Source organism: Stappia indica (assembly GCF_001696535.1).
GTDB classification, from domain to species: Bacteria; Pseudomonadota; Alphaproteobacteria; order Rhizobiales; family Stappiaceae; genus Stappia; species Stappia indica.
This window is the reverse complement of record NZ_MBQE01000002.1, coordinates 1-57,671: the sequence shown is the minus strand read 5'-3', so window position 1 is coordinate 57,671 and position 57,671 is coordinate 1. Positions and strand designations below refer to the sequence as shown.

At 65.7% G+C, this 57,671-nt stretch carries 50 protein-coding genes (1 of these 50 running past the window's edge); 18 read left to right on the top strand and 32 right to left on the bottom strand.

Annotation, left to right across the window (positions count from 1 at the left end; all coding sequences use genetic code 11):
• Positions 1-968, top strand: the 3' portion of a protein-coding gene (locus BBX35_RS08265; RefSeq protein WP_067218514.1) for a pyridoxal phosphate-dependent aminotransferase. It extends 211 nt beyond the left edge of the window; only the last 968 of its 1,179 coding nucleotides appear in the window; its start codon lies beyond the left edge, outside the window; its stop codon occupies positions 966-968.
• 16 nt (positions 969-984) lie between these two features.
• Here BBX35_RS08265 and BBX35_RS08260 read toward each other — a convergent pair whose 3' ends face one another.
• From BBX35_RS08260 to BBX35_RS08205, 12 genes are all read right to left on the bottom strand, one after another.
• The gene (locus BBX35_RS08260) at positions 985-1,425 is read right to left on the bottom strand and encodes an AprI/Inh family metalloprotease inhibitor (protein WP_067218512.1); all 441 of its coding nucleotides are present in this window, start codon (positions 1,423-1,425) and stop codon (positions 985-987) included.
• 153 nt (positions 1,426-1,578) lie between these two features.
• Positions 1,579-2,547 carry a 2-hydroxyacid dehydrogenase gene (locus BBX35_RS08255; protein ID WP_067218509.1) on the bottom strand — a complete coding sequence of 323 codons (969 nt, stop codon included), beginning with the start codon at positions 2,545-2,547 and terminating at the stop codon, positions 1,579-1,581.
• A 45-nt stretch (positions 2,548-2,592) separates the two neighbouring features.
• The gene (locus BBX35_RS08250) at positions 2,593-3,726 is read right to left on the bottom strand and encodes a LacI family DNA-binding transcriptional regulator (protein ID WP_208979800.1); all 1,134 of its coding nucleotides are present in this window, start codon (positions 3,724-3,726) and stop codon (positions 2,593-2,595) included.
• 84 nt (positions 3,727-3,810) lie between these two features.
• Positions 3,811-4,752, bottom strand: coding sequence for a DMT family transporter (locus tag BBX35_RS08245; protein WP_083206132.1), 942 nt, complete (start codon positions 4,750-4,752; stop codon positions 3,811-3,813).
• 256 nt (positions 4,753-5,008) lie between these two features.
• A complete protein-coding gene (locus BBX35_RS08240) occupies positions 5,009-5,479 on the bottom strand; it encodes a MarR family winged helix-turn-helix transcriptional regulator (protein WP_067218507.1) in 471 nt (156 codons plus the stop codon).
• A 197-nt stretch (positions 5,480-5,676) separates the two neighbouring features.
• Entirely contained in the window at positions 5,677-6,264 is a 588-nt protein-coding gene (locus BBX35_RS08235) for an NAD(P)H-dependent oxidoreductase (RefSeq protein ID WP_067218505.1), read from the bottom strand.
• Positions 6,264-6,845 carry an NAD(P)H-dependent oxidoreductase gene (locus tag BBX35_RS08230; RefSeq protein WP_067218502.1) on the bottom strand — a complete coding sequence of 194 codons (582 nt, stop codon included), beginning with the start codon at positions 6,843-6,845 and terminating at the stop codon, positions 6,264-6,266. Before BBX35_RS08230 ends, BBX35_RS08235 begins: the two co-directional genes overlap by 1 nt.
• A 10-nt stretch (positions 6,846-6,855) precedes the next feature.
• Complete coding sequence (locus BBX35_RS08225) at positions 6,856-8,256, bottom strand: FAD-binding oxidoreductase (RefSeq protein ID WP_067218500.1); 1,401 nt, start codon at positions 8,254-8,256, stop codon at positions 6,856-6,858.
• 3 nt (positions 8,257-8,259) lie between these two features.
• Complete coding sequence (locus BBX35_RS08220; protein WP_067218497.1) at positions 8,260-9,579, bottom strand: cytosine deaminase; 1,320 nt, start codon at positions 9,577-9,579, stop codon at positions 8,260-8,262.
• A 4-nt stretch (positions 9,580-9,583) separates the two neighbouring features.
• Entirely contained in the window at positions 9,584-10,459 is an 876-nt protein-coding gene (locus BBX35_RS08215; RefSeq protein ID WP_067218496.1) for an ABC transporter permease, read from the bottom strand.
• Between the two features lie 63 nt (positions 10,460-10,522).
• Positions 10,523-11,356, bottom strand: a complete 834-nt coding sequence (locus BBX35_RS08210; RefSeq protein WP_067218493.1) for an ABC transporter ATP-binding protein — start codon at positions 11,354-11,356, stop codon at positions 10,523-10,525.
• A 62-nt stretch (positions 11,357-11,418) separates the two neighbouring features.
• A complete protein-coding gene (locus tag BBX35_RS08205) occupies positions 11,419-12,444 on the bottom strand; it encodes an ABC transporter substrate-binding protein (RefSeq protein WP_067218490.1) in 1,026 nt (341 codons plus the stop codon).
• Between the two features lie 535 nt (positions 12,445-12,979).
• Between BBX35_RS08205 and BBX35_RS08200 the strand changes: the two genes are divergently transcribed.
• The 3 genes from BBX35_RS08200 to BBX35_RS08190 all read left to right on the top strand — a co-directional run bounded on the left by BBX35_RS08200 (position 12,980) and on the right by BBX35_RS08190 (position 15,825).
• Positions 12,980-13,366, top strand: a complete 387-nt coding sequence (locus BBX35_RS08200; protein ID WP_067218489.1) for a RidA family protein — start codon at positions 12,980-12,982, stop codon at positions 13,364-13,366.
• A gap of 185 nt (positions 13,367-13,551) precedes the next feature.
• A complete protein-coding gene (locus BBX35_RS08195) occupies positions 13,552-14,895 on the top strand; it encodes an 8-oxoguanine deaminase (protein WP_067218486.1) in 1,344 nt (447 codons plus the stop codon).
• A 114-nt stretch (positions 14,896-15,009) separates the two neighbouring features.
• A complete protein-coding gene (locus tag BBX35_RS08190) occupies positions 15,010-15,825 on the top strand; it encodes a creatininase family protein (RefSeq protein WP_067218484.1) in 816 nt (271 codons plus the stop codon).
• Positions 15,826-15,835: 10 nt separating this feature from the next.
• On the opposite strand, the gene BBX35_RS08185 is transcribed toward BBX35_RS08190, so the two are convergent.
• On the bottom strand, positions 15,836-16,183 hold the full coding sequence (locus tag BBX35_RS08185) for an ArsC family reductase (RefSeq protein WP_067218482.1): 348 nt from the start codon (positions 16,181-16,183) through the stop codon (positions 15,836-15,838).
• 142 nt (positions 16,184-16,325) lie between these two features.
• Between BBX35_RS08185 and BBX35_RS08180 the strand changes: the two genes are divergently transcribed.
• The 10 genes from BBX35_RS08180 to BBX35_RS08135 all read left to right on the top strand — a co-directional run bounded on the left by BBX35_RS08180 (position 16,326) and on the right by BBX35_RS08135 (position 29,836).
• Positions 16,326-18,029 (top strand): adenylate/guanylate cyclase domain-containing protein, encoded by a 1,704-nt coding sequence (locus tag BBX35_RS08180; protein ID WP_067218480.1) that lies wholly within the window; start codon positions 16,326-16,328, stop codon positions 18,027-18,029.
• Positions 18,030-18,046: 17 nt separating this feature from the next.
• Positions 18,047-19,207, top strand: a complete 1,161-nt coding sequence (argE, locus tag BBX35_RS08175) for an acetylornithine deacetylase (protein ID WP_067218477.1) — start codon at positions 18,047-18,049, stop codon at positions 19,205-19,207.
• Positions 19,208-19,494: 287 nt separating this feature from the next.
• Complete coding sequence (locus BBX35_RS08170) at positions 19,495-21,078, top strand: ABC transporter substrate-binding protein (protein ID WP_067218475.1); 1,584 nt, start codon at positions 19,495-19,497, stop codon at positions 21,076-21,078.
• A gap of 146 nt (positions 21,079-21,224) precedes the next feature.
• Entirely contained in the window at positions 21,225-22,202 is a 978-nt protein-coding gene (locus BBX35_RS08165) for an ABC transporter permease (RefSeq protein ID WP_067218473.1), read from the top strand.
• Between the two features lie 9 nt (positions 22,203-22,211).
• Complete coding sequence (locus BBX35_RS08160) at positions 22,212-23,171, top strand: ABC transporter permease (protein WP_067219869.1); 960 nt, start codon at positions 22,212-22,214, stop codon at positions 23,169-23,171.
• A 27-nt stretch (positions 23,172-23,198) separates the two neighbouring features.
• Positions 23,199-24,185 (top strand): ABC transporter ATP-binding protein, encoded by a 987-nt coding sequence (locus BBX35_RS08155; RefSeq protein WP_067218470.1) that lies wholly within the window; start codon positions 23,199-23,201, stop codon positions 24,183-24,185.
• Between the two features lie 8 nt (positions 24,186-24,193).
• Positions 24,194-25,210 (top strand): ABC transporter ATP-binding protein, encoded by a 1,017-nt coding sequence (locus tag BBX35_RS08150; RefSeq protein ID WP_067219866.1) that lies wholly within the window; start codon positions 24,194-24,196, stop codon positions 25,208-25,210.
• A 113-nt stretch (positions 25,211-25,323) separates the two neighbouring features.
• A complete protein-coding gene (locus BBX35_RS08145) occupies positions 25,324-27,582 on the top strand; it encodes a heavy metal translocating P-type ATPase (RefSeq protein WP_083206131.1) in 2,259 nt (752 codons plus the stop codon).
• Between the two features lie 66 nt (positions 27,583-27,648).
• Positions 27,649-29,448 (top strand): IlvD/Edd family dehydratase, encoded by a 1,800-nt coding sequence (locus tag BBX35_RS08140; protein ID WP_067218468.1) that lies wholly within the window; start codon positions 27,649-27,651, stop codon positions 29,446-29,448.
• Positions 29,449-29,554: 106 nt separating this feature from the next.
• Positions 29,555-29,836, top strand: a complete 282-nt coding sequence (locus BBX35_RS08135) for an SCP2 sterol-binding domain-containing protein (protein WP_067218466.1) — start codon at positions 29,555-29,557, stop codon at positions 29,834-29,836.
• A 99-nt stretch (positions 29,837-29,935) separates the two neighbouring features.
• Here the strand turns inward: BBX35_RS08135 and BBX35_RS08130 are convergent, their stop codons facing one another.
• The 8 genes from BBX35_RS08130 to BBX35_RS08095 all read right to left on the bottom strand — a co-directional run bounded on the left by BBX35_RS08130 (position 29,936) and on the right by BBX35_RS08095 (position 39,732).
• Positions 29,936-31,342 carry a TRAP transporter large permease gene (locus tag BBX35_RS08130; protein WP_067218463.1) on the bottom strand — a complete coding sequence of 469 codons (1,407 nt, stop codon included), beginning with the start codon at positions 31,340-31,342 and terminating at the stop codon, positions 29,936-29,938.
• A gap of 7 nt (positions 31,343-31,349) precedes the next feature.
• A complete protein-coding gene (locus tag BBX35_RS08125) occupies positions 31,350-31,970 on the bottom strand; it encodes a TRAP transporter small permease (protein ID WP_067218462.1) in 621 nt (206 codons plus the stop codon).
• 159 nt (positions 31,971-32,129) lie between these two features.
• Positions 32,130-33,131, bottom strand: coding sequence for a DctP family TRAP transporter solute-binding subunit (locus tag BBX35_RS08120; RefSeq protein WP_067218459.1), 1,002 nt, complete (start codon positions 33,129-33,131; stop codon positions 32,130-32,132).
• Positions 33,132-33,372: 241 nt separating this feature from the next.
• Positions 33,373-34,728, bottom strand: a complete 1,356-nt coding sequence (locus BBX35_RS08115) for a sigma-54-dependent transcriptional regulator (protein WP_067218457.1) — start codon at positions 34,726-34,728, stop codon at positions 33,373-33,375.
• 49 nt (positions 34,729-34,777) lie between these two features.
• Positions 34,778-36,580 carry a sensor histidine kinase gene (locus tag BBX35_RS08110; protein ID WP_067218455.1) on the bottom strand — a complete coding sequence of 601 codons (1,803 nt, stop codon included), beginning with the start codon at positions 36,578-36,580 and terminating at the stop codon, positions 34,778-34,780.
• 76 nt (positions 36,581-36,656) lie between these two features.
• Entirely contained in the window at positions 36,657-38,264 is a 1,608-nt protein-coding gene (locus tag BBX35_RS08105) for a GMC family oxidoreductase (protein WP_067218452.1), read from the bottom strand.
• A gap of 105 nt (positions 38,265-38,369) precedes the next feature.
• A complete protein-coding gene (locus tag BBX35_RS08100) occupies positions 38,370-39,140 on the bottom strand; it encodes a tellurite resistance TerB family protein (protein WP_067218450.1) in 771 nt (256 codons plus the stop codon).
• Positions 39,141-39,267: 127 nt separating this feature from the next.
• Positions 39,268-39,732, bottom strand: a complete 465-nt coding sequence (locus BBX35_RS08095; RefSeq protein WP_067218447.1) for an Lrp/AsnC family transcriptional regulator — start codon at positions 39,730-39,732, stop codon at positions 39,268-39,270.
• Positions 39,733-39,861: 129 nt separating this feature from the next.
• Between BBX35_RS08095 and hppD the strand changes: the two genes are divergently transcribed.
• Entirely contained in the window at positions 39,862-40,974 is a 1,113-nt protein-coding gene (gene hppD, locus BBX35_RS08090) for a 4-hydroxyphenylpyruvate dioxygenase (RefSeq protein WP_067218446.1), read from the top strand.
• A gap of 64 nt (positions 40,975-41,038) precedes the next feature.
• Here the strand turns inward: hppD and BBX35_RS08085 are convergent, their stop codons facing one another.
• From BBX35_RS08085 to xylF, 6 genes are all read right to left on the bottom strand, one after another.
• Positions 41,039-42,421 carry an alpha,alpha-trehalose-phosphate synthase (UDP-forming) gene (locus tag BBX35_RS08085; RefSeq protein ID WP_067219862.1) on the bottom strand — a complete coding sequence of 461 codons (1,383 nt, stop codon included), beginning with the start codon at positions 42,419-42,421 and terminating at the stop codon, positions 41,039-41,041.
• Positions 42,422-42,552: 131 nt separating this feature from the next.
• Positions 42,553-44,349 carry a glycoside hydrolase family 15 protein gene (locus BBX35_RS08080; protein WP_067218443.1) on the bottom strand — a complete coding sequence of 599 codons (1,797 nt, stop codon included), beginning with the start codon at positions 44,347-44,349 and terminating at the stop codon, positions 42,553-42,555.
• Positions 44,346-45,083, bottom strand: a complete 738-nt coding sequence (gene otsB, locus BBX35_RS08075; RefSeq protein WP_083206212.1) for a trehalose-phosphatase — start codon at positions 45,081-45,083, stop codon at positions 44,346-44,348. Before otsB ends, BBX35_RS08080 begins: the two co-directional genes overlap by 4 nt.
• Positions 45,084-45,184: 101 nt before the next feature.
• Positions 45,185-45,970 carry an ATP-binding cassette domain-containing protein gene (locus BBX35_RS08070; RefSeq protein WP_171901410.1) on the bottom strand — a complete coding sequence of 262 codons (786 nt, stop codon included), beginning with the start codon at positions 45,968-45,970 and terminating at the stop codon, positions 45,185-45,187.
• A gap of 3 nt (positions 45,971-45,973) precedes the next feature.
• Complete coding sequence (locus BBX35_RS08065) at positions 45,974-47,269, bottom strand: sugar ABC transporter permease (RefSeq protein ID WP_067218439.1); 1,296 nt, start codon at positions 47,267-47,269, stop codon at positions 45,974-45,976.
• A 122-nt stretch (positions 47,270-47,391) separates the two neighbouring features.
• Positions 47,392-48,426 (bottom strand): D-xylose ABC transporter substrate-binding protein, encoded by a 1,035-nt coding sequence (gene xylF, locus BBX35_RS08060; RefSeq protein ID WP_067218437.1) that lies wholly within the window; start codon positions 48,424-48,426, stop codon positions 47,392-47,394.
• A 304-nt stretch (positions 48,427-48,730) separates the two neighbouring features.
• Here xylF and BBX35_RS08055 point away from each other — a divergent pair, with 304 nt between their 5' ends.
• From BBX35_RS08055 to BBX35_RS08045, 3 genes are read left to right on the top strand one after another with little or no spacing between them, the layout of a single operon-like run.
• On the top strand, positions 48,731-49,978 hold the full coding sequence (locus tag BBX35_RS08055; protein ID WP_067219857.1) for an ROK family protein: 1,248 nt from the start codon (positions 48,731-48,733) through the stop codon (positions 49,976-49,978).
• A 5-nt stretch (positions 49,979-49,983) separates the two neighbouring features.
• The gene (locus tag BBX35_RS08050; RefSeq protein WP_067218435.1) at positions 49,984-51,408 is read left to right on the top strand and encodes a di-heme oxidoredictase family protein; all 1,425 of its coding nucleotides are present in this window, start codon (positions 49,984-49,986) and stop codon (positions 51,406-51,408) included.
• The gene (locus BBX35_RS08045) at positions 51,405-53,078 is read left to right on the top strand and encodes a CRTAC1 family protein (protein WP_244271595.1); all 1,674 of its coding nucleotides are present in this window, start codon (positions 51,405-51,407) and stop codon (positions 53,076-53,078) included. Before BBX35_RS08050 ends, BBX35_RS08045 begins: the two co-directional genes overlap by 4 nt.
• Here BBX35_RS08045 and BBX35_RS08040 read toward each other — a convergent pair.
• From BBX35_RS08040 to BBX35_RS08020, 5 genes are all read right to left on the bottom strand, one after another.
• Positions 53,075-54,205, bottom strand: coding sequence for an acetyl-CoA C-acyltransferase (locus BBX35_RS08040; protein WP_067218433.1), 1,131 nt, complete (start codon positions 54,203-54,205; stop codon positions 53,075-53,077). The genes BBX35_RS08045 and BBX35_RS08040 overlap by 4 nt on opposite strands.
• Positions 54,174-55,619 (bottom strand): AMP-binding protein, encoded by a 1,446-nt coding sequence (locus BBX35_RS08035; RefSeq protein WP_067218431.1) that lies wholly within the window; start codon positions 55,617-55,619, stop codon positions 54,174-54,176. Before BBX35_RS08035 ends, BBX35_RS08040 begins: the two co-directional genes overlap by 32 nt.
• Positions 55,620-55,635: 16 nt before the next feature.
• Positions 55,636-56,094: a biotin transporter BioY gene (locus BBX35_RS08030; RefSeq protein ID WP_244271594.1), complete on the bottom strand. Its 459-nt coding sequence runs from the start codon at positions 56,092-56,094 to the stop codon at positions 55,636-55,638.
• 101 nt (positions 56,095-56,195) lie between these two features.
• Positions 56,196-56,837 (bottom strand): energy-coupling factor transporter transmembrane component T family protein, encoded by a 642-nt coding sequence (locus tag BBX35_RS08025; protein ID WP_067218428.1) that lies wholly within the window; start codon positions 56,835-56,837, stop codon positions 56,196-56,198.
• Positions 56,834-57,671 (bottom strand): energy-coupling factor ABC transporter ATP-binding protein (locus BBX35_RS08020; protein WP_341871215.1); only part of this gene is annotated, 838 nt, incomplete at its 5' end. The genes BBX35_RS08025 and BBX35_RS08020, both read right to left, overlap by 4 nt.

Genomic DNA, 57,671 nt, shown 5'->3' with positions numbered 1-57,671 from the left:
TGCCCCTGCGCGAAGGCGTTGCAGCGGACATCGAGAAGCGCACGGGCGTTGCGGTCGATCCCGACAAGGTCGTCGTCGTGCCGGGTGGCAAGGTCACGATGTTCATGGCGATCCTCATGTTCGGTGAGCCGGGTGCGGAGATCCTCTATCCGGATCCCGGGTTCCCCATCTACCGCTCGATGATCGAGTTCACCGGCGCAACGCCGGTTCCGGTGCCGATCCGCGAGGAGAACGATTTCGCTTTCTCTGCAGAGGAAACGCTCGGCCTGCTGACGCCGAATACCCGCCTGATCATTCTCAACTCGCCCGCCAACCCGACCGGTGGCGTGACGCCGCGCGCCGAGATCGAAAAGCTGGTGGCCGGCCTTGTCGCACGTCCCGACATCGCCATCCTGTCGGACGAGATCTACGGCCAGATGACCTATGACGGCGCGGTCCATACCTCGCTGCTGGAGTTCGAGTCGATCCGCGACCGGCTGATCCTGCTCGACGGCTGGTCGAAGACTTATGCCATGACCGGCTGGCGCATGGGATATGCGGTCTGGCCGCAAGCCCTGATCGACAAGGCACGCAAGCTCGCCGTCAACTGCTGGTCCTGCGTCAACGCACCGGCCCAGTATGCCGGCCTCGCCGCGCTGGAAGGCCCCCAGGATGCGGTCGCCGAGATGATGCGGGAGTTCGACAAGCGCCGGAAGCTGGTGGTGGACGGGCTGAACGCCCTGCCCGGCGTCAGCGCACGCACGCCCATGGGCGCCTTCTACGCCTTCCCCAACATCTCCGCGACCGGCTGGAAGGCGAAGCCCTTGGCAAGCGCCCTGCTGGAGGAAACCGGCGTCGCCACCATCGGCGGGCCGGATTTCGGTATTCTCGGCGAAGGCTATATCCGCCTGTCCTACGCCAATTCGGCAGAGAACATCGCCCGCGCGCTGGAGCGCATGGGCGAGTTCCTCTCCAACAAGGCCAAGTAGGCTTTAGGGCTTCGGATCAGCGCGCTGTCGGAATGAGTGCCGACAGCGCGATGGCCTGCTCGGGCACGAGAAGCAGGAAGGCGCCGGCAGGCGCCACCGAGGCAAGGCCCTCGCTCTCGCCGACATCGAAGGCGGCGAGAACGCTGCCGTTTTCCAGCACGAACTCGATGCCGCCCTCCGGCGGCACGCGCCAGCCGAGCTGGGGCAGCTCGCCGCCGGCCGGGCTCGTGCAGGCGCTCATGTCGGCACGAAACGCGTCCTGCGGAAAGAGGCCGCCGGCAGCCTCGGCCTTCAGGTCGAGCCGGCAGACGGTCCCCGACACTTCGTCGATGAGCTGCCAGTGACCTGCAACGCGCGCCTCGACCGGCTGCGCGCCCGTGAAGCCGGTGCCGAAGAACACCAGCGAGAACAGCGTGACGGCGACGAGAACGCCGATCCGTTGCATGTGAAGCGCCATGATCCCGATCCTGCTTCTGCAAGGCGCGAGCGTTTGCGCGCGCCCTGGTCCGGCAGCGAATGACGAGGGAACGGTTCAACCGTTCGTACCGCCGTCATCCGACTGCAATCGGAACAGGATCGGCCGAACCCATTAACGCTTCGTTAAGCTTGTTCAAACCTTTCGCACGAAAGGCGTCTCGGCAACCGGGGTGACCGGCTTCCCGTTCCGGAACCAGGACAGCAGGTTGTCGACGACGAGCTGGCCCATGGCGTTGCGGGTGTGCTGCGAGGCGGACCCGACATGCGGCAGCAGAACCACATGCTCCATGTCGATGAGCGCCTGCGGCACCCGCGGCTCGTCCTCGAAGACATCGAGACCCGCGGACAGGATCGTCCCGTCCTGCAACGCCCTCACCAGCGCCGGCTCGTCGATGACCGTACCCCGGCCCACATTGACGACGATGCCCTCCGGCCCCAGCGCCTTCAGCACCTCGGCATTGACGATGCCCTTGGTGGAGGCCCCGCCCGGCGCCACCACCATCAGCGTATCGCAGGCCTCGGCCATGCCGAGCAACGTCTCGTGATAGCGATAGGCGACGTCCGGCTGACGCGAGCGGCCGTGATAATGGATCTCGAGACCGAAGGCCTCGGCGCGTGTAGCGATCGCCTTGCCGATACGGCCGAGGCCGAGAATGCCGAGCTTGCGGCCGCGCAGCGTCGCGCGGGTGAGCGGGAACGGCCCCTTGGCCACCCATTGGCCAGCGCGCAGGTAGCGCTCGGCCGCCGGCAACTCGCGCGCAGCCATCAACAGCAGGCTCATCGCGGTGTCGGCGACTTCCTCGCTGAGGACATCGGGTGTGTTGGTGACGCAGATGCCCTTCGTCGCGCAGTGGCGCGCATCGACGGAATCGTAGCCGACGCCGAAATTGGCCACGATCTCCAGCGCCGGCAGACGGTCGATCAGCGCCGCATTGACCGGGACATGCGCGCCGCCGGCCACCGCCTGCACCCTGGCGCAGAGGTCGGCCGGCAGGGCGGCGACATCCGCAGCTGCGACCCGGTGGACGGTGAACTGCTTGTCGAGGCTCGTTTCGACCAGCGGAAGCATGCGCCCGAGCATGAGGATTTCGGCCAAGGCCATCGTGTGTCTCTCCCTTTCAGAACCTGTGAAGGATGATGCAGGTCGTCACCCCACCTTGCCGCCTCCCGGCGGCGGGGTGCTCTCGCGGATGTTTAGGGCCGGCGCAATCATGCGACGCTCGTCGCCGACGGCCTCCCCGCCGATCTGGCGCAGGATCAGCTCCGCCGCCTCGCGGCCGATGCGGCCCGGATTGTTGCATACGGAAGTCAGCGAGGGCGATCCGCCAGCGGCCCCGTCGGTGTCGTCATAGCCGCCGACCGCCATGCCTTCCCCCGGCTCGACACCGGACCGCTTCAGCGCATCGATCAGGCCGAAGGAGATGAGGTCGTTGAAGCCGAAGACGGCTGTCGGGCGCGACTGCGCGGCAAGGAGCGCCGGCACTGCCTCGCGCCCGTCGGCCTGCGTCATCAGCTCGGGAATGTCGACCTGGGCTGCCGGATCGAGGCCGGCGGCTTCCAGGGCCTGACGCCAGCCGAGATTGCGGTCGCGGCCCGCAGAACTACGGCGCCGACCGCCGACCATGGCGACGCGCTCATGCCCCTGCGCGATGAGGTGCTCGGTCAGCATCCGCCCTCCGGCGATGTCGTCGCCGCGCACCACCGGCGCGCGCGCGCCGTCCACATCGCGGCAGATCAGCGTCACCGGGATACCGGTCTCGACCAGCTGGTTGATCTCATCGGCGGTGGTGTCGACGGAAGCGCACAGAAGCAGGCCATCGATCCGGTGCTGCAGGAGGCTGTCGACGAAGCTGCGCTGGCGGCGGACGTCGTCGCGGTGGTTGCAGATCAGGACGACCTGTTGCTCTCGCCCCAACTCGTCCTCAAGCGCCCGAAAGATCTCGGCGAAATAGGGATTGAGAATGTCGTGGACGGCAATGCCGACCATGTTCGACCGTGCCGTGCGCAGCGCCGCCGCCGACCGGTTGTAGATATAGCCGACGCTGCGGGCATGCGCCTTGATCCGCTCGCGCGTTTCCGCCGCGACCAGCGGCGAGTTGCGCAGGGCCAGGGAGACGGTGGCCGTCGAGACCTGGAGCTCGGCGGCCATGTCGCCGAGCGTGATGCGCCGATGCCCCCCGCGCGATGCGCCGCGCACGGACGCAGCTCCGGAAAGGTCGGTGGCGCCCTCGCCTGTCGGCCTGTCGGGACGATCCCGGTTCGGGGAAGATCTGTCGCTCACGATGCGTCCCTCGCGCCGGTTCGCGTATTCGCGACCCTAATCGATTGAAAGATCACCCATCGCAGCACCGCATACAAGGCGAACCTACCCCCGTCCCTGCGAGGCCGCCTCCGCCGCCACCTCGGCCTGCGAAATCTTGCGCTCGCGGTACAGGATGTAGAGGCCGGAAGCGGTGACGATGGACGCGCCGATCACGGTATAGACCGTCGGAACATCCGCAAACACGAGATAGCCGAGCGCCACCATCCACAGGATCTGCGTGTACATGAAGGGCGCCAGCACCGGCGCCGGCGCCAGCACATGCGCGCGGATCAGGGCGAAATGGCCAATGCCGCCCAGCGCGCCGGTCGCCAGCAGCAGCACCCAGTGCCAAGCGCTCGAAGGCATCTGCCAAGCGGAAATGCCGAAGGGCGCAATTGCCGTTGCCGCGACGATTGCCGAGATCATCAGCATTCCGACGGGAGAGTCGGTCTGCGTCAGCATCCGCGTCGTCAGCACGTAGATCGCGTAGCAGAGCATCGAACAGACCGAGAGCAGAGCGGCCCAGTGCATCTCGCCGAAGCCCGGCCGCGTCACGACCAGAATGCCGATGAAGCCGACGATGATCGCCATCCACCGGCGCATGCCGGCCCATTCGTTGAGCAGCGGCCCGGCCAGAGCCGTGACGACAAACGGCGTCGCGAACATGATCGACACGGTCTCGGCCAGCTGCATGTAGCGGATCGCGAAGAAATTGAACGCCGTCGACCCCAGCAGGCAGAGCGCACGCAGGATCTGCAGACCCCAGCGGCGCGTGTGCAGCACCTGCGGCGTGCGCCAGAGACGGAACAGCAGGATACCGTAGAAGATATGCGTCATGAACCGCATCCACACGACCTGCTCGGTCGGCAGATACCGGCCGAGATACTTCGCCGTCGTATCGAGGCATGAGAAGCACAGGAAGGCGAAACAGATCAGCGCGATGCCGACGAAACGCTCGGGAATGAGCTGACGCCAGCCGCTGACCGCCCGTTGCAGGGAATCCAAGATGTACCCTCACTCGTCTGCCGACAGGCGCCGGCAGGTCGACGCACTTCATCGGTCACGACCGGAATCGTGCATTTGTCCTATTAATGGGGAGTAGATCAGGGAATCCTGGGACTTGTCATGTCGCGGAAATGCACACCCGCTATGCGCTGGAAGCAACCCGGACCATCGCCCTGCGCAGGGCGGACACGCAAGGCGAGGAGCGCACCGCCGGCGCACTCCTCGCGAATGCCAAGGGAACGAATGAAACCCTCGCCTATTCGGCGTCGTCGACCTCGAGATCGACCTCGTCGACGGTCCGCGAGCCGAGGTTCTTCTCGACCTGCCGCAGCAGCTTGCGCAGCTTCTTGCGGTCCTTCTCGTCGAGGCCGGCCAGTGCCTCGCGCTCCAGCCGCTTCCAGGACCGGTCGACGGTCTCGACCAGCGCCCGGCCCTCGTCGGTGAGGAAGACGCGCGCAAGGCGCCCGTCGGTTTCGGAGGCCGCGCGGCGCAGGAAGCCCTGCGCCGAAAGGCGGGTCACCATCTTGGTGATGGTCGGCGGCTGCACCGAAAGCACGGCCGCGAGCTGGCTCATGGTCTGGCCATCATCTTCCGACAGAACCTTGAGCACGGCTTCCTGACCCGGATGAAGCCCGATCCGGGAGAGGTGGATGCCTGCGCGCGAACGATGGGCCTTGGCCGTCTGGGCCAGGCGAAACGTCACGCTCTTTTTGTAATTGAACGCCATGTCTCGCCTTCTAATGCCGGCAAATGAAAGCTTGATGACAGCGAACGAAACTCGCGTCCACGCTTCACAGCCAATCCCCGGACATGATGTCCTGCCACGCATAATGCGTCCGGAACGGCAAGGAATCAAAAGGGATTCGCCGTCACGGCGAAATCGCGGTCAGGCAGCCGAGCATTGGAGCGGACAGGAAAGACGGCTCACCAGCGCGCGAGCTTGCGTTTCACTTTTTCAAGATAGCGCCTGCGACTGTCGTCCGTGGAGGTATCCATCTTGTAGTGGGCAAGGTAGCGGACGCGGCAGCGCGGATGGCAAAGCGCCCGGATACCGCGCAACACCGTCTTGCGGCCAGGCTCGCCGATAATCTTGGAGATCAGCCAGGACGCGCCGCAGGTCGTGACCACCGCGATCTTGCGGATGTGCTGCATGCGCGGCCGCGTGCCGGTGGTCTCCGTCGGGATGTCGAAGGTGACATGCGGGATCCAGACCCGGTCGAGATAGCCCTTGAGCATCGCCGGCAGCCCGTACCACCAGGTCGGATAGACGAAAAGCAGCGCTTCGGCCCACAGGATGTCGTCGACATGCTCGGCGACCGGATCCCGGTTGACCGCCGGATCTGCGTAGCGGCGCCACTCGCCATCTTGCATCACGGGATCGAAGCCGCGCGCATAGAGATCGGTAAGACGGGTCTCGTGACCGGCGGCCCTGAGCGTTTCCATCGCCGCCTTGCAAAGGGACGCGGAAAAACTGTCGGAAGCGGGATGGCAGAAGATCACCAGGACGCGCATCAAAGCCTCTCGAGTTCCGCCGTCACGCGCGCGACGAAGGCCTTGCGCCCGGCCTTGTCGATCCGGTTCATGTCGTAGAGCGCCAGATAGGACAGCCGCCCGGTCGGCGCGATAAGTGCCCGCAGCACCCGGCGGACCAGCTTGCGCGGCGGATCGCCGACCAGGCAGGCGCGAAGCCGGCTGCCGCCATAGGTGGTCACCGCGACCAGCCGGCGGATGTGCTGGAGATTGGGCACGACCTTGCCGTCACGCATGCGGAAGGAAACGCCAGGCAGGAAGACGCGGTCGAAATAGCCCTTCAGGATCGCCGGGAAGCCGAAGTTCCAGACCGGATAGACGAGGACGATCGCCTCCGCCCGCATCAGCTGCTCGACATAGTCCGCAACCGGTTCGCGATTGCGTTCGACATCGTGATAGGCGAGCCGCTCCTCCCGGCTGAGCACCGGGTCGAAGCCCCTTGCGTAGAGGTCGCACTCCTCGACCGAATGGCCGGCGGCAACCAGCACCCGCAAGGCCTCGTTCTTCAGCGCGGTGGAGAAGCTCTCTTCCACCGGATGCGCATGGATGAGGAGCACACGCAAGGGCGCCGACCTATCGTGCCAGGCCGGGGAACAGGAAGGTCTGCTCGGCCGCGAAATCGAAATCCGGATTTTCCCAGGCGATCATCTTGCCGGGATTGAGCAACCCCTTGGGATCCGCCTCGCCCTTGAAGGCGAGCTGGACCGCATCGGTCTGCTTCATGCCGCCCTCTTCGAGAGTGTAGCGATGCGGATTGAAGATCGGGCAGCCGAGATCCTCGTGGATGCGGATGATCTCGTTGAGCCGTTCCTCGGTCGTGTAGCGCACCACCGGCAGGCCGAAGCACGTGATCTTGCCGTCGAAGCGCACGAACTCCAGATGGCCCGGCACCTCATCGCCGAACATCTCGGCCAGCTTCACCGCCTTCTGAACATGATCGGGGAACGGATAGAGCACCTGCAGATAGGTGATCGAGGGATCGACGCGCAGGCCGCGCAGCGTCGTGTGGTTCCAGGTCAGCTCGTAGACGGGGGGGAGGCCCTTGCTCTCCTCCGCGCTGGCGAGATCGGAGCGATAAACCACCTCCGCCCCCTTCTGGCGCCGGGTGAAGGCGGCGAAGGCATCCATTGCGAACGGCGCCACCATGAGCGCGCAAACGGACTGGTCCGAGCGCAGGAACTTGCGGTGCCGCAGGAAATAGTCGTGCGGCAGCGGTGCGGCGATGGGCGCGATCTCCTTGGTCAGGATGCCGTCCTGGTTGGCGATCGCATCAGCATAGCGCGCTGCACCTGCAAAATCGTCGAAGCCGACCAGGACATCGACCCAGTCATAGGCCGACGTCAGCGGCACGGTGACTTCGGTGATGACGCCATTGGTGCCGTAGGCGTGGCTGACCTTGTGCATGTCCTCGCCGGACAGCGTCAGCACGCGCGGCTCGGCCTCCATCGTCACCACCTTCAGCGAGATGATGTTGCCGAAGTCCCGCAGTCCGCCCCAGTTGATCGACCCGACGCCGCCGGACCCGCCGGCGATGAAGCCGCCGATGGTCGCTGTCCGATAGGTGGACGGATGCATCCGCAGTTCCTGGCCCGTCGGGCGCACGGCCTCGTCGATGGCATACATGATCGCGCCGGCCTCGGCCCGCACGAAGCCGCGCCCGGTTTCGAGCACCTGGTTCATTTCGGCAAGGCTGAGCACGACGCCGCCGGACAGCGGCATTGCCTGGCCGTAATTGCCGGTTCCGGCGCCGCGCGTCGTCACCGGGATGTCGAGTTCGTAGCAGGCCTTCAGGACGCGGATGACGTCCGCCTCGCTGCGCGCACTGACCACGATGTCGGCGGTGACGTCCTCGAGCTGGCGCTTGAGAACCGGCGAATACCAGAAGAAGTCGCGGCTCTTCTGCCGCACGATCTGCGGGTTGTCCTCGATCGCCAGACCTTCCAGGGCGGTCTTGAGTGCGGCGATGTCATGCATGATTCAAGGCTCCATCAGATCGTCGAGTTCGCGATAGTCGGGCAGTGTGCGCTCAAGGGCAATGCCGGCGCGCAACACCTGGCGCGGTCCGGACGGGCGTGCACAAAGTTCGTTCCAATTGCGGGCGCGGAACAGCACGAGATCGGCGGCCAACCCCGCATCGATCCGCCCGCGCGTCGGATCGCCGAGCAGGCTTGCCGGCGTCGTCGTCACCGTGCGGATCCAGTCGCCCGAAGGATGGTCGAAGTGAAGGATGCGGGTCGCCTGGGTGAACACCTCGACCATGTCGAGATCGCCATAGGCGTAGAAGGGATCGCGCGTGTTGTCCGAAGCGACCGCGACGGAAATGCCCCGCGCCTTCATCTCGTGCAGCAGCGTCACGCCGCGCCAGCGCGGCGTCCGTCCGGCCTGCCGGTCCATCAGGTACATGTTGCAGAGCGGCAACGACACCACGCCGATCCCGGCTTGCGCCACGAGATCCAGCGTACGGTCGACTTCGTCCGCGTCCTGCCGCGCCAGAGAGCAGCAGTGGCCGCAAACGATCCGCCCTTCGAAGCGGTTGCGCAACGCGCCCTCGGCAATGAGCGCCAGCGAGCGCGCCTGCGGGTCCGCGGTCTCGTCCACATGGAAGTCGAGATCGAGACCGCGCTCGGCCGCAGCGCGAAACAGCGCGTCGATGTGCCCTTCCAGCCCCTCGACCATGTAGGTGACCGCCCCGAGCGTGCCGCCGGTCTTCTTCACCGTGTCGGCGATCCGATCGAGAAACCCGGGCATCAAGAGGCTCTCGACGCCGTACAGTGCCGAGGCCTGCAGCTCGATCCGATCCATCCATTCCTGCCGGATCTCGGCAAACACCGGCCAGCTGATGTCGTCCTGCGGCGGGATGCTGTCGAGATGCGTGCGGATCATCACTGTGCCATGGGCATGGGCGCAGCGCAGGGCAAAGTCCATCCGCCGCCGCAGGTCCGCTGCCGTCCAGCGCGCCGGCCGATCTGCCGACACCGCCTCCAGCGCCCCAGGGAAAGTGCCGTCCGGGTTCGGCCGGCGTGGCCAGATATGACCCTTGTCGAGATGGGTATGCATGTCGACGAAGCCCGGCAGCACAAGCCCGCCGTCGAGGTCGACGACGGTCACGCCGTTCCGCCGGTCCAGCAGGCCCGGCGGTGCGATGGCGGCGATCTCGCCCTGCTCGAGAAGGATATCCGCGCGGCCGAGACCGTCGCCGATATGGTTCAAGGTGCCGTTGGTGACGGCGCTCGGCACGGTGGCATTGGCCAGCAGGACGCTGCCGGTTGCGGGAATTTCGGGCACGGCATAGGTCATCAGGTCAGGAGTCCCGCTTGATCGCGCTTTCGTGCCAGTGGCGCAGCAGCAGATGCGACAGCACGCTCAGGCTGGCGAAGATGATGATGCCGGTGACCGAGATGAGCAGGATGGCCGCGAACATGCGCGGGATGTTCAGCCGGTAGCTCGCCTCCAGAATCTTGAACGCAAGACCCGAGCCGAGGCCGCCGGTGCCGGCAACGAATTCCGCGACGATGGCGCCGATCAGCGACAGGCCGCCGGCGATCTTCAGACCACCGAGGAAATAGGGCAGTGCCGCTGGCAGGCGAAGATAGCGCAGCGTCTGCCAACGGGTCGCCCCATAGAGCTGGAACAGGTTGCGCAGGTTGTGGTCGGCCGAGTTCAGCCCGAGCGTCGTGTTCGACAGGATCGGGAAGAACGCGACGATCCACGCACAAATCAGCAAGCCGGCGATCTTCGAGGGTACGTAGATGAAGATCAGCGGCGCGATCACGATGACCGGGGTCACCTGCAGGATCACCGCATAGGGAAAGAACGACATCTCCACCCATTTCGACTGGGCGAAGAGCACCGCCAGGCCGACACCGCCGATGGTGGCGATAACCAGCGCTCCCAGCGTGATCGCGATGGTGATCAGCAGGGCCGGCCACAGCATCGACCAGTCGGCAATGAGCGCCTGCACCACCCGGTCGGGACCGGGCAGGATGTAGTGGGGCACCTTGAAGGCGACCACGTACCACTGCCACAAGGCAATGGTCGCGACCATTACCACCACCGGCAGCAGCCAGCGCGCGGTCCGGTCGATGCGCTCGCGGCGCGCCTTGCGCAGTTCCGCCGGATCGACGGGCGCAGCCGCCTCGGCATTCGGGCTTGCGGTCGTGTCCAGGTTGGCCGTCATGCGGTCGTCCTCTGGCTGGTCGGCGAAAAAGCGGCGCAGGTCGCCTCGACCCGCCGCCGCAACTCAGTGGCCGCTGTCACCCTCGGCGGCCATCGCTGCCTGCAATGCCTCCGACGCGCTGCGGCAATGGTCGGAATAGGCGTGCGAGGTGCGGAAGGTCTCGTCCCGCGGATACGGCGCATCCACGGCAAGATCGGCAACGACGCGCCCCGGCCGGGCGGCCATCACGACGATCCGGTTGGACAGGTAGACGCTCTCGAACACCGAGTGGGTCACGAAGATCACGGTCCAGCCGAACTCCTGCCACAGGCGCAGCAGATCGTTGTTGAGACGGAAGCGGGTGATCTCGTCGAGGGCCGCGAAGGGTTCGTCCATCAGCAGCAGGCGCGGCTTCGTCACCAGCGCCCGGGCAATGGAAACGCGCATCTTCATGCCGCCGGACAACTCGCGCGGATAGCTGGTCGCGAACCGCTCCAGCCCCACCATTTCCAGCGCCTCCATCACGGCCTTGCGCGACGCGTCGGCGGACTGGCCCTTCAGCTTGAGCGGCAGGTGCACGTTGTCGAACACCGTCGCCCAGGGCATCAGGGTCGGCTCCTGGAAGACGAAGCTGATGGCATGATCCTGCGCACCTGGCTGCGCGCCGGGTCGCGCGTCCGGCCACACGAGCCGGCCCGCCGTCGGGCTCGACAGCCCGGCGATGATGCGCAGCGCCGTCGACTTGCCGCAGCCGGACGGGCCGAGCAGGCTGACGAACTCGCCGCTGTTGATGTCGAGCGTCATGTCCTTCAGCGCCACGGTGGCGTTGGCGAAGGTCTTGGACACCCGTTGCAGCGAGACGATGGGAGAGCGGGGAGCGGTTGCGCTCCCCGCCGTGTTGATCGGGGAGGCGCTCATCGCGCGCCTCCCTCTGCTGCCGGCCGGACCGGCCGGATCGCTGTGCGACTGGACAAGGCGGTTCAGTTCCCCGTCAGCTTCTTCTTCACGTCGAGGCCGACGCCCTTGTTCACGAACTCGAGCGTGTAGGTCTTCTTGATGTCGAGCCCGTCCTCGATGACGCCGGCCTTGACCATCTTCTGGTAGAAGTCGGTCATGCGCTCGTCGGTCATCGCGCCGATGCCCATCGTCTCGGAATCACCGGAATCGACGATGCCGTATTCCTTCATCTTGTCGATGGAGAAGGCGATCTGCTCGTCGGTCATTTCCGGATTGGCGGCCTTGATCGCGTCGTTCGCGGCGGAATTGTCACCGTACAGATAGTTGGTCCAGCCGATGGCCGAGCCTTCGACGAAGCACTTCACGACCTCGGGCCGGTTGGCGATCGTGTCCGCCATCGTCTCGACCGTCGTTGCATAGGTGCTGAAGCCGTGGTCCGCGATCAGGTAGATGTCGGGGACGAACCCGCCCGCACGCTCGACGGCGTAGGGTTCGGACGTCACATAGCCCTGCTGGCCGGCCGCCGGATCGGCGAGGAACGGCGCCGGGTTGAACGTGTAGGGCCGGCGCTGCTCGACGGTGAAGCCGAACTCGGAAATCATCCACTGGTAGTAGGAGGCAAAGCCGTTGTCGCCGATCAGCAGCGGCGCGGTCCCGGCCATCGCCTCGAAGCTCTCGTACTTGCCCGGGTGGGTGATGATGACCTGCGGCTCTTTCTGGAAATCGGCGGCCACCACGACGACCGGGATGTCCTCGCGCAGGGCAAAGAAGGCCTGCAGCATGTTGCCGCCCATCAGGAAGTCGATCTTGCCGGCCAGCATGAGCGCCCGGTTGTTCACCTGCGGACCGCCCGGCACGATGGTGACATCGAGGCCACAAGCCTTGTAGGTGCCGTCGGCGACGGCCTGATAGTAGCCGCCATGCTCGGCCTGGGCGAGCCAGTTGGTGCCGAACGTCACCGCCTCCTGGGCAAGCGAACCGCCCGCCGAAATCGAAACAAGCGCAAGTGCCGCGCCCCCAAGCAGGGCGCCCTTCGAAACTGTCCGCATGATGCTGTTCGCCTCCAGAAATGCTCCAAACTCGCTTCGGCCTTGCCGGCCGTTCGTGTCGTTCTTGTTTGAGGGCGATCCGCGCTCCTCGAGTGGGAACCGCCACAGCCGACCGAGTATGGTCGGCCTTCGAGGATCGGCCACGCTCAAATTGCAGCCATCTCCTCCCAGCACAGCAATCGACGTGCCACGCGCCTCACGATACCAGTCAATTCTGACAGTCCTGCAAGGACGGGAACCGTTTCTGGAACCTGCGCCGAAGGGACAATGGCAGAACCGACCAGGCAGGATCCCTTCAACAGCGCTTCGCGGCATCGACGCGTCACACTAACCCAGCTTGTCCGCACAAAAAAGCGGCATGACGACCTGTGGTTACGCCGGAAATTTCATCAGCCCGGATCGCTTCGGAATGCGGATCGATCTTCCCCGCGAAGGCCGGATACGGCTAGCCTTGCCGCCGACACCTTCCGCCCCCTTCCTGCCGCCCGAGGTTCGAGTGCTCCCGAGGGCCGGACGGACAATCCCGGAGATCCCGATGAAAACCGCAATCACGCCCGCCGACATGGCCCCTCCGTTCGCCCGCTACAGCCATGCCATCGAGGTTCCTGCCGGCCATCGGCTGGTCGTCTGTTCGGGCCAGCTCGGCATCGATTCGCAAGGCGAGGTGCCGGCCGACGTCGAAGGCCAGACCCGCCTTTGCTTCGAAAACATCCGCCGTATCCTGGCGGCGGCCGACATGGATCTTTCCGATATCGTGCGGATCAACGCCTACGTCACCGGCCGCGAGCATCTTCCCGGCTACATGAAGACGCGCGACGAGTTCACCGGCTCGCCGCCGCCCGCCTCCACCTTGATGATCGTCTCCGGCTTTGCGAGGCCCGAGTTCGTGGTCGAGGTGGAAGTGATCGCCGCCGCGCCGTAAAGGTGATTCGCGCTCACCGCCGCAGGAGCCCGTTGCCGGGTCTTCGCCGCCTCTGCTAGGGTCGATTTCGCGTTCGGCGCGTTTCGGCCGGCGCCGATCATGCAACCCTTTCCCTGTGCGGAACTCGGGCGGCAGCACGCCGCTATCCAAGCCTGCAGGTCGACCCGACGACAGGACGTACCTTCATGCGCATGTGGATCAAGGACCCGCTCGCAATCCTTGCCGAGAATGCCGCCCGCGGCATCGTGGTGGAGGATGGCCGCATCACCGAATGCGTGCCGGCCGGCCAGGAACCCTCCAGCCCGGTGGACCAGACCTATGACGCCTCTTCCGAGGTGGTCATTCCCGGGCTCATCAACACCCACCACCACTTCTTCCAAACCCTGACCCGCGCCCATCCAAGCGCCATCAACAAGGAGCTGTTTCCCTGGCTCCAGGCGCTCTACCCGATCTGGGCCCGTAACGTCACGCCGGAGACCTTCCGGCTCGGCACGCGCCTCGCCCTGACCGAGCTGCTGATGTCGGGCTGCACCGCCGCCTCGGACCATCATTACCTGTTCCCGGCCGGGCTCGAGAACGCGATGGACATTCAGGTGGAAGAGGCGACGCGTCTCGGCATCCGCATGACGGTGACGCGCGGCTCGATGAACCTCAGCCAGAAGGACGGCGGCCTGCCGCCGGACACGGTCGTGCAGGACGAGGACACGATCCTTGCCGACTGCGAGCGGGTCCTGTCGCGCTATCACGACACGTCCGAGGGCGCGATGATCCAGGTCGCACTGGCCCCTTGCGCTCCCTTCACCGTCACCAAGCGCCTGATGCGCGAGAGCGTGACGCTGGCCGAACGCTTCGACTGCCGCCTGCACACGCATCTCGGCGAGACCATCGACGAGGACGATTACTGCCTGCACCACTTCCAGTGCCGCCCTGTCGACTATCTCGAGGAGTGCGGCTGGCTCAACGAGCGCGTCTGGCTGGCGCATGGCATCCATTTCAACGACGACGAGGTGCGGCGCCTCGGCCATGCCTGCGTCGGCGTCTGCCACTGCCCGACATCGAACATGACGCTGGCTTCCGGCCAGTGCCGGACGAAGGAGCTCGAGGCGGCGGGATGCCCTGTGGGCCTCGGCGTCGACGGCTCAGCCTCCAACGACAATTCCAACCTGATGGAAAGCCTGCGTCACGCGCTGATGATCAACCGGCTGACCTACGATGCGGCCTCGGTGACCCATTTCGACACCTACCGCTGGGCGACGGAAGGCTCGGCGCGCTGCCTCGGCCGCAAGGACCTGGGCGCCATCGCCGTCGGCAAGCAGGCGGACCTCGCCTTCTACCGGCTGGACGAGCTGCGCTTCTCGGGTGCCGGCGATCCCCTTGCCGCGCTGATCCTGTGCGGCGCCCATACCGCGAACCGGGTGATGGTCGCCGGCGACTGGAAGGTGATCGACGGCCGCCCGGTCCATATCGACATCGAGCGCCTGCGCGCCGAGCACGGCGCTGCCGCCAAACGCTTTCTCGAAGCGCTTTGACGTCCGGCCGGACCAAACCCACATGACTGCAGGCCGGGCTCTCCGCCCGGCCCCATCATCTTTCGCCCCGACGTCTTCAGAACGGGGCTTCCACGCCAACGAGAGCTGCAAAACATGACCGACCTGCCCCGCCGCTTCTGGCACGAGATGACCGCCTTCGACTTCGCCAATGCCGACACCTCGTCGTGGATCGCGGTTTTGCCGGTCGCGGCGATAGAGCAGCACGGCCCGCATCTGCCGGTCTTCACCGACACGTGCATCGCCGAGGGCCAGATCTCGCGGGTGCTGGAGCTGCTGCCGCGCAACGTGCCGGCGACGTTCCTGCCGGTTCAGGCCGTCGGCAAGTCGAACGAACACATCTCCTCGCCGGGCACGCTGACGCTGTCGTGGGAAACGGCGACCCGCGCCTGGATCGAGATCGGCGAGAGCGTGTTCCGCGCCGGCGTGCGCAAGATGATCCTGGTCACCTCGCATGGCGGCAACGTGCCGCTGATCGACATCGTCGCGCGGGAGCTTCGCGTGAAGCACGACATGCTGGTCACCGCGACCGGCTGGTCGCGCTTCGGTCAGCCGCACGATCTCTTCCCGGCCGAGGAATTTACCTACGGCATCCATGGCGGCGACATCGAGACGTCGCTGATGCTGTACCTGCGCCCGGATCTGGTCGACATGCGCAAGGCGGAGGATTTCCGCTCCACCCAGCTCGACTTCCTGCGCGAGTTCAAGCATCTGCGTGGCCACGGCCCGGCCCAGTTCGGCTGGAAGGCACAGGACCTCAACCCGGCCGGCACGGTCGGCAATGCCGCAGCCGCCAACGCCGCCAAGGGCGAGGCCTCCCTCGACCATGCCGCACGCGGCTTCGTCGATCTCCTGAAGGACATGCACGCCTTCGACCTCGACCGGCTGTGGAAGCCGGACGGCGAGGCCTGAGGCAGGAGCGTCAGCGCAAGGTTGCCCAGGACGCCGGATCGAAGCCGATCAGCCAGCGGTCGCCGTCATGATAGATCGGCCGCTTGATCGCGGACGGATTTTCCATCAGCACGGCGAGCGCCCCGGCCTGATCCGAGGCCCTGGCTTTCGCCTCGTCCGGCAGCTTGCGCCAGGTGGTGCCGCGTGTGTTGACGACGGCCTCCCGTCCGAAAGCCTCGAAAAAGGATCGCAGCAGGGCCTCGTCGACGCCGGCCTTCTTGTAGTCGTGAAAGGTGTAGGCAACGCCGTTTTCGTCGAGAAAACGCCGAGCCTTCTTCACTGTGTCGCAATTGGCTATACCGTAGAGGGTGGCGGCCATGGTCAGGGTTCCTGACAGGAGGGGTTGGCGAGACATCGCCAAGGGTCGCCGCAGGATGGGCGACCGGCGCTTGCAACGTCAAGGCCGGGTCCGGAAGACATGACCGTCCCGCACGCGGCGGGACCAGCGGACGGCGGCTTGGATGGCACAGAAGAAGACGTCCGCGTCCGCGGACGGACAGGGAATCCGGCAACGGCTCAGGCTCGGAAGCGGCCTTGTCCTGCTCACCTTCGCGTTCAGCCACCTTCTCAACCACATGCTCGGCATCTGGTCGATCGAGGCAATGGAAGCCGGGCGGCGGATCTTCCTGGCCGTCTGGCGCAGCCCGCCCGGCGAGATCCTTCTTCTGTCTGCCCTGCTGGTGCATGTCGCCCTCGCCCTGTGGAAGACGGCCCGCCGCCGAAGCCTGCGCCTGTCCGCCTGGCAGTGGGCGCAGCTCCTGCTCGGACTTGCCATTCCCTTCCTGCTGCTGCCCCATGCCATCGGCACCGGCGGCCTGCAGGAACGTTTCGGCTACGACGACACATATCGCAACGTGCTTACGGTTCTGTGGCCCGGACTGATCTTCAATCAGACTGTCCTGATGCTGCTGGTCTGGCTGCACGGCATGATCGGCCTGCACTTCTGGCTGCGGCTGAAGGCGGGCTATGCACCGTTCAAGCCGTTTCTGTTCGCCTTCGCCTTGCTGGTCCCCGTATTGGCGTCCTGGGGCTGGATCGACGCGGGCCGCCGGCTGAGCCTGACGGAGAACACACCGTTCCCCCTCACCCCGGAGATGACCGCCTGGTCCGATCCGCTGGTCGCAATGCTGCGCAGCGGCTTCTATGCGCTGGTCGCACTGGTCCTCGTCGTCATTGTCCTGAGGGCACTTGTCCGGCGGTCGCGCCAGACCATCGAGATCACCTATCCGGGCGACCGGGTCGTGAAGGTCGCCCCCGGTCCGACCCTGCTGGAAATCAGCAAGATGAACGGCATTCCCCACGCCGACGTCTGCGGCGGCCGGGCCCGTTGCTCGACATGCCGCACCCGAATTCTCGACGGGCTGGACACGCTGCCCGCCCCATCCGCAACCGAAGCCAAAGTCCTCGCCCGGATCAGTGCGGGCGAGGACATCCGCCTTGCCTGCCAAGTGCGGCCGGAAGCTCCCCTCAAGGTCCAGCCCCTGGTGCCGGCAAGCGGCGCAGTGCGCGTCTCGGGATCCGACGGCGATGCTTATCACTGGGGCGTCGAGCAACCGGCGGCGATCCTGTTCATCGACTTGCGCAACTTCACGGGGCTTGCCGAGACGCGCCTTTCCTACGACGTCGTGTTCCTCCTCAACCGCTATCTCGGAGAGACCGCCCGCGCCATCGAGGCCTGCGGCGGCTATGTCGACAAGTTCATCGGCGACGGCGTCATGGCGATCTTCGGCATGAAGGACGGATTGCAGGCCGGCTGCCGCAACGCGCTCGCGGCGACCAATGCCATCGCAGAGACCATGGAACGGCTGAATGTCGAGCTCGGACCGCAGCTCAGCGCGCCGCTCAGGGTCGGTATGGGCCTTCATGCCGGCCCGGTCATCCTGGGACGCATCGGCGCTGTCAGCGGCAACGGCGCCAGCGCGCGCATCACCGCGCTCGGCGACGTCGTCAACATTGCCAGCCGCCTCGAAACGGCGACGAAAGAACTTGGCCACAGCCTCGTCGTGTCGAGCGCCGTGCTGGAGGCTGCCGGCTACACCTGCGACTTGGCAGGCAGGACCGAAATCGCGGTCAGGGGGCGACGGGAGCCGCTCGATGTTTTCGCTCTCGACCCGCCGGCCCGCCTGGTCGATACTCTGAGCCAACCCGCCGTTCCTTCCGCCTGAACCAGGTCTTTCCCTCCATGTCGCGACAGTATTCTTCCCAGGAAATGCTAGCCCGTCTCGTTGCCTTTCCGACGGTGTCCTCCAACAGCAATCTCGATCTCATCGATTTCGTCGAGACCTATCTGGCAGGCCATGGCATCGCCTCGCAGCGCGTGCCCGACGCCACCGGCACCAAGGCCGCCCTGCATGCCGTGATCGGCCCGCAGAAGGACGGCGGCGTCGCCCTGTCCGCACATACGGATGTGGTGCCGGTGGAAGGCCAGGCCTGGAGCAGCGACCCGTTCACGCTCCGTGAGGCAGGCGGCCGGCTCTACGGGCGCGGCACCTGCGACATGAAAGGCTTTGCCGCAGTGGCGCTCGCCGCCGTGCCGCAGATGATTGCCGCACCGCTGACCCGGCCGATCCACATCGCCCTGTCCTACGACGAGGAGGTGGGGTGCGTCGGCGCGCCGCCGATGATCGATTCGATGCTGCGGTCCGGTCCCAAGCCGTCGATGGTGGTCGTCGGCGAGCCCAGCAACATGCGCGTCATCACCGCGCACAAGGGGACTGCGGTCATCCGCGTGACCGTGCGCGGTCACTCGGTCCACTCCAGCCAGTGGGACCGCGGCGTCTCGGCCATCGCCCATGCCGCCCGCATCATCTCCTGGCTCGACGACCGGACCCGTGAGAACCAGGCGGCCGCCGACCCGGCGCTCGCCATGGACCCGCCCTTCACCACGCTCCATTGCGGGGTGATCGAGGGCGGCACGGCAGCGAATATCGTTTCGCGTTCGTGCTCCTTCTTCTGCGACATTCGCACCGTTCCAGGCGACACGCTGGACGCCTGGCTGGACCGGCTGGGCGGCTTCATCCGCACGCAGATCGAGCCGGGCATGCACGCGATTCATCCCGACACTGGCGTGACCGTCGAACAACTCGCCTACGCTCCCGCCCTCAGCGAGGAGCATGACGGCCCCGCCGAAGCGCTCGCCCGCCGCCTGACCGGGGACAACGGGAGACACATGGTCGTCTACGGAACCGAGGCAGGCCAGTTCCAGGAACGCGGCATCTCCGCCGTCGTCTGCGGCCCCGGGTCGATCGATCAGGCCCACCAGCCCGACGAGTACATCGAGACATCGGAGATCGCCGCAGCGGACAGCTTCGTCTCGCGGCTCATCGCCGACATGTGCCGCTAAGGAAGCCCCTTCCCCTCGCCTCGGGACGCGGTAATCCACAGGCGCCCCGTGCATGGTCGCGGGGCGCTTCTTCCGCCTTCCGCAAGGATTGGTGCGGGCAATGCCTTCGCCTACCGCTACGACATCCGCCATTCCCCTCCTTCGCGCCCAGCACATGCTGGACTGTCGCTTTGGACATTGCTTAGATGCAATCTGGTGATCCGCAAAAATGCGGCACATCGGGTCGGCATCGGCCTCATCGGTCGGTGTCGGAGGAGCCCGAGACAACGATAAGTCATGAGGGGACTATGCGCATCAAATCGACAATTGCCGCGGCGGCGCTCATCTCGTCGCTGCTGGGAACGGCTGCTTCGGCAGAAACGCTTCGCTATGCCTTCCAGGGCACACTGAACCAGCTCGACCCCTACTCCCTGAACGAGACCTTCACGCTCGGCACGCTCGGCAACGTATACGAGGGTCTGACCCGGCGTGCTCCCGACCTCACGATCGAGCCCGGGCTGGCGGAGCGCTGGGAAATCCTCGAGCCGACCCGCTGGCGCTTCTACCTGCGCAAGGGCGTGAAGTTCCACAACGGCAACGATTTCACGGCCGACGACGTGGTCTTCTCCGCCGAGCGCATCCGCTCGGAAGGCTCCGATCTCACCACCCGTATCGGTGCGGACGTCAAGGTCGAGAAGGTCGACGACCATACCGTCGACTTCGTGTTGACCGGCCCCAACCCGATCCTGCACTACGAGTGGGACACCTGGTACATCATGGACAAGGAGTGGACCGAGGCGAACAACGCCGTGAAGGTCACCTCCGCATCCGACACCGCGCCGAACTACGCCTCCCTGCACGCCAACGGCACCGGCTCCTACAAGCTCATCAGCCATGAGCCCGGTGTGAAGACCACGTTCGAGAAGAACGAGGACTGGTGGGACAAGGTTGCCGGCAACATCGACAAGGTCGAGTTCACGCCGATCGGATCCGACGCGACCCGCGTCGCAGCCCTGCTGTCGGGCGAGCTCGACATGGTGTTCCCGATCCCGGTGCAGGACATCAAGCGCGTCGAGGACAGCCCGCAGACCAAGGCGCTGACCGGTCCGGAGCTGCGCACGATCTTCCTCGGCTTCGACCAGAAGCGGGACGAGCTGCTCTACTCCAGCGTGAAGGGCAAGAACCCGTTCAAGGACGTGCGGGTCCGCAAGGCCTTCTACCAGGCCATCGACATGGACGCGATCCGCGACAAGGTGATGCGCGGCCTCTCCACCCCGTCGGCCCTGCTGATCTCGCCGTTCCAGTATTCGCGGTCGGACGAGTTCAAGCGTCACCCGTATGATCCGGAAGCCTCCAAGGCTCTGCTCGCCGAGGCCGGCTACGGAGACGGCTTCTCCGTCGGCATGGACTGCCCGAACGATCGCTACGTGAACGACGAGGCGATCTGCCAGGCGGTTGCTTCCTTCCTTGCCCGCGTCGGCATCAAGGTGGATCTCAACGCCCAGCCGAAGGCGCAGTACTTCGCCAAGGTGCTCGCCTCGAACGGCTACGACACCTCGTTCTACCTGCTCGGCTGGACCCCCGGGTCCTTCGACAGCTGGAACGTGCTGCACAACATCACCGGCTGCCGTGACGACAAGGGCAAGGGCGGACCGTTCAACCTCGGCGGCTACTGCAATCCGAAGGTCGACGAGCTGGCCGCGCAGATTCTCGTCGAGAACGATGCGACCAAGCGCGACGAGCTGATCGCCCAGGCCTTCACGATCGTGCATGAGGACGTGTCGCACATCCCGCTGCACCAGCAGGCCCTGGCCTGGGGTGTTGCCGAGAATGTCGACGTCGTGCAGCGTGCGGACGACCAGTTCCACTATCGCTGGGTCGTCAAGAAGTAACACCGGCGCCCTGCCGGTTCTGCAGCCCGGACTCTCGTGCCGGGCTGCAGCCTTTTCTCGGTAAATCCCGCCCGACCGCACCAGGGATCCGCCGGAGCCAAACCGGAACCACGGCCGAAAGCCGAGGCACCTGACGCAGAGGCCCCATGCTCGCCTTCACAATTCGCCGCCTCCTGCAGGCCATTCTGGTCATGCTCGTCGTGGCCTTGATCTCGTTCACCCTGTTCCGTTTCGTCGGCGATCCCGTCAATCAGATGGTGGGCGTCGAAACGACGCCGGAACAGCGCGAAGCCCTGCGCGAGCTTCTCGGTCTCAACGATCCGATCCTCGTCCAGTTCGGACGCTTCATCACCAAGGCGGCGCAGTTCGATTTCGGCACCTCCTATCAGTTCCGTCAGCCTGTGGCCGAGCTGATCGGGCGCCGTCTGCCGGCTACCCTGGAGCTCTCCTTCGTCTCGGCCGTGTTCGCCTTGCTCGTCGGCATCCCGATGGGTGTCTATACGGGCCTGCATCGCGACAGCGTGCTGTCGAAGCTGTTCCTGTCGATCTCCCTGATCGGCATCTCCCTGCCCACCTTCTTCATCGGCATCCTGCTGATCTTCGTTTTCGCGGTGACCTTGCAATGGCTGCCGAGTTTCGGACGCGGAGAAGTGGTGCAACTGGGCTGGTGGTCGACGGGCCTGCTCACCTGGAGCGGCATCAAGGCGCTGATCCTGCCGGCCATCACACTCGGCCTGTTCCAGATGACGCTGATCATGCGCCTGGTGCGGTCGGAAATGCTGGAAGTGATCCGCACCGACTACATCAAGTTTGCCCGCGCCCGTGGCCTGCGCCAGCGCAGCATCAACTTCCGCCATGCGCTCAAGAACACGCTGGTGCCGGTTATCACGATCACTGGCCTGCAGCTCGGCTCGATCATCGCCTTCGCCATCATCACCGAAACGGTGTTCCAGTGGCCGGGCATGGGTCTTCTGTTCCTGCAGTCGGTGCAGAATGTCGATATCCCGATCATGGCCGCTTACCTGATGCTCATCGCCTTCCTTTTCGTGACCATCAACCTGATCGTCGACCTGCTCTACTTCCGCGTCGACCCGCGCCTGCGGGTCGAGCGTGCGGCTCACTAGGAGGCGATGATGACCAACGCAACCGAAGAGAGCGCGATCAAGCAGGAGCCGCGCGGCCGCAGCAGGCTGTCGCGCATTCTCGACAGCGACATCATGCATTCCTTCCTGCGGTCGAAGATCACCATCCTGTCCGCGGTGGTAACGCTGCTGTTCCTGATCGGCGCCGCACTTGCCCCCTGGATCGCCCCGCATAATCCGTTCGACCTCGCCAGCATCTCCATTCTGGATGCGCGGCTGCCGCCGATCGGCATGGAATATTCCGACCCGAACTACCTGCTCGGGACGGACGACCAGGGCCGCGACGTCTTCTCGGGCATCCTTTATGGCGCCCGCATCTCCATCGCCGTCGGCTTCCTTTCGGTGTTCTTCGCCGCTATCGTCGGCGTTCTGCTCGGACTGATTGCCGGCTATGTCGGCGGCAAGGTCGACGCGGTGATCATGCGCGTCGCCGAGGTGCAGCTGACCTTTCCGGCGATCCTGATCGCCCTGCTGGTCGACGGCGTCGCCCGTGCCGTCTTCGGCAACCTCGACCGGGAACGCTTCGCCTTCTGGATCCTCGTCTTCTCCATCGCGCTGTCCTTCTGGGTGCAGTTCGCCCGCACGGTGCGCGGCTCGACGCTGGTGGAGCGCAACAAGGAATATGTCCAGGCGGCCCGGCTGATCGGCATCCCGCCCTTCCTGATCATGATCCGGCACGTGCTGCCCAATGTGATCGGGCCGGTACTGGTCATCGCCACGATCAATCTCGGCCTTGCCATCATCACCGAGGCGACCCTGTCGTTCCTCGGCGTCGGTATCCCACCCACCCAGCCGTCGCTGGGCACCCTCGTTCGCATCGGCAACGACTTCCTGTTCTCGGGCGAATGGTGGATCGCGATGTTCCCCGGCTGTGCGCTCGCCGTGCTGGTGCTGGCGGTGAACCTTCTGGGCGACTGGCTGCGCGATGCCTTGAACCCGAAGCTGCGTTGACATGAACACGGACAGAGACAGCGGATCATGAAGAGACAACCCCTGCTTTCCGTGAAGGACCTGCGGGTCGAATTTCCCACCCGTCGCGGCGTGCTGACGGCAATCGACGGCATCTCGTTCAACCTGCGGGAAGGCGAAGTGCTGGGCGTGGTCGGCGAATCCGGTGCGGGCAAGTCGATCACCGGTACTGCCGTGATCGGCCTGCTCGAGCCGCCGGGTCGCATTGCCGGCGGCGAGATCCGCCTCAAGGGCGAGCGCATCGACAACCTGCCGCCGGCGGCCATGCGCAAGCTGCGCGGCAAGCGCATCGGCATGGTTTTCCAGGACCCGCTCACCAGCCTCAATCCGCTCTTCACCATCGGCGACCAGATCATAGAAACGATCATGACCCATCTGCCGGTCTCCGAACGCGAAGCGCGGGATCGGGCAGTGGCGCTGCTGGAGGAGGTCGGCATTCCGGCAGCCGGAGACCGGCTGTCCGCCTATCCGCATCAGTTCTCGGGCGGCATGCGCCAGCGCGTCGTGATCGCCCTTGCCCTGTGCGCCGAACCGGAACTGGTGATCGCGGACGAGCCGACAACAGCGCTCGACGTTTCCGTGCAGTCGCAGATCATCCGCCTGTTGCAGCGCGTGTGCCGCGACCATGGCACGGCGGTGATGCTGATCACTCACGACATGGGCGTCATCGCCGAGACGGCCGACCGTGTGGCCGTGATGTATTCCGGACGGATCGCCGAGATCGGGCCGGTCCGCGATGTCATCAAGTCTCCGAGTCACCCGTACACGATCGGCCTGATGGGAGCGATTCCCTCCCTCACCGGCGACCACGACCGGCTGACCCAGATCCCCGGTTCGATGCCCCGGCTCGATTCCATCCCCACCGGCTGCGCCTTCAACCCGCGCTGCTCGCTGACGATGGAGCGCTGCCGTATCGAACGTCCCGAGCTGATGCCCGCCGGTGAAAGCCAGGCTGCCTGCTGGAAACTGCTGGAAACGGAAGGGGCAGGCCGATGAACACGGTCATGCAGGACGCCGCGGCGAAGAGCGGTGCCGTTGTCGAGGTCCGCGCGCTTTCGCGCACCTTCGACGTCTCCAAGCCCTGGCTTAACCGGGTGCTGGAGCGCTCGCCCAAGGCCTTCCTCAAGGCCGCGCAGGACATCTCCTTCTCCATTTCGAAGGGGGAGACCTTCGCGCTGGTCGGCGAATCCGGTTCGGGCAAGTCGACGGTCGCCAAGATGGTCGTCGGCCTGCTGGAGGCAAGCGCAGGCGAAATCCGCATCGAGGGCGTCGACATGCGCTCGCGCCGCCAGTCGGGGCAGGAGATGCGCGAACTGCGCCGGCGCATCCAGATGATCTTCCAAGATCCCTACGCGAGCCTCAACCCGCGCTGGCGGGTCGACCGGATCATCGCGGAGCCGATCCGTGCGTTCAAGCTGGAGAGTTCGGAGGAGGCGATCGCCGCCCGTGTCGGCGAGCTTCTCGAACTGGTGCGCCTGCATCCGCGGGACGGCGCCAAGTATCCGCACGAGTTTTCGGGTGGACAGCGGCAACGCATCTGCATTGCCCGTGCCCTTGCCTCCAAGCCGGAATTCCTCGTCTGCGACGAGCCGACCTCCGCGCTGGACGTCTCGGTGCAGGCGCAGATCCTCAACCTGATGCGCGACCTTCAGGACGAGTTCGGGCTGACCTACCTGTTCATCAGCCACGACCTCGCCGTCGTCCGTCACATGGCAAAGCGCATCGGCGTGATGTATCTCGGCCGGCTCGTGGAGGTGGCGGAAAGTCGTGAGCTGTTCCGCAATCCGCGCCATCCCTACACGCGCATGCTGCTGGCAGCGATCCCCGACCTCGACATGACGGGCACCCCGCGCCGGCCGGTGGAAGGCGAAATTCCCAATCCGATCAATCCGCCGAGCGGGTGCGCGTTCCATCCGCGCTGCCCTCTGGCCAATGATCGCTGCAAGCGCGAACTGCCCTTGCTGCAGGACATGGGCGGAGCGGAAGTCGCCTGTCACGCGGTGGAGGAAGGGCGGGTCTGACGGGCCCGTCCCCCTCTTGACCTTCCAGCGACCGGAAGGCCTATACCCGTTGCCGACACCATCGGAACCTGTCCGCCTCCCTCGGACAGGCCTCCTGCAACGGAGATCAGCGGATGACCCAAGCCGCCCCCGACATGCGCAATTCGCTTGCGGCATCTGAGCCCGGCGCTGCGCCCCTCGTCCATCTCGATATCGGCGGGATGACCTGTGCGGCCTGCTCCGCGCGCATCGAAAAGGTTCTGAGCCGCAAGCCCGGCGTGCTGCGTGCCACCGTCAACCTGCCGCTGGAGACGGCCGTGGTCCAGACGGATGGCAGCGTGTCCGCCGCGGACATCATTTCGGCGGTCGAGGCGACCGGATATACCGCCAGCGAGCGCTCGACCGGCTGGCAGGAAGAAAAGCGCCGGCAGGACGAGGCCGACGCCCGTGTCCGCCGCGACGAGCGGCGGACGCTTCTGCTGCTGGTCTTCTCTGCGCTGATGTCGGCCCCGATGGTCGCCTCGATGGCGGCGGCCCCCTTCGGGGTGATGCTGATGCCGCCGGCCTGGGCACAGGCCGTTCTGGCCGGTCTGGTGCAGGTTCTCGTCGGACGCCGGTTTTATGTGGGCGCCTTCAAGGCCCTGGCCGGCGGCGGCGCCAACATGGACGTGCTCGTCGTGCTCGGCACGACCGCAGCCTATGGCTACAGTCTGGCCCTCACAGTGCTGGCCTGGCCGCAGGAGCCCGGCCATCTCTATTTCGAGGCCTCCTCGGTCATCCTGACGCTGATCCTGTTCGGCAAACTGCTGGAAATGCGCGCGAAGCGGACGACCACGGCCGCCATCCGTGCCTTGAGCGAATTGAAGCCCCAGGTTGCCCACAAGATCGCGGGCGACGACATCGAGACCGTGCCGGTCGAAAGCCTGTTTCCGGGCGACGCCATTCTCGTGCGCCCCGGCGAACGCGTGCCGGTCGACGGCACCGTGCGCGACGGGGCGAGCGAGGTGGACGAAGCGCTGCTGACCGGCGAGAGCATGCCGGTGGCCAAAGCCGTCGGCGACGAAGTCATCGGCGGAACCATCAACGGCTCCGGCGCCCTGACCGTCGAAGTCTCGGCCGTTGCAGGCGACAGCAAGCTCGCCTCGATCATTCGCCTCGTCGAAAATGCGCAAAACTCCCGCGCACCGGTGCAGAAGCTGGTGGACAAGGTCTCCGCGATCTTCGTGCCCGTCGTGGTGCTGGTGGCGCTCGCCACCTTTGCCGGCTGGTGGTTCTCCGGCGCCGGGCTCGATGCCGCCATCGGTGCGACAGTCGCCGTGCTGGTGATCGCCTGCCCCTGCGCACTCGGACTGGCGACGCCGACGGCACTCGTCGCAGGAACCGGCGCCGCGGCACGCGCCGGCATCCTGATCCGCGACATCGAGGCTCTGGAAACGGCGCATTCGGTGAACACGGTGGTGTTTGACAAGACCGGCACCCTCACTCGCGGCGCCCCTACCGTCACCGATATCCGCTCCTTCGACGGCAACCAGAATCGCCTGCTGCTGATTGCGGCGAGCGCCCAGCTGCCGAGCGAGCATCCCTTGGCGGGAGCCATCGTAGCAGCGGCACGCGAGCGCGGCCTGGATCTCTCTCGTCCGGCAAGTTTCCGCGCCATCGCAGGCCAGGGAATCGTGGCCGAGATCGCCGGCGAACAGGTTCTGATCGGCAATCGACGCCTGCTCGAGACCCATTCGATCGACACGTTCCTCGTGCAGCAGATCTTCCGTGAGTTCGAGGCTCAGGGGAAGACCTGTGCCGGCATTGCCGTCGCCGGCCGGGCCGTCGGCGTGATCGCGATGGCGGACACGCTGCGCGACGAAACGCCTGTCGCCCTGCAGCGCCTTGCCGCCATGGATATCGAGACGGTCATGCTCACCGGCGATACGGAAGCCGTAGCCCGGGCTGTCGCCGCCGAGGCGGGTATCGGCCGGGTGATCGCCGGCGTTGCCCCCGAAGGAAAGGCAGAGACAGTCTCCGAACTCACCAGCGCCGGCCGCACCGTCGCCATGGTTGGCGACGGGGTCAACGATGCACCCGCCCTCGCGGCGGCCAGCGTCGGCATTGCCATGGGCAGCGGCACGGAAGTCGCGATGGAAACCGCCGGCATCACCCTGATGCGCTCCCGTCCGGATCTCGTGGCTGATGCGATCGACATCTCCCGCGCCACGGTTCGCAAGATCCGCCAGAATCTCTTCTGGGCCTTCATCTACAATGTGGTGGGGATCCCGCTTGCCGCACTCGGCATGCTGACGCCGGCGCTTGCAGGAGCGGCCATGGCGCTGTCATCGGTCTCTGTGGTCACCAACGCGGCGCTGCTGCGGCGGTGGCGCACGAAAGAGGTCCGGAAATGACAACAGGGCCATTGATCTGAGCTATATTGTATTACAAATAGAACAGCCAACGGCCCGGAGACAAGCATGACCGCGAGAGACCCCAACCGCCTTCGTTCGCGCGCCTGGTTCGACAATCCCGACGATCCCGGCATGACGGCGCTCTACATCGAGCGCTATCTGAACTACGGGCTGACGCGGGAGGAACTGCAGTCCGGCAAGCCGATCATCGGCATCGCCCAGACGGGGTCCGATCTCTCGCCCTGCAACCGGCACCACATCGAACTGGCCAAGCGGGTGCGTGAAGGCATCCGCGAGGCCGGCGGCATTTGCTTCGAGTTTCCCGTCCACCCGATCCAGGAGACCGGCAAGCGGCCGACAGCCTCGCTCGACCGCAATCTCGCCTATCTCGGTCTGGTGGAGCTGCTCTACGGCTATCCCATCGACGGCGTCGTCCTGACCATCGGTTGCGACAAGACAACTCCCGCCTGCCTGATGGCGGCGGCGACCGTCAACATTCCGGCCATTGCCCTGTCGGTCGGGCCGATGCTCAACGGCTGGCACCGGGGCGAGCGGACCGGTTCCGGCACCATCGTCTGGAAGGCGCGCGAGATGCTCGCCGCCGGCGAGATCGACTATGCCGGCTTCATGGATCTCGTCGCCTCGTCGGCTCCGTCGGTGGGCTATTGCAACACGATGGGCACGGCGACGACGATGAACTCGCTCGCGGAAGCTCTGGGCATGCAGTTGCCGGGAGGCGCAGCCATCCCCGCCACCTACCGTGAGCGCGCGCAGATTGCCTACCAGACAGGTCTCAGGATTGTCGACATGGTCTGGGAGGACCTCAAGCCGTCCGACATCATGACCCGCGAGGCCTTCGAGAACGCCATCGTCGTCAATTCGGCCATCGGCGGCTCGACCAACGCGCCGATCCATCTCAACGCGGTCGCCCGGCATCTCGGAGTGCCGCTCGACAACGACGACTGGCAGCGTCTCGGCCACGACGTTCCGCTCATCGTCAACATGCAGCCGGCCGGCGAATATCTCGGCGAGGACTATCACCATGCCGGAGGCGTGCCTGCGGTCATCGGCGAGTTGATGAAGGCAGAACGCCTGCCCCATCCGCAGGCGCTGACCGTGAACGGCAAAAGCCTTGGCGACAATTGCAGCGCCGCGGAGAACCTGGATACGCGGGTCATCCGGCCGGTCAGCGATCCCTTGGTCGACAAGGCGGGCTTCCTGAACCTGAAGGGCAACCTCTTCGACAGCGCGATCATGAAGACAAGCGTGATCTCGAAGGAATTCCGCGACCGCTACCTGTCCAACCCGGACGATCCGGACGCTTTCGAAGGCCGCGCCATCGTCTTCGAGGGGCCTGAGGACTATCACCACCGCATCGACGATCCGGAGCTGGAGATCGACGAGAACTGCCTGCTGTTCATTCGCGGCACCGGTCCGATCGGCTATCCGGGCGGCGCGGAGGTGGTCAACATGCAGCCACCTGCCGCTCTCATCAAACGCGGCATCCACGCCATGCCCTGCATCGGCGACGGGCGACAGTCCGGCACGTCCGGCTCGGCGTCGATCCTCAACGCTTCTCCCGAGGCAGCGGCCGGCGGCGGCCTCGCCCTGCTGAAGACCGGCGACCGCGTGCGCATCGACCTTCGGGCCTGCACGGCGAACATCCTGATATCGGACGAAGAACTGGAGCAGCGACGGGCGGAGCTCGCGGCTTCTGGCGGATTCGCGATCCCGGATCACCAGACCCCCTGGCAGGAAATCCAGCGCGGCATCATCGATCAATTCGACAAGGGCATGGTCCTGAAGCCCGCGGTCGCCTATCGAGATATCGCAGCCTCGAAGGGGTTGCCGAGAAACAACCACTGACGCGTCATCGCCTGTTTCGTCGCACACGCCCGCCAGCACTTGACGTTTACGTAAGCACCATGCTTGTGTGCGACGAACGAGGCGATCCGACGACAGGAGAACAGACATGACGATGGACCAACTGACCGAGGCCGTGCGCGGCAAGGTGGCCGGCGGCGGCATCTCCGACAGCGTGAAATTCGACTGCGGCGATGCGGGCGTCATCTATGTCGAAGGCTCCAGCGTCTCCAACGAGGACAAGGACGCCGACTGCACCATCTCGATCTCGCAGGACGATCTGGCGGATCTGCTGGCCGGCAACCTCAACCCGACCACGGCCTTCATGACCGGCAAGATCAAGGTGACCGGCGATATGGGCGTCGCGATGAAACTCGGCAGCATCGTCTGACGGCGAAGGCTCGCACCTGCAGCCCTGAGCAAACGAAAGACCCCGGCGATGGGACCATTGCCGGGGTCTTTGTTGTTGCGGATTTGCCTGATCTCGAGATCAGCCCGTTCGGGTGACCAGCTCCGGCCCCATCAGCGAATAGGGCAGCCAGGTCGACAGCGCAGGGACATAGGTCACCAGGATCAGGAAGATGAACAGGATCAGCACGAAGGGTGCTGCCGCCCGCACCACCTGAACGAGACTCATGCCGGTTATGCCTGATGTCACGAACAGGTTGAGGCCGATGGGCGGTGTGATCATGCCGATCTCCATGTTCACCACCATGATGATGCCGAGATGGATCGGATCGACGCCGAGCGCCATGCCGATGGGGAACACCACCGGCGCAACGATGAGCAAAAGACCCGACGGCTCCATGAACTGGCCGCCGATCAGCAGCAGGATGTTCACGGCGATCAGGAAGGTGAACCAGGTGAAGCCCGCGCCGATCATCCAGTCGGTGATCGCCTGCGGAATGCGCTCGGCCGTCAGGGTGTGGGCGAAGAGCAGCGCGTTGACGATGATGAACATCAGCATCACCGTCGTCTTCGACGCGTCGACCAGCACCTTGCGCGTGTCGCTGTGAACGCAACCGGGCAGGAAATAGACCACGGTCAACCAGACGTTCCGCAGGATCGCCGCCCCCAGCGCCTCGCCATCCTTGCGCATCGGCACGCCCTTGAGCGGGCCCATGTCGCGATAGATGAAGATCGCGATCAGGAACGAATAGACCGCAGCGACCGCAGCTGCTTCCGTCGGCGTGAAGATGCCGCCGTAGATGCCGCCGAGAATGATGACGATCAGCAGCAGGCCGAAGCCCGCCTCGCCGGCCGCCGAGGCGACCTCGCCCAGGCCGCCGAACGGCTGCTTGGGCATGTTCTTGATGCGCGCGTTCACATAGATCGCGGCCATCAGCAGGAAGCCGGCCACAAGGCCCGGAATGACGCCGGCCAGGAACATGCGGCCTACGGACACGTCGGTCGCAGCCGCATAGACCACCATCACGATGGACGGCGGGATGAGGATGCCGAGCGTGCCCGCATTGGCGATGACGCCGGCCGCGAATTCCTTGGTGTAGCCGACCTGCCGCATGCCGGCGATGGCGATGGTGCCGATCGCGACCACCGTCGCCGGCGAGGAGCCGGACAGCGCCGCGAAGAGCATGCACGAGAACACCGCCGCGATCGCCATGCCGCCGCGAAGGTGACCGACGCAGGCGATGGCGAAGCGAATGATGCGCCGGGCGACACCGCCCGTCGACATGAAGGCCGAGGCGAGAATGAAGAAGGGAATCGCCAGCAGCGTGTAGTTCTGCGAAGCCGTGAACAGCTGCAGAGCCACCGAGGACATGGAGTCCTGGGAGAAGAAGGCGATCGTCAGGACGCTGGACAGGCCCAGCGCGATCGCGATCGGGACGCCGAGGAACAGCAGCCCGAGCACCATGATGAAGAGAACACCGGCTTCCATGGCGGGATCAGTCCTTCAGCACGTTTTTGTTTTCGGCGACAAGCTCTTCCGCTTCGTGCGCTGCGATCATCATCTCGCGCTTGCCGGTGAAGATCTGCCAGGCCGCCTGGGCGCAGCGGAATGCGAAGAGGGCCAGTCCCACGGGAAGGATCAGATAGGCGATCCAGCGCTGCACGCGTTCCTGGGTGCCGAACGTCTCCTGCACCAGCTCCGGATAGCGCAGGTCGTCGAGGCCGATGCCGATCCGATACATGCGCGACCAGTAGTCGATGGCGCCGCCGCGGGTGCTGATGCCGAACCACTGCAGCCAGTCGGAATGCAGCAGGATGACCGCATAGGCCACACCGCAAAGCGCGCCGAAGATCGCCAGGATGCGGAAGATCGGTGCCGGGAACAGGCGAATGATCGCATCGACACCCAGATGCGTGCCCATCTTCACCCCGTAGCTCATGCCGAACAGGATCAGCCAGGCGAAGAGGATACGGGTGAGTTCGAGTGCTCCGGTCCAGCCGGAGTTGAAGCCGTAGCGGGCAACCACCTGAGTGAAGGTCACGATGGTCATCGCCGCGAGCAGAAGCGCGATCACGTTCTCCTCGAAGCGCGTGATCCAGTTGTCGACGCGTTGCATCGCTTCCCCCAATGTCTCTGTTTTGTCGGGAACGAATTCCGGAAAGCCGCAGGCCGGCGCAAGGGGCCAAGAGGCCCTCGTTCTGCGCGGTTGCCAGGAGCGATCCGTCAGGCCAAACCGCCCGCGAACCCATGGGTCCGCGGGCGGTCCGGATCAATGTCAGCTCGGGCTGTTGGCGGCCTGGGCAGCCTCGATCAGGTCCTCACCGATATCACCGCGGAACTTGTCCCAGACCGGCTTCATGGCATCGACCCAGGCCTTGCGCTGCTCCGGGGTCAGCACCCGGATCTCGCTGCCTGCATCCAGGATCTTCTGGCGGTTTTCGGCTTCCTGACCGGCAACGGCCGCATTGGCGGACGTCGTCACCTCGTTGACGATCGTCAGGAACTGGTCGCGCACATCGGGCTCAAGACCGTTCAGCCACTCGTCGGACGTGACGAGCAGGTAGGCCAGCAGCTGATGGTTCGTCTCGGTGATGCCGTCCTGCACCTCGAAGAACTTCTGGGTGTAGATGTTGGACCAGGAGTTCTCCTGACCGTCCACGACACCGGTCTGCAGCGCGCCATAGACTTCCTTGAAGGCGAGCTTCTGGGCGTTGGCGCCCATGGCCGCGATCATCGCCTCGGCGACGTCGGACGTCTGGATGCGGAACTTCAGGCCGGCAGCGTCGGTCGGCAGCAGCAGCGGCTTGTTGGCCGAGAACTGCTTCATGCCCGAGCTCCAGTAGCCGAGGCCGACGAAGCCGACATCGGTCATGGAGTTCAGCAGCTCCTTGCCGGGCTCGCTCGCTGCGAAGCGGTCGATCGACGACAGGTCGTTGAACAGGAACGGCAGGTCGAAAAGGCGATACTTCAGCGTATAGGCCTCGAACTTCGACAGGGACGGCGCCGCGAGCTGCACGTCGCCGAGCAGCAGGGCTTCCATCACCTTGTCATCGTCGAAGAGCTGCGAGTTCGGGAAAACCTGCATGCAGGCCTTGCCGTTCATCTCCTCGTTGACGCGCTTGGCGAGCAGCGTCGCGGCATCGCCCTTCGGATGGCCGGAGCCCGCAACCACGTGGCTGAACTTGATGACCATCTCGCCGTCGTCGCAATCGGCGAGAGCCGGAGCGGCGAAGGTAAGGCATGCGGCTGCGACCGCAGCCGTTGCGAACTTTTTCATGGATGTCCTCCCAGACATGTTTTGCCGCACCAGGACGCGCGGCCAGTTGATCCGACAAGAAGCGTCGGCTTATTCGCGCTCTCAAATTAGCAACATGCGTGCCAGATGCCTGAGAGCCGGGCAGATCGCCCGAATTGCGGGCAAGGGAGGATCATATACGCCCGGCCATGCGATCAAAATGTGCAGGAACCGACACATCATTCACACAAGATGTGTCGATCTCGACACATCGCCCGACCGTTCAGCCGGGCAATTCGCCGTCCGTGGCCGTGCGGTCGAGGCCGTACTTGCGAATTTTCTCATACAGCGCCTTGCGCGACAGGCCGAGACCCTCGTAGGTCGCCTTGAGGCTTCCGCCATTCTTGGCAAGCTCCTCGGCAATCACCGCCCGCTCATAGGCGGCGACGCGTTCCGACAGCACTGTCGTCTCGGCTGCATTGGCGGAGGAACCAGCGCCGCCCGGCCGCTCCAGTCCAAGCACGAAACGGTCTGCAACATTGCGCAGCTCCCGGACGTTGCCGGGCCAATCGCGCGCCATCAGCTCGCTGACGAAAGCCGGCGTCACATCGGGGATTTCGCGCCGATAGCGGGCCCGTGCCTCGCGCGTCAGGTGGTGGAACAGCAAAGGAATATCTTCCTTTCGCGCCCTGAGCGGCGGGATCTCGACCGTCACGACATTCAGCCGGTAGAACAGGTCCTTGCGGAACCGCCCGGCATTGCCGGCGACCTCCAGATCGTCCTTGGTCGCGGCGAGGAAGCGCAGATCCAGCGGGATGGACCGGTTGGAGCCGAGCCGCTCGATCGTGCGCGTCTCGATGACCCTCAGCAGCTTGACCTGGAGGTCGAGCGGCATGGACTCGATCTCGTCGAGGAAGACGGTGCCGCCGTGAGCGTGTTCCAGCTTGCCGATACGCTGGCTTGCCGCCCCGGTGAATGCCCCCTTCTCGTGTCCGAACAGCTCGGACTCGATGATTTCCGCCGGCAGTCCGCCGCAGTTGAGCGCAACGAAAGGCCCTTCGCGGCGATGTCCTTCCTCGTGCAGGGCCCGCGCGACCACTTCCTTGCCCGCCCCGGTCTCGCCGATGATCAGAACATCGGCATCCGTGCCGGCCAGCGCCCCGACGAGCCCGCGCAACCGCTCCATGGCGGCAGAGCGGCCGACCAGCCGCCCCTCCAGTCCCGTCCTGCTGGCAAGCTGCTCGCGCAACAGGCGGTTCTCCAGAACGAGGCGCCGCTTTTCCAGCGCCCGCTCGATGACCGTGGACAGCCGGCTGACCGGAAACGGTTTCTCGATGAAGTCATAGGCGCCGGCCCGCATCGCCTGAACCGCGAGAGGCACGTCGCCATGGCCGGTGATGAGGATGACCGGCAAGGCCGGATCGATCTCCAGCGCCTTGCGCATCAAATCGAACCCGTCCGTCTGGGGCATGCGGATATCGGTCACCAGCACGCCGTAAAAATCCCGGCCCAGCGTCCCGAACACTCCGGACGCACCCTCGAACGTGTCGACGCTGTGGCCGGCCAGTTCCAGCCCTTCCGCAAGCGCCTCGCGCAGATCGGGCTCGTCATCGACGAGCAGCACCGTCGCCCTGTCCATCAGTGTCCTGTCTCGTCACGCGTCGTGCGCCGCCGGGCGCGCCACGCTCTCACTCTGCTGCATCGCTCAGCCCTGCGGCCAGCGGCAGCCGGACCGTGAAGACGGCGCCGCCGCCTTCCGCATGGCGCACGGTCAGGCTGCCCGAGAAATCGTGGACGATCTTGTAGGCGATCGAAAGCCCGAGGCCCAGCCCCTTGCCCACCTCCTTGGTGGTGAAGAACGGATCGAACACCTTGGGCAGAAGATCGGAAGAAATCCCCGGACCGTTGTCCCGCACTTCGATCACCGCCTGTCCCGCCTCGCTGCGGGTGGTCAACACCACCTGCCCGTCGTCGCGGGCCTCCACGGCATCGAGAGCGTTGGAGACCAGGTTGAGCACCACCTGCTCCAGCCTCACATGGCCGCCAACGACGGACAGCGGTCCATCGAGATGCGTGACCGTCAACCGGCCCCGCCCCTGCTTGATCCTCGGCGACAGCAGCATCATCGCCTCGTCCACCGCAGGCTTCACCGCAGTCGGCCGCATGTCCGTCCCGGCCCGGCGGCTGAACCCCTTCAGCACGCGCGAAATCTCCGCCATCCTTTCCACCATCAGGATGATGCGGTCGAGGGCGCCGTTCACCCGCTCTCCCATGCCGCGTTCAATGAACTGCTTGGCATTGTCGGCATTCGAGCGGATCGCGGCCAGCGGCTGGTTGAACTCGTGGGAGAGGGCCGCGGACATCTGGCCGAGCGTTGCCATCTTCGCCGCCTGAACCAGGTCGGCCTGCATGTTCCTGAGCTCGGCCTCCGCCGCCTCGCGCTCGCTCACCTCCCGCGCGAGCCTGGCATTCGCTTCGGAGAGATCGCGCGTGCGCAGGCGCACTTTCCGCTCCAGCCGGGAGGCGGCGATCTTGTCTTCGCGCAGGCGGCGCAGCACGGCAACGCGCCGGTCGGCCGCCACCCAGCCGACGACGGTTGCGAGCAGGCAGATCAGAACGGCAATTGCCGCCACCTTCTGGCTCTGCGAGCGGGCATCCGCCGTATCGGCAAACGCCGCGACCTGCCAGTCCAGTACGGGCAAGGTACGTGCCATCCGCAGATAGGGTCCACGCCCCTTCACCCCGTTGAAACGGACATACTCGGCTTCTGTCGCCGCCGCCGCCGCCCCTTCCCCGGTTCGCGGCACCTCGGCTGCCCCGAGCACCTCGAACCTCTCGCTCGCCTTCTGCCCCCGCCACAGCGGCCGGTTGGTGGCGACGATCTCTCCCATCTCGTCGATGGCGACGATGGGTGCCGGGCTCAGCGCCCAGGCCTGTTCGATTTCGGCGAGACTGACGCGCACGACCACGATGCCGATGACGAGGCTGCCGGCACGAACGGCGGATGCGAAGACATAGCTGCCCGGCTCGCTGCCGCTGCCCCTTCGGTAGGCGCGACCGAGACGCCCCTGCTGCGCCTCCGCCAACGGCACCTGCTCCAGCATGTTGCCGGGATTGCGAGGTGACATGTGGCTGGAGGCGATCAATCCGCCGGCGGCATCGAGGAACAGGACTTCCTGTGCTCCGGCCATGCCGGCGACCAACGCCGCCGCACGCTCACCGCCTCTCGCGTCCCGGCGCAGGATGATGTCCCGCACATCGGGGCGCTGCGCCAGCAACGGGGACAACAGGCGGAACTTGTCGAGCTGGCGCTCGAGCGTCGCCGACTGCACGGACAGAAGCGCCTGCGCCCGGGTCGCCACCTCGGCGGCGAAAAGCCGCGAGGCGGTCTCCCACGTTACCCAGCCGATCAGCACGGTGACCGGCAAGGCGCAGCACAGCACCATGATATGCAGCGCGTTGCGCCTGGCTTGTCTTGCAAGCGATGTCATGGCCGTGTCTTTCCCCAACGTTTCCCGCCGATCCTAGCGATCCGGAACACGAGGTACAAACTGCGAGAAGGCAAGATCAGGCACGCCGGTCCGCGCGGATCATCTCCGCAGCCTTTTCGGCGATCATCATGGTGGGAACCGCGGTGTTGCCGGAGGTGATCGCAGGCATGACGGAGGCGTCCGCGACGCGAATGCCGGCAACCGAGCGCAGCCGCAGCCGCGCGTCGACCACCGACGCCTCGTCGCTCCCCATGCGGCAGGTCCCGACCGGATGAAAGATCGTGGTGCCGATATCTCCGGCCGCCCGCGCCAGGTCCTCGTCGCTGCGCACCAGCGGGCCGGGCAAATGCTCGACCGGCGAAAACCGGGCCATCGTATCGGTCGCCATGATGCGCCGGGTGAGCCGAATGCTGTCGGCCGCAACCTTCCGGTCGCCGGCCGTCGACAGGTAGTTCGGCCGGATCTCGGGATGCGCCAGCGGGTCTCGGCTCACCACGTGCACGCTCCCGCGGCTTTCGGGCCGCAGGTTGCACACGCTCAAGGTGATTGCGGGGAAGGAGTGCAGCGGTTCGCCGAACTTGTCGAGCGACAGCGGCTGCACGTGATACTCGATATTCGCAGTCTCGAACGCCGGATCCGACTTGGCAAAGACGCCAAGCTGCGAGGGCGCCATGGACATCGGCCCGGAACGCGACAGCGCGTATTCCATGGCGATCTTCGCCTTGCCGAACAGGTTCGAAGCCAGCTGGTTCAGCGTGACAGCGCCGCTGACCTTGAAGATCGTGCGGATCTGCAGGTGGTCCTGGAGATTGCGCCCGACCTGCCGGCTTTCTCCGACCACGTCGATGCCCTGGCGCGCGAGGAGTTCGGGGTCGCCGATACCCGACAGTTCGAGGATCTGCGGAGACCCGATGGCGCCGGCCGACAGCACCAGCTCGCCGGCGACCCTCGCCTGCGCGGGTGCACCGTCGACACGCAGCTCAACGCCGCTCACCCGCCCGTCGGAGACAGTGAGCCGGGTCACCTGCGCTCCGGTGACGACCTTCAGGTTCTGGCGGTTCGCAACAGGCTTCAGGAAGCCCTTTGCGGCCGTCCAGCGCACACCGCCGCGCTGCGTCACCTGGAAATAGGACGAGCCGAAATTGTCGCCCCGGTTGAAGTCGTCGATCTTCGGGATCCCGACTTCCTCGCAGGCATCGCGCACCGCATCGAGGATATCCCAGGACAGGCGCTGCTGCTCCACGCGGCACTCGCCGCCCCGGCCGTGCATGTCGTCGGAAAGCTCGTAGTGGTCCTCGGCGCGGCGGAACAACGGCAGGACGTCGTCCCAGCCCCAGCCCTCCAGCCCCATCTGGCGCCAGCCGTCATAGTCGCGCGCCTGGCCGCGCATGTAGATCATGCCGTTGATGGCCGAGCAGCCGCCAAGCACACGGCCGCGCGGATAGGACAGGGAGCGCCCGTTGAGGCCAGGCTCCGGAGCAGTCTTGAAGCCCCAGTCGGTCCGGGGATTGCCCATGCAATAGAGGTAGCCGACGGGAATGTGGATCCAGACGTAGTCGTCCTTGCCGCCGGCCTCGAGCAGCAGAACCTTCACCTGCGGATCGGCCGAAAGGCGGTTCGCCAGCACACAGCCGGCCGAACCCGCACCGACGATCACGTAATCCCATTCCCCCAGGTCGCGCATGGTTCCTCCCTGCCCTGGCCCGCGTGGAGCGGAACGATGCCCGCTGCCGCCGGCAATGGCAAGGAGGGAAAGTCCGGCGCCCGGACCGGCCGGGCGCCGGCCATGTCAGAGGGAAGCTTCCGCCTCTGCGACCGCGCGATCGACCTCCTCGGCAAGGCCGGGCTCCAGTCCGAGGCGGGCCGCCAGCATCTGCAGATAGGCACGCTCCGCGGGGTGATCCGGGTCGATGGCGAGGCGCGAAGCCGCATAGACCTCGAGTGCCGCCTCGGGGCTTTTCGCCCCTTTCACCACGCGGTCGATGTCGAGCGGTGCCCGCAGCTCGTCCATCACGAAGGCCTTGGCCTCGCTGTCGATAGCGAGCGTATCCAGCTTGTCGAAGATCTTGCGCTGCTCGTCCGCATCGATATGGCCGTCGGCCTTTGCGGCCGAGATCATCGCGGTCAGCAGCACGAGTGCGAATTGTTCCTCGCCGCCCGGCTGCTGCGCCGGAGAAAACGGGGAATCGGACGGAGGAGGCAGAACCGGCGCCGGCGAAGAGGCAGCCTCCGGCGCGCTCTGTGCAGGCGTGGACGCGCTGCCGCCGCTGCTGTAGTCGCGGTAGGCCTTGTAGGCGAGACCGGCGACCAGCGCCATGCCGCCATAGGTCAGCGCCTTCTTGCCGATCTTGCGGCCGCCCTTGGTGCCGAGCAACAAGCCCGCAAGACCGCCGGCAAGCGCGCCGCCGGCAAGGCCGCCCGAGCCGGAGGAGCGCAGATATTCCTGCCCCCGCGCCAGGAGATCGCCCGCGCCGCCACCTGCGCCGGCTCTGCCGGCGCCCCCGGAGGAACCACTCTTCTGGCCCATGAATTCCTCAAGCAGCTTGCGTGCATCGAACATCGTTGTCTGTCTCCGGTCCCTTGATGATTGGCGGCAGTCCGGGTCCTGCCCGGAGCGTAGTCTCGTCTGGAGATGGGAACAGAAACTCGCGACCGCAAGCGCCGGGCGCCACCGTCAGGCAAAAGCCTCAGGCAAAAGGCAGGCGGTTGTCGTCCTTCAGCGTCTCCATCGCGATGGAAGAGCGGACGTTGCGCACCGCATCGTGCGGCAACAGCTCGTCGTTGATGAAGCGGGACAGCGCCGCCAGATCTGCCACCGCCACCTTCAGCATGTAGTCCATGTCGCCGGTCAGCACATGCGCCTCCTGAACCTCGGGCAAGGCCCGCACGAGATCGCGGAAACGACGGGCGTTCTGCCGGCTATGGGCGTTGAGCGCGACACCGACAAAGGCAACGACGCTGAAGCCGACGGCTCCAGCATCGATATCGGCCCGATATCGACGGATGACGCCAGCCTCCTCGAGCCGCTGGCGCCGCCGGGAAACCTGTGACGCCGAGAGGCCGATCCGCTCGCCGAGCTGCTGGTTTGTGACTGCGGCATCATGCTGCAGGCTTGCGAGCAGGCGAATGTCGAAGGGGTCGAGTTCCGTCATCTTGTGCGCGCTCCGGGATATATATGCACGTTTCATGCATTGATATCCCAAGATCCACCCAGAATGCACGCACCTTGCATCGCATCGGGCGCATACTGTGCGAAGTTTGGCTTTCCAGAGGAGGACAGCATGGGACCGTTTCCGCACGACGCACCGCCCGCGAAGATCGACGAGAGCAACCCCGCCGGCACGGACGGCTTCGAGTTCGTCGAGTTTTCCCATCCCGAGCCGGAAAAGCTCGACGCCCTGTTCCGCCGCATGGGCTATGTGCCCGTCGCCAGGCACAAGACCAAGGCGATCACCCTCTATCGGCAGGGCGATATCACCTACGTGCTGAATGCCGAGCCGGGCTCGCACGCGATGCGCTTTGTCGAGGAGCACGGCCCCTGCGCGCCCTCAATGGCCTGGCGCGTGGTCGATGCCCGCCATGCCTTCGAGCATGCTGTGAAGATGGGAGCGACGCCCTATGACGGCGACGACAAGGCGCTCGACGTTCCCGCTATTGTGGGCATCGGCGGCTCGCTGCTCTATTTCGTCGAGACCTACGGCGCCAAGGGCTCGGCCTACGACGACGAGTTCGAGTGGCTCGGCGACCGCGATCCGCGCCCGGCGGGCGTCGGCTTCTATTATCTCGATCACCTGACCCACAATGTCTATCGCGGCAACATGGACAAGTGGTGGGACTTCTACCGCGACCTGTTCGGGTTCAAGCAGATCCACTTCTTCGACATCGACGGCCGCATCACCGGCCTCGTCAGCCGGGCGATCACCTCGCCCTGCGGCAAGATCCGCATCCCGCTGAACGAGTCGAAGGACGACACCAGCCAGATCGCCGAGTACCTTCGCAAGTACAAGGGCGAAGGCATCCAGCACATCGCGGTCGGCACGGACGACATCTACGACGCCACCGACCGTCTGTCGGACAACGGGCTGAAGTTCATGCCCGGCCCGCCGGACACCTATTACGAGATGTCCCGCGAGCGCGTGCAGGGCCACGACGAGCCGATCGAGCGGATGAAGAAGCACGGCATCCTGATCGACGGCGAAGGCGTGGTGAACGGCGGCATGACCAAGATCCTGCTGCAGATCTTCTCCAAGACCGTCATCGGACCGATCTTCTTCGAGTTCATTCAGCGCAAGGGTGACGAAGGCTTCGGCGAGGGCAACTTCCGCGCGCTCTTCGAGTCCATCGAGGAAGACCAGATCCGCCGCGGCGTGATCAAGGCCGACGCCGCCGAATAAACGTCCGGCCGGACTGATCGAAACGAAAGGGGAGCGGCCCGGCCGCTCCCCTTTTTCGTTGCAGTCAGTTTGTCGCCCGGCTGCGCAGGGTGTCGAGGAACGAGGTCGCCCACGCGGCTGCATCGTTCTTGCAAATGCGGTCGAAGATCGCCTGCCAGCGTGACCGGCGCTCGTCGAGCGGCATGTTGAGCGCAGTCTGAAGGCTGGAGGCCACACCTTCCGCCGAGTGCGGGTTGACGATCAGCGCTTCCGGCATGTCCTCGGCCGCTCCGGCAAAGCGCGACAGCACCACGACGCCCGGGTCCTCCGCCCGCTGAGCGGCGACATACTCCTTGGCGACCAGGTTCATGCCGTCGCGAAGCGGTGTGACCAGCGCCACCCGACTGGCGCGATAAAGCCCGGCCAGCGCCCGCCGGGTAAAGGAGCGGGTCATGTAGCGGATCGGCGTCCAGTCGAGATCGGCGAAGCGCCCGTTGATGTTGCCCGACAGTTCCTCCAATTCGCGCCGGATCTCGGCATAGGCATCCAGTTCGGCACGCGAGGGCGGGGCCACCTGCATCAGGCTCACACTGCCCCGGTTCTCCGGATAATCCTCCAGAAGACGGCCGAACGCGCGGAAGCGCTCCGGCAGCCCTTTCGAGTAGTCGATGCGGTCGACGCCGATGATCTGTTGCCGTCCAACCAGCAGCTTCTCGGTCCGCGCCATGTTGCGGCGCGCCTCCGGCGTCGTCGCCTGACGGGCGAACCCTGCTGCGTCGATCCCGATGGGAAAGGCCCGCGCGACCACGGTGCCTCCGGCGATGTCGAGCTTGTCGCCGTCGCGCTCCACCGCGCCCAGTTCCTCCACCGCGAACCGCCGGAAATTCGCGGCATCCCGGCGCGTCTGGAACCCGACCACATCATAGGCAAGCATGCGCCGCACCAGCCGCTCGGCATTCGGCAGGCCGGCAAGCACCTCTGGCGCCGGGAACGGGATGTGCAGGAAGAAGCCGATCGGATTGCCCACTTCCATCGCCCGCAGTTCCGCCGCGAAGCCGAGGAAATGATAGTCATGCACCCAGATGATATCGTCGGCCTGTAGCAGCGGGCGCAAACGCGTCGCGAAGCGCTCGTTGACCCGCCGATATCCCTCTTCGAACCGCCGGTCGAAATCCGCCAGATCCAGCCGGTAGTGCAGCACCGGCCAGAGGGTGCGATTGGCATAACCGGCATAGAACTCGTCATAGTCGGCCTGGGTCATGTCGACCGTCGCCATCGCAACCTTGCGGGTGCCGCCGCCCTGCTTGAGGTTGCCGAAAGTGCCTTCCTCGGAAACGTCCCCGCTCCAGCCGAACCAGAGCCCGCCCGTCTCGGTGAGGGCATCGACCAGCGCCACCGCCAGACCGCCCGCCCGCCCCGTATCCTTGAGCGGTCCGACACGATTGGAGACGACGACAAGTCTGGACATGGATTCCTCCGGGTTGTGTGTCCGCACGCGCAGGCAGGCGCCGGCACCGGCCCGCGCATCGGACCGATGGGACACAGGAAACAAGGTCTGGTCGCGGCCGCGAAGACTCGCGGGCCAATTCGAGCATCAGATCAGACGAGGCTTTCCCAGCCGTCCGAGAGCCGCATGGCACCATTGATGATGCCGACCATCGAATAGGTCTGCGGGAAATTGCCCCACATCTCGCCGGTCACCGGATTCGTGTCCTCGGACAACAGGCCGACATGATTGCGGCAGGCCAGCATCGTCTCGTAGATGTCGCGCGCCTCATCCTTCCGGCCGATCCGCGCGAGCGCGTCGATGTACCAGAAGGTGCAGATGTTGAACGCGTTCTCCGGCGCACCAAAGTCGTCGGCGGCGTGATAGCGGAACAGATGCTTGCCGCGGCGCAGGGTTTCGCCGATCCGCTCGACAGTCGCGATGAAGCGCGGGTCCTGCGGCGACAGGAACCCGACCTCTGCGATCAGCAGCAGGCTGGCATCGAGATCACGCCCCTCGAAACTCTCGACGAAGGCGTTCGTCTCGGCATTCCAGCCCCGCGACAGGATCACCGAGCGGATGGTGTCGGCGCGTTCCTGCCAGAACAGGGCTCGCTCGCGGCGGCCGAACTGATGCGCGATCTTGGCGAGCCGGTCGCAGGCCGCCCAGCACATCAGCGAAGACGAGGTATGGACGCGGGCCCGGGTCCGCAGCTCCCAAAGGCCGGCATCGGGCTGGTCGTGCATGGCGAAGGCGCGCTCGCCGATCACTTCCAGCCGCTCGAAATCGTCGACGCCGGGCTGACGCAGCAGCCGCTTGTCGAAAAACGCCTGGGAGGCCCCGAGCACGATGTTGCCGTAGACGTCGTGCTGGAAATGCTCGTACGCCTGATTGCCGACCCGGACCGGCCCCATGCCACGATAGCCGGGCAGCCCGACGGTGGTCTCGATCAGGCGGTCTTCCAGCGCGATGCCGTAGAGCGGTTGCACGTGGCCGCTGCCGGTCATCGAGGCGATGTTGTTGATGTAGCGGAGGTAGTTCTCCATCGTCTCCATCTCGGAGAGCGAATTGAGAGCCCGCACCACGAAGAACGCATCGCGCAGCCAGCAATAGCGATAGTCCCAGTTGCGCCCGCTGTTGGCCGCTTCCGGGATCGAGGTCGTCACGGCCGCGATGATCGCGCCGGTTTCCTCGTAGGTGCACAGTTTCAGCGTGATCGCCGCCCGGATCACCGCTTCCTGATAGTCGAGAGGCAGGCCGAGGCGCCGGGTCCACAGCCGCCAGTGCAGCACGGTCTCTTCCTCGAACTCCCGGCACAGCGTCTCGGGGTGATGCGTCAGGCTCTCGTCGGGACCGAAATAGAAGGAGACCGGCCCGTCGAGCAGGAACGGCGTCTCGTCGCGCACATAGGTGATCGAGGCATTGGTCGTCAGGCGGACGGTCTGGCCATTGCCGACGAAACGCATGTGGTTGGAGCCGTAGGTCACCTCCGGCGCGCGCGCGCCATAGTCGAAGCGGGGGCGGCAGCGCACCCGGATCCTGGGATGGCCGGAAAGCGGCCGGACCCGGCGCACAAGCGCGGTCGGCCGGAACATCCGTCCCTTGGTCTGGAAGCGCGGCGCGAAGTCCGTGATCTCGATGGCATTGCCGGCATCGTCGAAGATGCGCGTAACCACGACAGCGGTGTTTTCCTGGTACGACTGCTCGCTGCGGCAGGCATTCTCCAGCTCGATGGCGAACAGCCCGTCGCGTTCGTCGCTGCAGGTGCCGAGCAGCCCGTGGAAGACCGGGTCGCCATCGAAGCGCGGCAGGCACATCCAGACCACCCGCGCCATCCTGTCGACCAGCGCCGCAATCGAGCAGTTGCCGATGAGGGCGAGATCGAGGGAAGCCTTGCGGTCGAGCGTCATGAATTCTGTGTCCTTGCCTGTGCCTTTGCCGGAAGGCCGAGGGCCAGCCAGTCGCGAACGCCTTTCACGTCGCTGATCCGAAAACGGGCGAGGCTCTCGGCGGTTCCCACCTTCACTCCAAAACCGCCGACGGCTTCGGCCGCGCGGATACCGTCTTCGTCGGTTACGTCGTCGCCCACGAACACCGGTGTGCGGCCACGGAAAGGCGCAAGATCCATGAAGGTTCCGACTGCCCAGCCCTTGTCGCGAAAAGCGGGCTTGGCCTCCACCACCATCTTGCCGCGCACCAGATGCAGGTCCGGAAGCTCGGCAACGGCTGCCTGCATCACTTCCACGACCGCTTCTTCGCAATCGGGTGCGATACGGTAGTGGACAGCGATTGCCGGCCCCTTGTCCTCGATCGACACGCCGCGCCCGAGCAAGCCGCTGCCGGCAAGAGCCGCCTTCAGCGCCTCGATCTCGGGGCCGACCGGCGCGCGTTCGACATCCTTGTCGGGATGCAGCCGCGTTTCCAGTCCATGCAGACCGGCGCAGGGGAGACGCAAAGGGGCGAGATAGTGGTCGATCTCGCGGATCGGGCGGCCGCTGACGATCGCAAGGGCCCCGCCGAGATGCGCGACGAGCCCCTCCAGACAGGCAATTGTCGCCCGGCTGGCCTCCACCGCATCGGGTGTTCTGGCGATTTCGACCAGGGTTCCGTCGAAATCGAGAAACAGAGCGATGTCATCTGTCACGGGCGGCGGCGCGTTCATGCGCAAAGCCTAAGGGAACTCATCCGCGATGAGAAGTCCCGGCCCGGAAAAAGCCTTTCTTCCTGACGCCTTGCCGCACTGCATCAAGCGGCGGACGCATCCGTGAATGCGCCAGGACCCGGGATCGCACCCTCCGGGCACTTGCCAAGGATGATCATGCCCAGCACTTCGTCCTTGGTGACGTTCTGCGTCAAGGCGGTGCCGACCAGCTTGCCGTTCTTCATTACCGCCACCCGGTCGGCAAGGTCGAACACGTCATGAATGTCGTGGCTGATCAGGAAGATGCCGAGCCCCTGCTTCTTCAGTTCCTTGATGAGCTCGGAGACCATCTGCGTCTCCTGGACGCCCAGCGCCGCTGTCGGCTCGTCCATGATCAGGATGCGGGCGTTGAAGTAGACGGCGCGGGCGATGGCGACCGACTGCCTCTGGCCGCCCGACAGCGCTTTCACCGGCGCCTTGAACTTGCGGAAATTCGGGTTGAGACGGCTGAGGATCTTGCGGGTCTCGGCCTCCATCGCATCGTCGTCGACGAAACCGAGCGGCGAGACGATCTCGCGGCCGAGGAACAGGTTCGAGGCGGCGTCCAGATTGTCGGCAAGCGCCAGCGTCTGGTAGATCGTCTCGATATTGTAGTTGCGGGCATCGCGCGGGCTGTTGATTGTCGCGCGCTTGCCGTCGATCAGGATTTCCCCGCTGTCCGCACGATAGGCGCCGGACAGGATCTTGATCAGGGTCGACTTGCCCGCGCCGTTATGGCCCAGCAGTCCGACAACTTCTCCAGGGTGCAGGTCGACGCTGACATGGTCGACCGCATGCACGCCGCCGAAGGAGATGCAGATGTCTTTCATCTCGACGAGAGGAGTTGCCATGGCTCAGTCTCCCGTGCGCTTGCGATAGAGGATGTCGACGAGCACGGCGACGACCAGGACGACACCGACGACGATGTTCTGCAGCGGCGCATCGACGCCGACCATGGCCATGCCCGATTGTAGCGACTGCATGATCAGCGCACCGAGAATGGCGCCGTAGATCGTGCCGATGCCGCCGGACAGCGCCGTTCCGCCGATGACGGCCGCCGCGATCACGCGCAGCTCATCCAGCGTGCCGATGTCGTTGGTGGAAAACCCCAGGCGAGCCGAGGCGACCGCCGCCGACAGGGCGCACAGGCCGCCCATGATCGCGAAGATCTTGACCGTCAGCAGGCGCGTGTTGATGCCCGACAGCTCGGCCGCATCAGGATTGCCGCCGGCCGCGAAGATATAGCGCCCGAGCCGGGTGCGCCGCGCCACGACCGTCATGCAAACGGCGACGACGATCAGCAACAGCACCGAGTACGGCAACCCGTAGGCCGCCGTATAGCCCTCCGGCACCTCAAGGCCGCGGGCCGCGAAGTCGCGACGCAGCACGCGAGCCGGCACCTCATAGGCGTTGAGGATCGCGATGAAGCCCGCAATGGCACCGGCAACGATGACGCCCAGCGTCACCTCGGCCCAGACCGGCTTGACCGGAAAGCCGTGCCGCTCCTTGCGCCGGCGGGAGGAGAATTGCAGCGCCAGCGCAGCCGCCACCGCGAGGGCGGCAAAGATCCACGACCAAGTTTCGCCCAGAGTGCCGCCGATGCCGCCGATCATCGTGAAACGCTCGTCCAGCGGACCGATGGTCTGGCCGTCGGTGATGAACCAGGCCGCGTTGCGCCAGACCAGAAGACCGCCGAGCGTGACGATGAAGGCCGGAATGCCGAGATAGCCGATCAGCACGCCCTGGAAAGCACCGATCAGAGTGCCGACGACGACGCCGGCCAGGATCGCCAGGATCCATATCGCCGGATGTCCGAGCTCCAGGCCGAACACGGCCGGCAGCACTTGCGTCTGCACCATCGCCATGACCGCAGCCACGGTCGCGAGCAGGGAGCCGACGGACAGGTCGATGTGGCGGGTGACGATGACGAAGACCATACCGGTCGCCATGATGGCGACGGAAACGGTCTGGATCGTCAGGTTGAAGATGTTGCGCGGTGTCAGGAAGTTGCCGCCGGTGAACACATTGAACACCAGGCACAGGACGACGAACGCACCGATCATGCCCAGCAGGCGCGTGTCGATCTGGAGCGCCGAGAAGAACGATCTGCTCGCCGGTGGTTTCGCTCCGGTGACTGCGGTCTCAGACATGGAAAAGCTCCCGCTTGAAGGGCGGCGCGCATCTCGCGCCCCCTCGCGGCCGGATGTCACCCATCAGCGGCCGCCCTGCCCCGACCTTCGCCGGGGCAGGGATCATCGCTTGATGGACTGGCTCAGTTGCAGGGAGCCGGGCCGCCGCTGACGCCCTGGCACAGGGCATCCTTGGTGATCCAGCCCGCATCGACCACGACCGACAGGTTGTCGCGGGTGACCGGGATCGGCGCCAGGAAGCGCGCGGTCAGCTCGGTGCCGGCAGGTGACGTCCACTTGCTTGCCCCCTCGACGCTGTCCATCGTGCCGCCCTTGGCAAGCGCCACGGCGATCTCGCCGGCCACCTTGCCGAGTTCGCGCGCATCCTTCCACACGGAGACGGTCTGCGTACCCTTGGCAACACGGTTGAGCGCGGCATGATCGCCGTCCTGACCGGAAACCGGGATGCCTTCCATGCCCTGCGCAGTCAACGCCGCCACGACACCGCCGGCGGTGCCGTCGTTCGAGGCAACCACCGCATCGACCTTGTTGTTGTTGGCGGTCAGGATCTGCTCCATGTTCCGCTGCGCATTGGCCGGCAGCCAGCCGTCCGTGTAGGCCTCGCCGACGATCTTGATCTTTCCGGCGTCGATCGCCGGCTGCAGGACTTCCTGCTGGCCGCCGCGCAGGAAGTCGGCGTTGGGATCGGTGGGCGATCCCTTGATCATCACGTAATTGCCTTCCGGCGCCTGCTTGAGGACTTCGCGAGCCTGCATGCGGCCGACCTCGACATTGTCGAATGTCAGGTAGAAGGCGCGATTGTCTTCGATCAGGCGATCGTAGCCGACGACCGGAATACCCTCGTTGGCGGCGGCCTGGATGGCCGGCCCGATGGCCTGGGAATCCTGCGCCAGAATGATCAGCGCATCGACGCCCTGGGCGATCAGCGCCTCGATGTCCGACAGCTGCTTGGCCGCGGACGACTGAGCGTCGGCAGACACATAGGCAGCGCCGGCAGCTTCGAGCGCACCCTTGATGGCGGCCTCATCCGTCTTCCAGCGCTCTTCCTGGAAATTCGACCAGCTGACGCCGACCGTGATGTCCTGCGCCTGCGCATGGATCGGCAGCGCGACGGAAACGAGCAGCGCGCCGGCCAGAAGCTTTTGGAATCTGCGCATAATATCTTTCCTCCGATTTATCCCCGCTCCTCCCATGCGGAACGAAGGATCGTGTCTCAGGCACGCTGTCCCTGGCCTGTGCCTCCCCGGCCGAAGGATGCGCGCTTTGGTTCGTCGGCGTAATTTTATTTTTTTCGACGTCCGAAAAAAAGTTGCTCCAAACGAAAGCCCCTGTCAACATGGTTTCTCGACGAGGCTCCGGGATCATGACAAAAACACCCGGCACGCGTAAACCGTGGTCACGGCCATGCCTTGCGCGCGAAAGAGTTCCCGTCGGGGTGGAGACGAACGCTTTGGTGTGGGCATGACGCAGAAGGCCGACCGCGACCAGATACGCCGCCAGAACCGCTCGGTTGTCCTCCAGGCGCTGAGGCGACAGGGACCGCAAGCACGGATCGATCTCGGCCGCGTCACCCAGCTCAGCCCCGCCACAGTCACCTCCATCACCTCCGACCTCATCGCCGAAGGCCTCATCGCCGGCGTCGACGACGAGGCCCAGCGGGAGCGCGAGAAAGGGGCAAGAGGCCGCCCTCGCAGCCTGCTGACGCTCGACGGGACTGCCGCCCGCGTCCTTGCCGTGAAGCTCTCGGTCAATACCATCGAGATGGCACTGGCGGATTATGGCGGCCGGCTGGTCGGGCGCGACGTCGCCTCTTTCGACAGCGCGACCGTCACGGCCGACGGGTTCGGCGAGGTCCTGATCGACAGCCTGCAAACGTTTCTCGGCGGGCTGCAAGGCCCGCCTCCGGCGATCATCGCCCTCGCTTCGCAAGGCGTCGTCGACGACAGCGCCGGCACTGTGGCCTGGTCGCCGGCCTTTGCCGTCCGGCATGTCGCCGTGGTCGAGCCGGTGGCCCGCGCCTTCGGCGTGCCATGTCTGCTGTCGAACGACACCAACATGATCGCCGAGGCGCTGCACCGGACGGATCCCGCGCGCTACGGCGGCACCTTCGCCGTGATCTTCATCGACTACGGCGTCGGCATGGGCCTCTTCGTCAACAACCGCCTCTTCGTCGGCGAAACCGGCGCGGCGGCCGAAATCGGACACGCCAACCACATTCCCGGCGGCTCTCTGTGCCGCTGCGGCCGGCGCGGCTGCCTGGAGGCCTATCTCGGCGACTATGCCCTGCTGCGCCACGCCAGGGGGCTCGACCTGCAGACGCCTCCCTCGCGCCTGCCGGTTGGTCGCGAGACGATCCGGGAGTTGATTGCCGCGGCACGGGCCGGCGAAGACGGTGCGCTCAACGCCTTCAACGCCGGAGGCACTGCGCTCGGCTATGCCTTCGCCCGGGTGATCGCCACGCTCGATCCCCGGCGCATTGTCGTCACCGGCGCTGCCGCCGATGCCTATCCGCTCATGGAAACGGCCGCGCGGGCAGCTCTCGAAGAAGCGCTGGTGGCCGATCTGCGCGGCAGCGTCGAAATCGAGGCGATCCCCTGGGAGGAGGATCTCATCCTGCGCGGCACCGTCGCGCGGGCGCTGCATGCCCTCGACACGGAGGTCTTCTCCGACACCGGGTATGGCAGCCAGAAGGAGGCACAGGGAGGATAGGCTGCATGCCCTGCTGGAAGACTGCCGCGATCCCGTTGCTCGCCGTGCTGGCGCTCGGCGATCCGGCTCGGGCGGCGGACAGTCCGCCATGGAGCGAGAAGGTGCTCGGCACGCCGCTCGACCTTGAGGCCGTTGCCCGCCTGCCGATGCAAGAGAGGATCGCGGTGCTGCGCGATCACGGCGAGCGCCTGTTCATCGGCAAGTTCCTGGTCGAGGAAGGCGCCGGCCGGCCCATGGCCACACAGGCGATCATCCCGACCAAACGCCGACGTCCCGTGCATCTGCGCTTCCAGCGGCTTGCAGGGCTCGACGCCAGTTCCTGTTCGTCCTGCCACCATGAGCCGGTCGTAGGCGGAGGCGCATCCTTCACCGCCAATGTCTTCGTGTCCGAGGGCTTCGAGAGCGCCGACTTCGACACGATCGACCCGCAATTTTCCAACGAACGCGGCTCGCCGGCGCTCCAAGGCGCCGGGTTGATCGAACTTCTGGCCCGGGAGATGACGGCCGAGCTGCAGTCCCGGCGCGACACGGCACTTGCACAAGCCCGGCAGAAGGGCACGACCGTGACGGCCGAGCTCGAGACCAAGGGCGTTTCCTTCGGCACGATCACCGCCCATCCGGACGGCGGTCTGGACCTGTCGAGGATCGACGGCATCGATGCCGATCTGGTCCTGCGCCCCTTCTCGCAAAAAGGCGTTTTCGGCTCCTTGCGGCAGTTCACGGTGAATGCGCTCAACCATCACCATGGTATCCAGCCGGTGGAGCGCTTCGGCGCCCTCTGGACCGGAACGACGGACTTCGACGAGGACGGGATCGCCGACGAGATCGGCGCCGCCGACGTCACCGCCCTTGTCGTGTGGCAGGCGACGCTTGCCGCGCCCACCCGCAAGCCGAACCTGCCGGCCGACTGGCAACAGGCGGCAACACGCGGGGAGGCCCTTTTTGCAGACACCGGCTGCGCCTCTTGCCACATTCCGGCCCTGCCGCTGAAGTCCGCCGTCTTCCGCGATCCCGGCCCGAGAGAGACGGCCGGCACGCTGCGGGAAGCGGATGTCGAGGCAGCTCTCGAAATCGACCTTGCCGAGCTCGATTTCGTGAAGGCGCTGCCGCGCGATGCGGACGGCAACATTCTGGTGCCGCTGTTCGGCGATCTGAAGCGTCACAAGATCGCCGACGCGCAGGAGCCGACCCTCGGCAACGAACTTCTAGGCCAGCGCTTCGTCGACAGGGACGTATTCCTGACCGCGGAGCTTTGGGGCGCCGGCTCCACCGCTCCTTACGGCCACCGCGCCGACTTGACCTCCCTCGACGAGGTCATCCGCGCCCATGCGGGCGAGGCCCGAACGTCCCGCAAGGCCTATGAGGCACTGTCGGACGAGGACCGGGAGGCGATCATCGCCTTCCTGCGGAGCCTGGAGATCGTGCAATGACCGGCCTTGTTCCGATGCACCGCGCACTCGCTGCTGCCGCGATCATTCTTGCCGTTTTCGCCGGCACACCGGCTGCAAGGGCCGAGGAGGCTCCCGCTCCCGTTCCCCGGTTTTCCGAGGAAGCCCGGCAGGCCGGCATCGACCACACCTATTCCGGCCCGTGGGAGTATTTCGTCGGCGGCGGCACGGCGATCTTCGATTGCGACGGCGACCGCCGACCCGACCTGTTCCTGGCGGGCGGCGAAGGACGGGCCGCCCTTTATCGCAACACTTCGCCAGCGGGCGGCAGACTGTCCTTCGAGCCGGTCGACACCGGCCTTCCCGGGCGCCTGCTGGAACAGGTGACGGGCGCCTATCCGCTCGACATCGACAATGACGGCCTGATGGACCTGGCGTTGCTCAGGGTCGGCGAGAACCAGCTGCTGCGCGGAACCGGCGAGTGCCGCTTCGAGCCGGCCAATCGCCGCTTCTCCTTCAATGGCGGGCGTAGCTGGACCACGGGTTTTGCCGCCGTGTTCGAGAAGGACCTCGCCTTCCCCACTCTCGCCTTCGGCAATTATGTCGACCGCAGCGCCCCGGGTTCGCCCTGGGGAACCTGCGACGACAATGCGCTCCATCGCCCGCGCGCCGGCGAGACGCCGGATTACTCCGAGAGCTTCGCCCTGACACCCGGCTATTGCAGCCTCTCGCTCCTGTTCACAGACTGGAACCGCTCCGGAGAACCGGCGCTGCGCGTTTCCAATGACCGGCACTATTATCGCGGCGGAGAAGAGCAGCTCTGGGCCCTGCCGCCCGGCCGGCCGCCTCGCCCCTATCGCCGCAGCGACGGCTGGCGCCATCTCAAGATCTGGGGAATGGGCATCGCCACCACCGACCTGGACGGCGACGGACTGCCGGAATATGCGCTGACCAGCATGGGCGACACCAAGCTGCAGACCATAGACCAGGAGGGAGACGATCTCCTGCCGGTCTATCGCGACATCGCCTTCGACAAGGGTGTGACCGCGCACCGCCCCTATATCGGCGAGGACATGCGCCCTTCCACCGGCTGGCACGCAGAGTTTCAGGACGTCAACAACGACACGCTTCAGGACCTGTTCATCGCCAAGGGCAATGTCGAGGCGATGCCGGACTTTGCCGCCTTCGATCCCGACAATCTGCTGATACAGCAATGGGACGGCCGCTTTGCGGAGCAAGGTGCCCGCGCGGGCATCGCTCTCGACCGCAGGGGACGTGGCGCCGGCCTTGCCGATTTCAACATGGATGGGCTGCTCGACCTTGTCGTCGTGAACCGCTCCGCCCCCGTCAGCCTCTTCCGCAATCTCGGCCGCGACGACGGCAGCGAGCGACCGAAGCCGCTCGGCAACTGGATCGCCATTGCCTTGTCGCAGGATGGCGCGAACCGCAATGCCGTGGGGGCGAAGCTGAGCATCCGCGTCGGCGCGCGCAGCCTTACCCGTGACATCGGCATCGGCGGCGGCCACGCCTCCGGCCAGGCCGGCTTCGTCCATGTCGGGCTCGGTGTGGCCGAGCGGGCCGTCATCCGGGTGCGCTGGCCCGACGGAGACTGGAGCCATGGCTACAGGGTATTCGCCAACCAGTTCGTGCTGATCGACCGCGGCGAGGAAAATGCCCGCTACTGGTATCCGCCCCGCGAGGCCGCCGACTAGACCCGCTGCAGCAGCAATGCGGACCCCAGCCCGCCGGCACTCGCGATGGCGGCGAGCCCGAAGCTGCCCGCGCCCTCGCGCTGCAACTCGTTAAACAGCCGCACAGCAAGGAGCGCACCCGAAGCACCGATGGGATGGCCCCGAGCAAGGGCTCCTCCCCCGCGGTTGACGGTTGCCGGATCGAGGCCGAGATCCTCGACACAGGCCATCGCCTGCACCGCATAGGCCTCCATCACTTCGCTTGCCGCAAGGCCTTCGCTTTCGATCCCTGCCGCGGAAAGCACCTTTCGCGATGCCTCGATCGGCGCAAGACCGGGAAGACAAAGATCCCCACCCGCAGCCCCACCGGCAACGATCCGGCATGCAGGCACGGATGGATTTCGGTCCAGCCAATCCTGCGACACGACCAGCGCAAACGCCGCAGCGTCCGCCGAAACGGCGGCAGTTGCTGCCAGCACCCGATGCCCGGCCTTTCCGGCGAGCGGACGGGAGCGGCGGCAGGTCTCAACCGTCAGGCGGCGGGCATAGCTGTCTTGCGAAAGACCCGCCACGGCGACGATCTCGCCTGCGAACCGCCCCGCCTCGGCGGCAGCACGCGCCCGGGCATGGCTTTCGACCGCAAATGCGGCCTGTGCGTCCTCATCAACCGCCCGCAACGCGGCAAGATGGGCGGCCGCCTCCGGCATGTCGGGATCTTGGTCGGGCCAGGGAGTGAAGGGCGGCCGATCATAGGCCACCGGCGCTTCATCTTTTGTCGCCGGGCGGCGCATGCGCAAAGGCGCCCGCGAATAACTCTCGACGCCGCCGGCAAGCACGCAATCGGCAGCTCCTGCCTCGACCATCCGCGCGGCCAGAATGATCGCGTCTAGGCCCGAGCAGCATTGGCGGTCCAACGTCAGGGCGGGAACGAGCTCCGGGAGCCCCGCCAGCAGGGCGGCCCGCCGCGCCGGGTTGCCGCCGCCATAGAGGGCGTTTCCGGCCATGACCTCATCGACGATATCTACGCCCCCGGCCGATAGGCAGGCACGCATCACCGGCGCGGCGAGCGCATCGACCTCAAGGGCCGCGAACGCCCCGCCCATCGGCGCAACGGCGCTACGCTTTGCTGCGATCAGAAACGCCGGCATCGGCTTCCTCCTGCTCCAGCACCCAGGCTCCTATCGTCTGAAGATCCGGTTTTCCGCCAGGCGTCAGCGGCCAGTGCTCGGCGACATGAAAGCTGCGCGGCACCTTGGCTCGCTCCAGCCGTGCAAGGCAGTGGCGGCGCAGGTCCGCCGGAGCCAGTGCCGGGCCCGCCAGCTGAACTGCCGCAACAATCCGCGCGCCGCGCAATGTGTCGGGCACACCGAAAACGGCCGCTTGGGCAATGCCCGGATACTCGAGCAACACCGTCTCGATTTCCTCGGCAAACACGTTGAGCCCCGATGTCACGATCATCCGCCCGCCGCGCCCGGCAAGAAAGATCCGCCCCTCCGCGTCCAGATGGCCTCTGTCACCGACGGTCAGCCAGCCGGCCTTGGTCCGGGTCATCGGCTCGTCGCCCATGACATACCGGTCGAACAGCAGCGGGCTGCGAACCCAGATCTCGCCCTCTTCCCCGGCCGGAAGAGCGTTACCGTCCGATCCGCGAACCTCCAGCTCTACTCCGGGAAACGGCCGGCCGACACCGTCGCTGCAACTGTCCGCAGCGCCGCGGTGAGAGATGAAACTGGTCTCGGACGTCCCGTAGAATTCGTGACATTCGGCTTGCGGAAAAACGCGCGCGACCAGTTCGCGGTCGCGCGCATGCCATTTTGCGCCGCTGATCAGGATCCGCCTCAGAGCGCCAAAGCGCAGCTCTTCCCTGTCGCCGGCGATTGCCAGCAGGCGCAGCTGCGTCGGCGTGGTCACCAGCACCGTGCTCCTCGCCTCCTGCATCCGCCGCAAAACCGACAGCGGCTGAAAACTGCGGACCACATCCACCCTCCAGCCACGATGCAGGCCATGGATTGCGCCGAAAAGATGCAGGGAATGGCCAAGGCCGCCGGGTACGAGAACGTGCTCGTTCGGCCCGAGGCCGAACGCCTCGTCGGCAAGACGAAAGCTCTCCGTCCAGGACCGGTGCGACCGTTGAAAGGCTTTCGGCTGGCCGGTCGAGCCGGACGTCAGGCCGATATAGAACGGCGTCTCCGGCCCCGGTCTGCGCGCCAGGGATGCTTCGATGTCTCGCGGCATCTCGGGATACGTCTCATCCCAGGCTGCGGATAGGGGCGCGAGGGCTGCGCAAAGCCGATCTCCGTGCCGCTCGAGATGTGACGGGTCGACGACCACGGCTGCCCGGCTGCTGCGTGCCACAGCAAGAATCCGGCACAGCGCCTCTATCACGTCGCCTGTGGGTACCAACACGCGGTCTGCCGCTGCCTTCCGCTGAAGGAAGGTCTCCGAGGACCTTACCAGCTCCAGAAGGTCGCTGCGGGTCAGGGTGAGCCGACCGTCGCTGAGCGCAGCGCGGCTCGGATCGCGCGCAGCCAGGCGTTCCAGCGTTTCGCCGACATGGGACATGACCGATCTCGGCCAGCTACTGCCGGGAAAAGATCGCGTCCGGCCGCCCGCGTTCGATCGCGCTGGCAACCAGCGCCGTGCCGAAACACTTCAGGATGTCGCCGGGAAGGAAGACGAGCGAGCCGATCGCAGATTCCCAGAGCGGCTTTCCCGCAACCAGCGAAATGCCGAGAATACCGAACGGATAAAGCGCCAGGATGCCCCCCACCATTGAGGCGACCAGCACCGATGGAAACACCGGCCGGCGACGCAGCAGCTGCATGGTCAAGCCGCAGACGAAGGCCGCGATCGGAAATGCTATGAGGAAACCGACCGACGGAAGAAAGAACACGCCGATGCCGCCGCGGCCGCCGGACAGGACAGGCATGCCGAGCGCGACGATGAGGAGAAACAGAAGCACGGCCAAGGCGCCGCGAACCGGCCCCAGCATGACGCCGGCCAACATCACGCCGAGTGTCTGGGCGGTGATCGGCACGCTGCCGGTGACCGGCGTCGTAAAGGCTGGCAGGTAATATCCAAGCGCGGAGATCACGGCCACATGAATGGCGATATGCACCAGGGAGCGATCGGCAGTCATCATCGAACCTCGTCCTCTTCCCGTCCTGCACCTTCGGGCGGACAGCCGTCCGCTCCTCCCCGCGCCGCGAGCGCTTCTGCGACATGGTCGGCGGCATTTAGGGCGTGGAGGCAAAGCGGCGCAACAAGTTTGACATGTCCATTCCGCCCGGAGCGCGAGCGGTAGGCCTCGTTCAATTGGCGCATGACGTCGATCAGCATCGGCGTGAAACGGATGGCGAGCGCAATCGCCAGTGCCAGCTTGCGTTCCGACAGGCCGATCAAGGCGACGGGCCAGAGGACCGGCGTAAGCGCGTCAAGCATATCGTCGAGACGCGTCGTCAAGGTGATGAGAGTTGCCAGCAACAGCAGCGACGCCAGCCGCAAGGCGACGATGACACCCGCTTCCAGCGTTCCGAAAAAACCATGCAGCGCAAGAATGAACACAACGACGAAGGCGACCGGCTTCAAGGAGCGAAGAACAGTGACCATACCGCTCCCCAAAGACGCAAGCAGCAGCAGCGCGCCGATCAGAACGGACCCGAGGACCAGAGGAGAATTGACTGGTAGCAACACCATGGAGACGAAAAACAACCCGAGCAGCTTCCACCCCGCACCTATCCTGTGGAGCGCCGTGTTACCTGACAGGTAGGACGAGATCACAGTCCGCCCGCCGTCAACTGTCCAGCTCGCGTTCTTGCGAACGCGCGGTACTCGGGCAGGATCACGTCGGGGTGGCCGTCCCCGACGACGGCTCCCTTTTCCAGCCAGATGACCCGGTCGAACTCGCACAGCATGTCGAGGTCGTGGCTCACCATCACCACATGCGCGGGGATTTCGGCGATGTGGGCGGCAAAATGCAGGCGCAAGGAGAGATCGAGACCCGAGAACGGCTCATCGCAGAGCAACAGTCCGGGCTCGGAAATGCTGGCGCCGAGCAGGCAGACGAGCTGCTTTTGCCCCTCCGACAGCAAGGCGACGGGGCGCTCGGCCCACCCGTCGCAGCCATGCCGCACCAATGTGCGGCGGGCGAGCGCCTCCGCGTCGGAGCGCGTTGCGCCCATTTGTCTCGGACCGAAGGCGAGCTCCTCGAGGACGGTCGGAAAGATCATCTGATGGTCGGGGTTCTGAAACACCATCCCGACATGCCGAGGCAGCTTGCGCCGGCTCTTGCGCGTATCGAGGCCGAACACCGTCACGGTGCCCTCGTCCGGCAGCAGGAGCCCGTTCAGCATCCGCAAAAGCGAGCTTTTTCCCGAGCCGTTGAGGCCGACAAGCGCGATGCGCCGCTCCGAAAGCTCCAACGAGAGGCCTTGAAAAACAGAAAAAGCGCCACGCTTTAGCGTGACGCTGTCAATAGAAGCAAATTGTATCTGGGACACGGACATCAGTGGTCCGAAAACTCGCCGGGCTGCTCCACCCCGCGGATGTTTGGTTTTTTGTAGAGGGTTTTTTTTGCGCTTTGCGGGCCTGGCGGCGACCGACTCTCCCACGTCT

Coding starts and splice junctions, on each gene's coding strand:
- BBX35_RS08065 (WP_067218439.1), bottom strand. CDS start 47,269: ATGTCTGAGACCGCAGTCACCGGAGCGAAACCACCGGCGAGCAGATCG.
- BBX35_RS08260 (WP_067218512.1), bottom strand. CDS start 1,425: ATGGCGCTTCACATGCAACGGATCGGCGTTCTCGTCGCCGTCACGCTG.
- hppD (WP_067218446.1), top strand. CDS start 39,862: ATGGGACCGTTTCCGCACGACGCACCGCCCGCGAAGATCGACGAGAGC.
- BBX35_RS08130 (WP_067218463.1), bottom strand. CDS start 31,342: ATGGAAGCCGGTGTTCTCTTCATCATGGTGCTCGGGCTGCTGTTCCTC.
- BBX35_RS08150 (WP_067219866.1), top strand. CDS start 24,194: ATGCAGGACGCCGCGGCGAAGAGCGGTGCCGTTGTCGAGGTCCGCGCG.
- BBX35_RS08070 (WP_171901410.1), bottom strand. CDS start 45,970: ATGGCAACTCCTCTCGTCGAGATGAAAGACATCTGCATCTCCTTCGGC.
- BBX35_RS08120 (WP_067218459.1), bottom strand. CDS start 33,131: ATGAAAAAGTTCGCAACGGCTGCGGTCGCAGCCGCATGCCTTACCTTC.
- BBX35_RS08145 (WP_083206131.1), top strand. CDS start 25,324: ATGACCCAAGCCGCCCCCGACATGCGCAATTCGCTTGCGGCATCTGAG.
- BBX35_RS08125 (WP_067218462.1), bottom strand. CDS start 31,970: ATGCAACGCGTCGACAACTGGATCACGCGCTTCGAGGAGAACGTGATC.
- BBX35_RS08210 (WP_067218493.1), bottom strand. CDS start 11,356: ATGAGCGCCTCCCCGATCAACACGGCGGGGAGCGCAACCGCTCCCCGC.
- BBX35_RS08155 (WP_067218470.1), top strand. CDS start 23,199: ATGAAGAGACAACCCCTGCTTTCCGTGAAGGACCTGCGGGTCGAATTT.
- BBX35_RS08205 (WP_067218490.1), bottom strand. CDS start 12,444: ATGCGGACAGTTTCGAAGGGCGCCCTGCTTGGGGGCGCGGCACTTGCG.
- BBX35_RS08050 (WP_067218435.1), top strand. CDS start 49,984: ATGCCCTGCTGGAAGACTGCCGCGATCCCGTTGCTCGCCGTGCTGGCG.
- BBX35_RS08170 (WP_067218475.1), top strand. CDS start 19,495: ATGCGCATCAAATCGACAATTGCCGCGGCGGCGCTCATCTCGTCGCTG.
- BBX35_RS08095 (WP_067218447.1), bottom strand. CDS start 39,732: ATGACGGAACTCGACCCCTTCGACATTCGCCTGCTCGCAAGCCTGCAG.
- BBX35_RS08240 (WP_067218507.1), bottom strand. CDS start 5,479: ATGGCGTTCAATTACAAAAAGAGCGTGACGTTTCGCCTGGCCCAGACG.
- BBX35_RS08190 (WP_067218484.1), top strand. CDS start 15,010: ATGACCGACCTGCCCCGCCGCTTCTGGCACGAGATGACCGCCTTCGAC.
- BBX35_RS08105 (WP_067218452.1), bottom strand. CDS start 38,264: ATGCGCGACCTGGGGGAATGGGATTACGTGATCGTCGGTGCGGGTTCG.
- BBX35_RS08215 (WP_067218496.1), bottom strand. CDS start 10,459: ATGACGGCCAACCTGGACACGACCGCAAGCCCGAATGCCGAGGCGGCT.
- BBX35_RS08180 (WP_067218480.1), top strand. CDS start 16,326: ATGGCACAGAAGAAGACGTCCGCGTCCGCGGACGGACAGGGAATCCGG.
- BBX35_RS08200 (WP_067218489.1), top strand. CDS start 12,980: ATGAAAACCGCAATCACGCCCGCCGACATGGCCCCTCCGTTCGCCCGC.
- xylF (WP_067218437.1), bottom strand. CDS start 48,426: ATGCGCAGATTCCAAAAGCTTCTGGCCGGCGCGCTGCTCGTTTCCGTC.
- BBX35_RS08220 (WP_067218497.1), bottom strand. CDS start 9,579: ATGACCTATGCCGTGCCCGAAATTCCCGCAACCGGCAGCGTCCTGCTG.
- BBX35_RS08195 (WP_067218486.1), top strand. CDS start 13,552: ATGCGCATGTGGATCAAGGACCCGCTCGCAATCCTTGCCGAGAATGCC.
- BBX35_RS08255 (WP_067218509.1), bottom strand. CDS start 2,547: ATGGCCTTGGCCGAAATCCTCATGCTCGGGCGCATGCTTCCGCTGGTC.
- BBX35_RS08185 (WP_067218482.1), bottom strand. CDS start 16,183: ATGGCCGCCACCCTCTACGGTATAGCCAATTGCGACACAGTGAAGAAG.
- BBX35_RS08055 (WP_067219857.1), top strand. CDS start 48,731: ATGACGCAGAAGGCCGACCGCGACCAGATACGCCGCCAGAACCGCTCG.
- BBX35_RS08135 (WP_067218466.1), top strand. CDS start 29,555: ATGACGATGGACCAACTGACCGAGGCCGTGCGCGGCAAGGTGGCCGGC.
- BBX35_RS08160 (WP_067219869.1), top strand. CDS start 22,212: ATGACCAACGCAACCGAAGAGAGCGCGATCAAGCAGGAGCCGCGCGGC.
- BBX35_RS08110 (WP_067218455.1), bottom strand. CDS start 36,580: ATGACATCGCTTGCAAGACAAGCCAGGCGCAACGCGCTGCATATCATG.
- BBX35_RS08235 (WP_067218505.1), bottom strand. CDS start 6,264: ATGCGCGTCCTGGTGATCTTCTGCCATCCCGCTTCCGACAGTTTTTCC.
- BBX35_RS08225 (WP_067218500.1), bottom strand. CDS start 8,256: ATGCATGACATCGCCGCACTCAAGACCGCCCTGGAAGGTCTGGCGATC.
- BBX35_RS08165 (WP_067218473.1), top strand. CDS start 21,225: ATGCTCGCCTTCACAATTCGCCGCCTCCTGCAGGCCATTCTGGTCATG.
- BBX35_RS08040 (WP_067218433.1), bottom strand. CDS start 54,205: ATGCCGGCGTTTCTGATCGCAGCAAAGCGTAGCGCCGTTGCGCCGATG.
- BBX35_RS08100 (WP_067218450.1), bottom strand. CDS start 39,140: ATGTTCGATGCACGCAAGCTGCTTGAGGAATTCATGGGCCAGAAGAGT.
- BBX35_RS08035 (WP_067218431.1), bottom strand. CDS start 55,619: ATGTCCCATGTCGGCGAAACGCTGGAACGCCTGGCTGCGCGCGATCCG.
- BBX35_RS08080 (WP_067218443.1), bottom strand. CDS start 44,349: ATGACGCTCGACCGCAAGGCTTCCCTCGATCTCGCCCTCATCGGCAAC.
- BBX35_RS08115 (WP_067218457.1), bottom strand. CDS start 34,728: ATGGACAGGGCGACGGTGCTGCTCGTCGATGACGAGCCCGATCTGCGC.
- argE (WP_067218477.1), top strand. CDS start 18,047: ATGTCGCGACAGTATTCTTCCCAGGAAATGCTAGCCCGTCTCGTTGCC.
- BBX35_RS08140 (WP_067218468.1), top strand. CDS start 27,649: ATGACCGCGAGAGACCCCAACCGCCTTCGTTCGCGCGCCTGGTTCGAC.
- BBX35_RS08045 (WP_244271595.1), top strand. CDS start 51,405: ATGACCGGCCTTGTTCCGATGCACCGCGCACTCGCTGCTGCCGCGATC.
- BBX35_RS08085 (WP_067219862.1), bottom strand. CDS start 42,421: ATGTCCAGACTTGTCGTCGTCTCCAATCGTGTCGGACCGCTCAAGGAT.